This window comes from Streptomyces sp. NBC_00510 (assembly GCA_036013505.1).
Taxonomy (GTDB): Bacteria; Actinomycetota; Actinomycetes; order Streptomycetales; family Streptomycetaceae; genus Actinacidiphila.
This window is the reverse complement of the sequence record CP107851.1, coordinates 10,036,765-10,094,435: the sequence shown is the minus strand read 5'-3', so window position 1 is coordinate 10,094,435 and position 57,671 is coordinate 10,036,765. Positions and strand designations below refer to the sequence as shown.

Below are 57,671 nucleotides of genomic sequence, written 5' to 3'. Positions count from 1 at the left end.
AGGGGAAGCAAAGGAAATAGCCACGGTTCTCAAGGAACTGCGATGAACCCGGACGAGGAGAAGAGCGACCCCTCCTGCGCCAGTGTCCTACTGATTGGCGGCAGCACATACCCGAGGTCCCATCTGGCCCCCGTCCCCGCTGCCGAGAATAATCTCCACAAGCTCAGGGCCGCCTTCCTGGATCCTGAGCTGTGGGGAGTGCCGCGCGGGCGGCTGAAGCACGAGGTCGACCTGACGCGGTCCGACATGCTTGACGCCGTCGCAACGAGCTACCGGAGTTCCGAGCGCGGCGGGATCTTCGTGCTCTACTTCGTGGGCCACGCCCAGCTCCACGACGGCATGCTCTACCTGGCACCACACGACACCGGAAACCTCGCCAACCCTTCGGCCTCGATGGTGTCGATGAGCGAGGTCTTCCAGACCGTCGACCGGGAAGGCAAGAGGGCCGAGCGTAAACTGCTCATCCTCGATTGCTGCTACGCCGGCCGCGCCATCCGTTCCGTGCCGGGGGAGCCCACGCCCGCCGGTAGTGAGCGCGGGTGGTTCGTCATGGCCGCCGCGTCGGAGGAGCACACTGCGCTTGGCGACTCCGGACGCGAGACCACCTTCTTCACCGGAGCCCTGCTCAAGGCGTTCGAGGGCGTAAAGGAGACACGGGCCAGCCTGTCCGCACAGTGGGCGTTCGATGCGGTGGACGAGATGATTGCTGGCTCTGACGACACAGATACGACCAATCTCGTGCCACACCAGTCAACGGCCAACTGGGCGGAACGGCCATGGCTGCGTAACCGTCTGCACATCGCACCTCCCCGTATCCCGCACACCTACCCGTCGATCACCGCCGAGACCGCCAGCCTCCAGCGGTCTCTGCCGAACGGCTTTCGGGCCTGGCCTGCTCCGGAGGCCACCTTCACCGGCCGCACCCAGGAACTGGAAGCCGCCCTGGGCCGCTTCCGGCAACGCACCGTACTCCCAGTGCACGGACCCCGCTATGCCGGCAAGAAGGCGTTCGTCCGCCAACTGCTGGCCACCCCCGGTGTTAAAGAATCCGCGCCAGCAGAACAACCCTGGCTGCTACTGGAGATCACAATCCTGAATGCCAGTGCCGAGTCTCCGGTCCTGGAGGCCCTCGCCTCCGCGCTGGAGGTCCGCCTCCAGGACGTCTCCCAAGACATCGAGACCGACGGCGACCCCCGTCGCGAACTGGTCATCGACGGGCTCCGGGAACATGCCCGTGGGCGCACTCTGCTCCTCGTCATCGACTGCGGGCGCCTGGGATACGAACCCCGCCAGATCAGCGGCGAGCTCGATCGACTGCTCGCGCACCCCTATTTCCGGGATACGGCCAACATCGTCATCTCCCGTGTCCGCCTCACCGTCCACGGAGACGACCAACTAGATCTTCAGGTTCCCGTCCGGCTGGAGGAGCTTCAGCAGCAAGAGGCCGCAGATTTCCTTACTGCTCTCATGGCCCACGAACGTGTGACAGTCGACGGTGACGACGTCCTGGCCCGCATCCAGGACCGCCGGCTGAGGCTACCGGGTGTCCTGAACCACAGCGCGAAAGGCTATCTCGGTAGCGCCGAGCGCGGCACCACCACGCCCGACCCGGCCGCCGTGGCCACCGCCTTGCTGGAGGGAACCATCCCCAGTGTGGCCAAGACCCTGCTTGAACTCGATTGCCGCCTCATCACCGGGACTGACAAGCCCGAAGGCCCGGAACCGCTCGCGATCCTCGCCGTCTGGGCTCTCTCGGATCAGCTTGCCCTGCCTCGGCACGTCTTGGAGAGCCCCTCCGTCGGGTTCCCGCGCCGCACGCTGGTGCTACTGGAAGACGCACGCGTCCTCTCTTCCGCTGCCTCTGGGCACCTGTTGTTGGGGCAAGCGAGCGAGCAGGCGTTGCGCTCTCTGGTCATTGCCGCGATGACCCGCGGCGAGGCTGTGGACGACCCGCTCGCTCCACCTATCTTGGACTCCGGGCTCCTCGATAGCCTCTTTCCTCCCGAGCTGGATACCGCCGATGTGGACCGTCGCCTCGCCGTAGCGGCAAGCTCGCTGCTGGTCACCGCCGCCGGGGCGCTGGACGCCGACGACAGTAAGGTCAACAACGCCTTCCAGATGAGGCTCCGCTCGGCTCTCGGATGGATTGAGGACGAAGGCGGAAAGCGGCTCCCAGCGCTGCATGACGTCATCTGCTCCCTCGTCGTGGCGCCTGCTGGCGACGCCCCCTACCTTCCGGCGTCCGCGGAGGGCCTGGTGCAGCCGGCTCCCCGAGAAGAGCAAACCGCCACCGAGCCCGCCGCATCCGAGCGTCCGACCAGCACGCCAATCAGTGATGAGAGCATCGCCCCGCTGGCCGCGCTCTACCGCCTCTACCACGGGGTGGCCTCTCTCACCTTTGCCGCCCGCGCCGAAGGCGCTGCCGCAGAGACCGGTGCGCAATTCGTGGCCGCCGCCACGGAATTCTCTGCAGCGCTCGCCAACTGCGAACCCGAGCAGGTCCCTCACACCCTGCTGCGCTCTGCAGACGCTTCACTGGCTCTCACAGGCAACAAGCTGAGGCTCAGAGCCCGTCTCCTCGATGTCAGGTTGGCCGCTATCGACGTGCTGCTCCTCGGAGCCCGCCAACGCGGTCCCGGGCAGGCCAGTCGTATCACCCTGGCCGTTTCCTGGCTGCTCAACACGGCCGACTCACTAATCGACGCGGACCGGCTGAGCGAAGCCCGGGAACTCGTAGGGAAGTCCGAGGACCTGGTGGCCGAGGAGCTTCCCCAGGAGGACGGCACACCTCGCAGCATCCACTCGCGGCTTCAGCTCAACAGCCGTATCGCCCGGGTGCGCAGCCGTCTCCACCTGGACCCTGCGCAGAGCCGCCGGGAACTGCTCGACGTGGTGCGAAGCGTCGTCTCAGGCGTGGAACTTGCGCATGAGCAAGGTGAACAGCTGCCACTTTGGTCCATGCGCCTCTTCGAAGCGGCCATTCTACTGCTTCAGCAGAGTTCTACCGATGAGGAACTAGTCGAGACCCGGACCCTCGTTATGGAGTCGCTGGAGCGATCCTGGGGCGACAGGCGCTCCTGGCCACCGAGTATCTGCATCCCTGCGGCAGGTTTTCTGCGGAAGGTCCACGTACGGTGCACCGATCCCGCCCTGAAACAGAACGGGGCCCAGGAGGCAGTGGAGCTGCTAGCGCACCTTCCTGCCGCGAGTCACGAAGAGGTGGCAAGGGCCGGAACCACTTTCCAGCCCCCCTCCGAAGCCGGAAGACGCATCCCGTCGCTAAACGACCGGGACGCTGCCAAGGTCCTGAGCTCCCTGGCACAGGCGTACGGGTTCCTCGCCCGCGCTCTCCGTGAGAACCAGCGTTTCGGTGCGGCACGCACCCGGCTGGCGAAAGCAGAGGAATATGCCCGTGCCGCAGTGGAGCTCGCCCCGACTGCCTTCTCGTACTCGGTTTGGCTCAGGCAGGTCCTTGACATCCGGCGGTCCGCTCCACGCACCGGGGTATCTGGTGAGGCGGCGGAGAAACGCCGTCGGGTCTGTGTCAAGGCGGTCCGCAGCTGGTTGGCGCGGAGAGACGTCCGCTCGCACGCCCACGCTCTGCTCGACCTCACCTGTCTCGATTCGGACTGGTTCGAGGAGGGTAGTTTGCGCGGTGCCGCCCAGAGGACTGGCGAAGACTTTTTGCGGCTGCACCCGGTAATCCAGCGGCGCCGTATCGAGGCGATCTACCGCGAACGCCAGCAGAAGCTGAAGGCACACCGTCACCGTTACGGCCCTTCGATCGAACTGTGTGCTTTGGAGATGCGGTTGGAACGCGAATACCGTCGTTGGAAGGGCGTCCTCGACTTTAAGGTGGCCAAGGACGAAAGGAAGAAGGGCATCGGCCCCGGCCCCAACACCCCGACACCGCAGGTCGACAACGCCTCAGTCTTCGAGGTCTTTCGCGCGGCCGCAGCCCTCTGGCCGGGGGACGCTCGGTTGATCGCCGCCGAGGCCGGCTTCCGCCGCTACATCTGGAATTACAGCAAGGCCATCGCTCTCTACGAGTACCTCGCCCGCACGGCGCCGAACGGCGAGATCCGACGCGTTGCCCGACTGTCCGCCGCAGAGGCAATGCTCGCCGACGTGGAATTCTCCAACCCCGATCACCGGACTGACTGGCACGCACGGCTTGTCGATGCACGGGAGCACCTGAACGCCGTCCTGAGCGATAGCAGCCGCATCGGGCTGGCCGTGGTCCTCCGGGAACGGGTCGCCATCCGACTGGGCGAGCCGGTGAACTGGGAACCTATCGACGCCGCTTTCGAGACCGTCGTCGGCGGCGACTATGCGGGCGCGATCGGGCGCTTCCTGGAACGCCGCCACTACGGCCAGGACCGGAGCCCCGATCGTGTCGGCGACAGGGTTCGCATCACTACCAAGGGTGGTAGTGAACGAGTGGGACACAACCCGCTCCGGGATCTACTGGACGACTTCCTCGACAGTCACGTTGACCGCGACGGCGCCCCCGGAACCGTCTCGGACAGTGCGCACGACACCCCTCCCCACCCCAGCACCGCTGACACTCTCACAGGCGACGGGGACTTGGGAGAGTTCACCTCCGAGCTTCTCGGCGAACTACTGCTCACCGAATTCACCAGCATGCAGCTGCTGGGCGGGCTCGGAAAGCTCTATCTCGATCGGGCCGCCGATCTGGTTGCCCGCTACCAGACGCTTCACGGGTCCGAACCGGCACCCGACTCCAGCACTGCACTGGACGCAGCAGGCCACGCCCGACGAGCTTATGACTGCTTCGACGCCTGCCGTGTCCTGCAGGAGGCGCACGGCAACGAATCCATCGTGACAAAGTTCGAACGCGGCCGTGCCGTTACTCTAGCCGCGAAGTTCCTACACAGTCCGGATCCGTTCCCGCGCCCCCTCCTTCAGGGGCGGGGGCCACAGCTCCAACAAGCCGTACGCCTCCTGCTGACGGCCCGGGAACACAGTGTGAGTGGATTCAACTCGGTGTGCTCCCGTGCGGTTGGGGAGAACTTCGAGGTGCAAGAGCACGTCGGGCTGAGATAGCCCCGAGCGATTGTCCCACCTCACCGAGCCCCGAATGCACGGACACGCCTTGCCGGGGGCCGTCGCAGCCCCTGGACGCCTTCTCGGAGCTCACCGAGATCACCCGACCGTGGCGACTGGACCGGCGCATCGTGGCACCGGCCGCTGGGCAGTCAGCCGCCCAGCGGTGGAACGCGGGATGGTCGGAGTCCCCGGCTTCCTCAGCTGCACAGGTTCGCGGGACTGGACCAGGCGGGACAGGTGCGGGCAGCGTCAGGCGAGATGCTCACGCAGTTCGGCAGGCTCGTAGCGCAGCTGGAAGGTGTGGGCATGGTCGCCGTCCATCCAGTACAGGGTCATAGCGGAGAGCATGCTCTGTTTCACCCAGCGCGTGCGGGACCGGCCGCCTTCGTCCTGGTCAAGGATCCATGCCTCGACCTGTTCCGGCAGGCCGAACGTCAGCGCATAGGCGTCCGGTTCCTCCACCGGCCGGATCTGCCATACCGGGTGCGGTGACGCGTGGCGGAGTCGGCGCAGGTGGACGGAGTGCGTAGGCCGCTGGCGCGCGTAGCGCACGAAAGCGTACAGGTCGTCGGAGGCCAGTCCGAGGACGAACGGCGCCGCGGGAAACGCCAGCATCAGTCCCAGGGTGGACCGGCTTCGCAGGCCCTCTGCCAGGGCGTCAAGAGGAGCGGTCACCGAGGGGTCGGTAACAACCGGTCCCTCCCACAAGTCCAGTAGCGGCCGACGCAGGTAGTTGCGTATCTGGTACACCATCGGACGCTCAGCAGCGGGCATCGCGTTCATCGCGGCCCAGACATCCTGTGCCGCCGTGCGCACCAGACTGCGCAGCTTCTTGAAGTCCGGCAACGACAGGTCGACGAGGGAGATTTGATGGGCGAGAGCGAACTCCTGGGCGTCCTGGCTGAATCCGGAGGTGGAGAAGATGGCGTAGCTGTAGTGGTAGCGCGTCCTTGGCCGGCGCGGGCCGCCAGTGCCTGCGGCCACGGTTGTGATCACGTTCTCGTTGACGTCGTGCACGACGCCGTGGCCGTTGCGGACCGTGGGGAGCCCCACCTTGGTGCCCGTGAACTTCGCCTCGACGAACAGGCGGACCGGCAGCGAGAACGGCGGCACATACCGGAACTGTCCCAGCGCGTCAGCCTGATGCCACGCTCCCCGGCCGCGCACCACCAAGCCGTGGTTGCGCACCTCCAACACCTTCCACGGCGCACTCCCCTGGTCGTCCTGCGCGGTGAGCACCTCGTACCCGCTGGACCTCAGCAGCCAGGCCAGGACTTCTTCGAGAAGGTAGCCGCGCAGCGCGGCCTGTCTGATCATGCCGGGACCCTAGCCAACCGCGCGCCCGTTCACCACGGTTCCGGGGGATTGCAGACCAGGGTGCGCTGGAGCCGGCTGGCTCTTTGCCGGGCACAGGTCAGAGGCCGCCATGCGCCCTCCGCGGTAGGGCTTGCCCGTGGACGGTCAGCTCATCAGTCCCGCGGCGGCTGCGGCCTCCTGCACGCCTCAGTGTCGGGCTTGCCCGTCTCGCCGACTGCCCGGTGTGTCTTGTGCACACAAGACACACCGGTCGGTTGAAGCATGCACCCGCCACCTGACACCGTGTTCGATGTGACCGGCGACAGAACTCGGGAATCAGGCTCCGAAGGGTGGCCAGCCGCGGCTTTTGCTGCCGCGCTGTGCGAGTACCGCGGCAAAGCAGGGCTCTCACGGCAGCAGCTGGCGCAGGCCGTCGGTCTTGACCGCAGCGTGCTCTCGCGCCTGGAGCGCGGGCAGTACCGTCACCGGCTCAGTGAATGCGCCATCGCCAAGCTGAGTGAGGCACTCGCTTGCGGCGACGCCCTTTTCAAAGCAGCGGGCCGCCCGACGCCGGAGATCCAGAAGCTCATCACCGACCCCGGGCGAGTTGCCCGTTGAGCGTTTTGTTGTTGCGGCTTACGAGGCGGCTCCTTCCAGGTCGGTTGCGGAATCGGCAGTGGCGAGCAGGGCGCAGACTGCGGCCAGGTCCGGGAGCGAGGGGCTCGCCCCGGGACGGGTGATGGCCAGGGCTCCGGCGGCCATGCCGCGTCGTACGGCGGTGTCGGTGTCCAGGCCGGCGGCCAGCGCTGCGCCGAGCGCGCCGGTGAAAGCGTCACCGGCCGCCGTGGTGTCGACGGGGGTGACCGGGAAGGCCGGGACGTGCCGGACTGCCCCGGCGGTGACCGAGACCGCCCCGGCCCCGCCGAGAGTGATCAGCGCGTGCCCCACGCCCCGGTCGAGGAACCAGCGGGCGGCCTGTTCGGCGGCCTCGGGGCTGTCCACGGCGATGCCGGTCAGGGCGGTGGCCTCGCTCTCGTTGGGGGTGACGATGTCCACGTGCGCCCAGATGTCGTCCGGCAGCACCTGTGCGGGAGCCGGATCGAGCACGACGGTGAACCCGGCTTCGGCGCCCGCCCGCGCGGCGTGGCGGGTGACCTCGGCCGGGACCTCCAACTGAAGCAGCATGACGCGCGTGTGGTCGCGGGTCTTGGCGATGCTCGCGTCGACCATGTCGGGCGTGAGGGCGGTGTTGGCCAGCGGTGTGATGACGATGTCGTTCTCGCCGGAGGCGTCGACGCGGATGTGCGCGACGCCGGTGCGGCCTGGGACTGTACGGATCTCGGTGGTCTGTACGCCGTGTGTGCGCAGGCCGTCCAGCGCTATGTCGCGGAAGAGGTCCTGTCCGACGCAGCCGACCATCCAGGTGGGCGCGCCGGCCCGGGCGGCGGCGACCGCTTGGTTGGCGCCTTTGCCGCCGAGGACGAGGGTGAAGTCGTCGCCCAGGACTGTTTCGCCGGGTTGTGGCAGCCGCCGGCTGAAGGCGGTGACGTCCGCGGTGATGCTGCCGACGACGAGAACACCGTTGCGGGTCATCGCGGTCCTCTTCCTATTTGTGACATGGGCGGGGGCAGTGGCACGGCCATGTGGCTGTGCCCTGCGCAGTGGTGTTTGTGTCTTGGTGTGCCCGGGGTCTGGTCGGATCCCGGGCGGGTGCCGGACCCGAACCTGCTGCCGCGGGCGCCTCTTGGGGTTCGTGGCGGCGGGTTCGGGCCCGGCATTCCGCGGCGGGAAGGGCCGATAAGGGGGGCGGTTTCCTTGGTGGTTTCGAGCTATGTGCCGGCGACGGCGAATCGTCTGGTGACAGGTCGTTCGAGCGCGCTGATGGCCGTGTAGAAGAGCACGGACACCACCACGATCATGACGGATTCCGTCCACAGTGCATCGAAACGTGATCCTGCGTAGTCCTGGACGATCATGGAGCCGATGCCCTGCCCGGTTGCCAGCCATTCGGCCAGGGTTGCCCCGGCGAGGGCGCCGGGGACGCCGGTGCGGGCGGCGGCGAAGAACGCCGGGAGGGCGTAGGGGACGCGCACCTTGCGGGTGGCCAGGGTGTCCGAGCCGCCCAGCGAGCGGACGACGTCGGTGGCCAGGGCGGGGGCGGAGCGGAGCCCGACGACCACGTTGATGAGGGTGGGGAAGAACGTCACGATGGAGACGATGACGGTGACCCCGGTCAGGCCCCGTCCGAAGACGAGCGCCAGCAGGGGTGTCATGGCGACCAGGGGAACGGATCGCAGCGCGATGGCGACCGGCATGACGGCACGTTCGAAGGTGTGGGAGGTGACGATCAGCAGGGCGGTGGCGGTGGCTGCCAGGGTCCCGAACAGGTATCCCGCTCCGGCGTCGGTCAGGGTGATCTTCAGTCCGCTCCACAGCGCCGACCGATTCTCCGGCGCCTCGGGGCTGGAGGTGATGAATCGCAGCACATCCAGTGGCGTCTTGGCGAAGTAGGCGTTGAGGTCAAACGCCGCGATCAGCGCGTACCAGCAGGCGATCACGATCGCGATGGAGCCGGCGACGCCGAGTACCGGGATCGTTATCGCCGCCCACGTCCGGCGAGGGGGTGGGGGCGGCTGGGAGGCGGTCACGAGGGTGACGTCGTGGGCGGCCCACGGTGTCAGGAGGCGTCCGATGATGCCGAAGACCACGTACGCCAGGCCGGCGAGGGCTGACATGACCAGCGCTACTGCCCAGGTCCGCGGCACCTGGAAGGAGGACTGGGCCTGGACGAGCATGACGCCCAGCCCCTGGCTCGCCCCGAGGTACTCGCCGATGATCGCGCCGAGCAGTGCCGCGGGCGCCGCGATCCGAAGCGCTCCGAACAGGCTCGGCAGCATGGCGAAGAAGCGGATCTTGAACATCGCCTGCCACTGGCTGCCACCCAGGGACCGCACGACCTGCAGTGAGGCGGGGTCTGCGGAACGCAGTCCCAGTACCACCGCGATCAAGGTGGTGAAGAACACCGACAGCGCGGACAATGTCTGCTTGGGCGCGTCCCCTGGGAGCACGACGACCAGGATCGGGGCGATGGCGACCAGCGGGACGCAGAAACTGGCCACCGCGATCCGCAGCAGCAGACGCTCGACCCAGGGCACCTGGACGAACACGACACCCAGCGCGAGTGCAACACCGTTGCCGGCCAGGAACCCGACGCCGGCGACCGACAGCGTCGAGGTGAGGTTCGGGCCGTAGACCGGCAGGTCGTCCAGGAAGGCATGGATGACGGCCAGCGGTGTGGGCACCACCCGCAGGCCGGTGAAGGAGAGGGCCAGCAGCGTCCACAGCGCCACGATCACGGCGGCGGGCGCCAGTCGCAGCAGTGCGGACCTGAGCCCTGCAACCATCACGGGTTGGGGAGCGGTGCTCATCGTGGCTCCCGCGTGGACTCGCCGTACAGGCCGGCCGACAGGTGGTCGCACAGTTCGTGGAAGCGCGGCGACCGCATGATGTCCGCGGTGCGCGGGCGCTCGAGTTCGATGTCGAGCACCTCGACGATGCGACCGGGCCGGGCTGCCATCAGGACGACCCGGTCGGCGAGGAAGACGGCCTCGTTGATGGAGTGGGTGACCAGCAGCGTGGTGATGGCCCGCTCCTGCCAGATCCGCTGAAGCTCCAGGTTGAGCCGGTGCCGGGTGACCTCGTCGAGGGCACCGAACGGCTCGTCGAGCATCAGGACGTCCGGTTCGAGGGCCAGTGCCCGTGCCAGTGCCACGCGCTGCCGCATCCCGCCGGACAGCTGAGCCGGGCGGGCCTTCTCAAAACCCTTCAGGCCGACCAGTGAGACCAGGTCGGCGATGGCCGCCTTGTCGGTGGGCCGGCCCGCGACCTCGTAGGCCATGGCGATGTTCGCGCTCACGGTGCGCCAGGGCAGCAGGGCGGCGTCCTGGAACGCGACCCCGATGCGGTGCTGCCTGCGCACCGCGTCCGGAGCGCTCCCGTCCAGGGTTGCGGCGCCGCTGGTGGGCTGGTCGAGTCCGGCGAATATCTTGAGCAGGGTCGACTTCCCGCACCCCGAGGGCCCCAGGAGTGCGGTGAACTCGCCGTGCCGGGTGGCGAGGTCGACATTGGACAGGGCGACCACTTCGCCCTGTTTGGTGGCGAACGTCCGGCCCAGGCCCTCGGCGGTGAGGCCGCGCCGGGTGCCGGTGGTGCCCTGGCTCGGGATGGCGGTGGTCATGCCTGCCACTCCCCGGAGGCCAGCAGCTCCTTGATGCGGTCCAGGTACTGGTGATCGCGGTTGGGGAGTTCGTTCTCGACGTGTGAGTGGGTGGTCCAGAAGTCGTGGACCGTGCGGCCCATCTCCTGGCCCCGCCGTGTGTGGACGTCCAGGGCCCAGTCGGGGACATCGGGGCGCTTGCCCGTGTTGATGTCGTGAACGGTGAGGTTGGCCAGCTCGTCGGTGGTGCGGTCCTTGGTGCGCGTGGTGAGGAAGCGGACGGCGTGGACGGCGAACAGCCATCGGTCGCCGAAGCTGCGGTCCAGGCGCTGGTGCATCTGGTAGAGGGTGTTGATCACGATCGGCTCCTGGAAGCTGCCGTCGCCGGTGTCCTCGCAGCTGATCACCGACAACCGCATCCACAGGTGTTCTTCGAGCTCGGCACTGGTCTCGTACATCTCCCGCGCGACCAGCAGCGCGTTGTCGAGCAGCCCGCGCCGGATCGACTTCTGCAGCGCGGCGATCAGTTCATCGGCCGGGAACCCGTGCACGCTGGTGACGCGGGTCCAGGGGTCTTTCGAGTGGTGAGCAGGCATGACTCGGCTTTCGTTGTCTTGATGGTGCGGTTGGCGAGCGCGGCCGGCGTCAGCGGACCGGCTTGGCGTCCGCGATGAGCGAGGTGTCGAAGAGCTGGTCCGCGGTGATGCCGGTGCCCAGCAGGTTCAAGGTGGCGATATTGGCCTTCACGGTGGCGTCGCTGAGCGACAGGAGGCCGTTTTGCTTGGTCTCGTCGGTCTGAACCAGGTCGAGGTAGGTCTTGGCGCCGAGTGTCTGCTGCTTGAGGTCCAGGTGCTGGTTCTTGCCGTACTTGTTCACGATGAGTTGTGTGGCGGCGTCGGTGTTGTCCAGGGCCTTGCGCCAGCCCTCGGCAAGAGCGGAGATGATCTTGACGACGGCGGCCCTCTTGGCGGGGTCGGCCAGGGTCTGGTCGCTCACGACGAGGGCGTCGGCGACGACGTTGTAGCCGTAGTCGCTGAGCGGGAAGACCTTGGTCTTCACGCCCTGGGCGGCCAGCGTGATCGGCTGGTTGTTCAGGAACGAGGTGAAGGCGTCGCACTGGCCCGTCACCAGCGGTGACGGGTCGAAGTCCGCAGTGACGAACTTGACCTTGGCCATATCGATCTTGTTGGCCTTCAGGACCGTCTTCATCGTCTCCAGGCCGCTGGTCTGAATGCACAGCCGCTTGCCCTCGAGGTCCTTGAGGGTGTTGACGGGGGCGCTTGCAAGCGACATGACGCTGGTCGGGTTGGTCTGCAAGGTGGCCGCCACGATCTTCAGCGGCGCCCCCGCCAGGATCGCCTTGGCCGCAATGTCGGCCGATGTCAGACCCACCAGGGCCTTGCCGCTGACGACCAGCGGCTCCACGGTGACGCTCGGCCCGCCCGGCGCGACAGTAACGTCAACACCCTTGTCCTTGAAGAAACCGGAATCCAGGGCCGTGTACGGCCCCATGTTCTCCACGTTGGCAATCCACCCCAACTGCAGCGTCCCGCCCTTGGAACCGGCAGCAGCAGACGAGCCACCCCCGCAGCCGGACAGCAGACCGACCGAGGCGACGGCAACCACCGAAGCAAGAACACGGATACCCCGAATACGGGCATGGCGGGAAAGGTGACGTGAAAGCATGGTATGTCCTCATGGTGGCAAGTCGGCGTCGTACAGACGCCGGTGACGAATCCATGCCGACCCCACTGCCGTCCGGTCACGGACGGGCGCATGAGCGCAGCAGTGACGTCGAGCGCGGGCACACGGAAGCCTGAAGAAACAGGCCCCAAAAGGTGTGCTGAAACCGCCTCGAAGGCCGGGTCGGCGCGAGGACGGTGCGGCTACTGATTCAGATCAGACCTGCGGGGGCGCGTGAGTTGGAACGCCGCCACACACCGAGGAACCAAGGGCTGATGCTCAGCATCACAGGCCTCCTTGATTCGTTGCTCGGCAACAGCGCCGGCCGCGCTGCCAGGGGAAACAGTAAGCATTCCGCTTGCTGTGCGCCATCCCCTGCCGGGCACCAATTTGGAGAAATGAACAACGCCCGCCCGGCGGGCGCACCTTTGCGACGCCATCCCCTGACGCCGGCGGCACCGACCGCCGCCTGGGTCCGACGGCAAGAGCGGGAAGCGGTGGAGCAGGTGAAGCGAGATCCGGGCGACCGTTCTGGCAGACATGTCCGTGTCCTCCACGCTGGGCGCATTCGAGATGCTGCGCGAGCAGTACGCACTACGGGCCGGTGCTGTCATTGGACGACGCGATCGGGACGAAAGTGCGCGCCCTCGCTGACATCGCCCCCGGCGACGTGATCAGGTTCCGCATCAAGGGAACCAAGCGGCACAGCTGCCCGTTGGGCTGCCGCACAGCAGTGGCGACCGACCCCAAGGTCGACGGTGGATTAAACGCACTGGCAGCAGGACCGGCGCTCGCCGAGGGCAGGTGGCGGCGGCAGCCAGGGCTCTGGGCGTGTCGGGCCTCTTGTCCGCGGGTCACCCTCCTGTCACTATTGCGCCGAATTAGTGCCGAGAATCGGTCTATGACGTGATGTCGTGTCTGGCTGATTCGTCGCGTGAGGGGGCCGCGTATGGCAAGCATCGGCTGGTACGTGAAGAAGCTGTCCTTGGGGCTGGGCGCGATGGGCGTCCTCATAGCGTGGGATCGCTACGATCAGGGACCCGCGGCAGCGGATGATCCGGCGGGCAACGCGGCTGGGGACGTCGGCCTGTACTCATGGGTGGGGTTCACCACTGGTGAAGCTGTGGTGCACGCGAAGTCCATGCGTCCCGTGAACATCCCCAGCGATGGCTTGCCTTCCTGGCTAGGCGATCCGTTCCACGACTACGTCGTGCACTTCGGCCTGGCCAACTCCGGAAGCGGGCTGGGAGCGTTCGTCCAGATGTCGTTCGACATCTACGAGAAGTCGCAGCAGATCTACAGCGCTCAGCCGGCACCCATGGTCGAGCTGGCTGATGGAAGCTTCGGCCTCACGAATGAATCCTTCCTCGATCGCCTGACCTACCACCCCTGGACTGACTTCCTCGACGGTCCGGCATCTCTCATGGGCATGACCGCTCAGGGGCCCGTCCGCGCCAATGAGCTGTGGCGGGTGCTGACCACCCCCAACGAGTCACTCGACTTCTGGGCGGCGGCGGCTGGGATCGAATGAGCCGCGCCCACGCAACCGTGAGTACGAGCCGTGTGTGGCAACGAGAGGAGAGGCCACGATGTCCGTAGATCGTTGGGGCCACGCCATGGCCCGGAAAATGGACCCGAGCCCGGAGAGCATTGCGGCGGCGGAGAGGGCAGCGGCCGCAGCCAGGATCCACCAAAATGCTGGAACGAGCTACCTGCCCCCCGGAAACGAAACGGGGGCCATATCGCGTGCCATCACGCCGAGGACGCCCGGTGAAGGGGACACGGCACGCAAGGCGATTGAAGGTCACTGGCTGGCGCATGGGGGTGCGGACGGACCGCTGGGCAACCCGACAAACGGCGCCCAGCTCCTGGTCCTTGACAACGAGGGTGGCCGGGCCAGTGCCTACGAGGGCGGCTCTATCTACTGGTGGCCTGACATCGGCCCGCAAACGGTCTCGAAGGTAGTCGTGCGGTATCGCGGCATGAACTGCTTCCACGAGACGAACCGCTTCAGCGGGAGCGACGAGCCGTACTTCATCCTCGGCTACCAAGGCGACACCGGATCCGGGACGCTCAACCCCATCCAGTACGACGACGTCGACGCCGGCGGGTCGTTTCCCTACCCCATCGCGGAGGTCTACAGCGGCAACCCAGGGAAGGGCCTTCTTCTACCTGCCGTCCTGATGGAACACGATGAGGGAGACCCCGCCCATTACCACACCCTGGTGGCAACGGCTGTGGGTACAGCAGCAGGGCTCACTGTGGCAGCGGTTGCACTGATCGTGAGCGTCGGCGCCGGCGCGGTGGCAGCCCCGCTCGTGACCGCGGCTGTCCCTTTCCTTATCGAGGCACTCGACGGCGCCATCGGTTCAGCCGAGGACTTCATCGACCAGGCCGTGTTGGCGATCTCGGCCAGGCAGCTCCTCACCACCTGGCAGCAGCCACTGCAGTACGAGCGCGATGTCGAGTACGACCTTGCAACTCCGCTCCTCTCCGGGCAAGGCGGCGCATACAAGGCCTACTTCGACATCGAGCTCTACAGCTGGGACTGACTCCTGCCGCCAACGAACCATCGCAGCCATGGACGGCTGGCAAAAGCCCGCATATGCACGTGCCAGCCAAGTCCAGCGCGGCTGGTCGTGGGCTTCCCACGGCGGGACGGAAGACGTGTCCAACCCGGCTCTTCCGCCACGGCGTGCTGTACCCCACCCATCGGGTTCGGCGCACCCCTCCGGCCCCAGCGCGGGGCCCGCGCCGCACGAACGTAGTACAGCCCCTCCACGGCCGTCTGTCTCACCAGCGGGTACTCGGCCGGGGAGTGGCCCGACGCCAGTTGAGCCAGGGCGGCGCCCCGCCCTGAGAGGCCCTTGCGCACCCCCTGAGCCCTCCCTGTGAGCTGCGGGTCTTTACGCATTTCCCGTCCCGGCGGATGATCCCCTCGTACAGTGGCGCAATAGTAACTCTTGTCCCGGGGGCGACGTTGGAGTCCAGGCTGCTCATCGAAGACGCCGACGCGGGGGCGGCGGCCGTAGAGCTCGGGGAGCTGGCGGAGTGGCTCCGGCACGAGCGGGAGCTGAGGGGAAGGGTCCGGCTGGAGCACGGCGTGCCAGCGCCCGACGAGATGAGCGGCGGGCTGCCCGAGGCGCTCGTGGTCGCGCTCTCCACCGGCGGGGCTGCCACCGTGCTCGCGCGGGCGGCCGTCGAGTGGGTCAAGCACCGCACGCGGGACGTGACCCTGAAGGTGGTCCGTTCGAGCGGGGAGAGCTTCGAGGTCAGCGTGCAACGGGCCACCTCGGACGACGCGCTGGTCACCCGACTCCTCGACTTCCTGGGGCCGGACGAGCAGAGCACGGACTCCGATGAGACGGCCTGACAGCGCCAGATCGCGTGTCGTGCTCGTCGGTACCTCCACCTACCCCGCCGATCCCTCCCTGCAGGACCTGCCCTCCGTACGGAACAACCTCGACGACCTGGTGAGCGCGTTCAGCCAGCCCGCGCACGGCTGGTTCACCGAGGAGAACTGCACGGTCGTACGAGACCCCACACGGGCGGAGCAGGTCCACAGGCGGCTCGCGGAGATCACGCCGCAGGCCGAGGACCTTCTGCTCGTCTACTTCGCCGGGCACGGGCTCCTCGACAGCCGCGGCAATCTGTACCTGGGGCTCTCCGAGACCCGCCGTGACCTGCTGCGGTACACGGCCATGCCGTTCGACGGGGTGCGCGAACTCATCGCCGACAGCCCCGCCCGCAACCGCGTCGTCATCCTCGACTGCTGCTACTCGGGACGCGCCATCGACGTGCTGGCCTCCGACGACGTCGTGATGGACCAGACGCAGATCACCGGCTCGTACACCCTCACCGCGACCGCAAGCGGGGTCACGGCGCTAGCGCCGAGCGGGGAGCGGAACACCGCCTTCACCGGCCAGTTGCTGCGGCTGCTCAAGGAGGGCGATCCGCGGGCGCCGGAGGACCTGACGCTGGATCACGTGTACCGGTCCCTGTACCGGGGGCTGCGCGGCCGGGGGCTGCCCGAGCCGCGGCGGCAGGGTACGGACACGGTCGAAGACCTGGTGCTGGCCCGGAATCTGGGGTACCGACCGCCGGCCGGCGGGGGCCACGACGAGGCTGCCGATCGCGGGGGCCGACTGCTCGTCGACGACGCGGAGCAGCTCGGGCACCACGGGGACCCGGCGGGGGCCGCCAGCCGTTACGCGGAGATCCACCGGCTGCTCACGAAGCTCTACGGGGCCGACTCGTCGAACGTGCGCAGCGCATGGGCGAGCGTGACCTACTGGGGATCGCAGGCCCCGCTGAACACCGGCGGGCCACCCACCCCTGTCGGACGTGCCGTGGGCATCGACTTCGGCACCACCAACTCGGTCGTCTGCGCGCTGGAGTACGGCGAGCCCAGCGTCATCGCCAATGCCGAAGGCGCCAGGACCACGCCGTCCGTCGTCGTCTTTGCCAAGAACGGCCAAGTGCTGGTCGGCGAGGTCGCCAAGCGCCAGGCGATCACCAACCCGGACCTGACCGTCCGCGCCGTCAAGCAACACCTGGGCAGCGACTGGAAGTACACGGTGGGCGGGCGGGAGTACGACGCCCCGCAGATCGCCGCCCTCGTCCTCCAGAAGCTGAAGCGGGACGCGGAGGCCTACCTGGGCGAGGAGGTGGCCGAGGCCGTCCTCACCGTCCCCGCCCACTACGGCGACGCCCAGCGCCAGGCGGTCAAGGAAGCCGGCGAGATGGCCGGGCTGAACGTCCTTCGGATCGTCAACGAGCCCACGGCGGCCGCCCTCGCCTACGGGCTGGAGGAGGACGCGGACCAGCGGATGGTCCTCGTCTTCAGCCTCGGCGGCGGCACCTTCGACGTATCGGTACTAGAGATCGGCGACGGCGTCGTCGAGGTGAAGGGCACCAACGGGGACACCCACCTCGGGGGAGAGGACTGGGACCAGCGCATCATCGACCACCTGGTCCAACGGTTCCGGTCCGGCCACGGCGTGAACCTCGGCAAGGACAGGATGGCCATGCAACGGCTGCGCGAGGCCGCCGAGAAGGCGAAGATCGAGCTGTCCTCCTCCAGGGAGACAGCGATCAATCTGCCCTACATCATCGCCTCCCCCGAGGGCCCGCTACACCTCGACGAGACCCTCACCCGCGCTCAGTTCCAGCGGCTCACGGCCGACCTGCTGGACCGCTGCCGTGCACCGTTCCGCGCCGTCCTCCAGGACACGGGACTCGACGTCCGCCGCATCGACCACGTCGTGCTCGTCGGTGGCGCCACCCGGATGCCCGCCGTCCGTGACCTCGTCCAGCAACTGACCGGCGGCAAACGGCTGAAGGAGGGCGTGAACCCGGAGGAGGTCGTAGCCGTCGGCGCCGCGCTTCAGGCCGCCGTCCTCCACGGGGAGGTCTCCGACGTCCTCGTGCTCGCCGTAGCCCCCCAGTCCCTCGGCATCGAGACCACGGGTGGCGTCATGACAAAGATCATCGAGAAGGACACCCCTATTCCGACGAAGCGCTCGGAGATCTTCACGACGGCTGAGAACAACCAGACGTCCATCATGATCCAGGTCTTCCGCGGCGAACGCGAACGAACCGCCGACAACGAGAAGGTAGGCACCTTCGAACTGACGGACCTGACCCTGGCCCCGAAAGGCGTCCCCCAGATCGAGGTCACGTTCGAGATAGACGTGGACAACGCGCTGCGCGTTACGGCGAAGGATCTGGCGACGGGCAGAGAGCAGCGAATCACACGCAGCTGAACAGTTCCCCACGACCCGAAGGGGCGAAGCCCGCGCGGACCAGGACGAGCCAGACCTTCGGGGAACCGTAGGAGCCGCCGGAACCCTCGAAGATCTGCCGGATCGCGTCGGCCAGCTGCCCGCGCCGGACCTCACACGCGGTTGTGGGCTTGTCGCGCCACTTGTAGAACCAGGAACTCCGACACCCCCACCACCTGGCAGGCCAGACGGTGCGGGACGCGGTGCTCGGTCCTCTGATTACCGATGAACGCGGCCAGAGCGGCCGGGTCCGTCTCGGTCACTTCACCCAGAGGACCATGCATCGCTTGAGGACATCACGCTCCATCTCCAGCTCGCGTATCCGCTTGTTCTTCTCGCCCATCTCCCGCCGCAGCCGCTCCAGCTCGGCGCGCTCGGCGTCGCGCATCCGGCCACCCGGCGCAGGCTCGGCCGGGGTGATGGCGCTGATCGCGACCTCGGCGGGCAGTTCTTCCGGGCCCACCCACTTGCGCAGGATCATGACGTTCGCGTCCAGCAGGCCCTGTTGATACTCAGCGGGCATAGGGATCACCCGGCTCCTGATCGGCAGTGGCCTCCTGGTCGGCCCGGAACGCGTCCAGCGAAACATCCGGGGCAGCCTTGGACACGGCGGCGAACTCGCCGCGGGGAACGAAACGCCGACGCCGCCGCAGCGGAACCAGCTCACCGATGCGGTGGCCGTCCCGGGTGATGATAAAGGTCTGACCGCCTTGAACAGCGTCCATGATCTCTTTCGACCTGGTACGCAAATCGCGCTGGGTGATCTCCGGCTGCGCTGCCATACCTTGCACCATACGTCAGGTGGCACCAGGTGCTACCAGGTAGCACCTGGTGTCGGTGACGGCAGCACTGCGGGGAGCGGTGTCTGCGAAAGAGCCCGCCTGGGGTCCATCGACACCACGCCCGCGTCCCGGTCGAAACCTTCATGCCCGACGGCGAGCAGCACGGACAGCGGCTGGATGCGCGGTGCAGCAACGCCACAAGCCGTGTGGACAGGCTCGGCGCCGGCGCCGACCAGCGCGCAGCCCTCGGTGGACCCGGCGGTGCATGGGGCGTGACACCTTCTGCTGCCGGTCGTTGAATCCCTTTGCGTGATGCACACCCCCAGCACGGGACCCCGGCCGCCATCTGCCGGGGTCCCGCGCTGCCGGCTTTCGGCCTGTGCCGTGGGCAGGCGGTGGCGGGAGTTGCGCTAGACGGCGGACGGATGGGCAAGCGGGAGACCGGGGAGCAAGGGGCCCGCCGGGCAGGGCCGGAAGCCTTCCGTTCCTGCTCGCGGCAGGCCTCACCGGGCCAGCCGACACAGCAGGCGGGGTCGGGTGCACCGGTCACGGCCTGAGATGCGGCATCCGCCACTACGCCCGGACCCATTTCTGCCGCTCGATGTGCCGGCCGGTGACCAGGGCGATAGCCGTCGTCTGGGCAGGGCCGGGATCGACAGGAGACTGCCGCAGTCACCGAGGCCCTCTTCACGTTTCGGGCGGGCCGGTGACCAGATCCACAGTGGTGTTCGCAGGACAGCGATGCCGTCCCCGCCTTCCTCTGACCAGGGATGCGCAACCAACTCACCGGCGCAGATGCGCACTGCGCATCCACTGCCCGACGAGTCTGCGCAGCCACCTCGCCCCACTACCCCTGCCACTGCGCAGGGGCGTACAGGAACCGCTCCACGGCGCGAGTTCCTGGCGCCTCGGTAGTCACCACCACCGTCACAACGCCCGTGAACATCGGGTCGCGGGCCGTTTCGAGTTCAAGGTCCAGTGCCCTACCGGGTCCCTCCGCCTGCAAGCGCCTGACAGGTCGGCTGATCTGTGCCTGTGACAGCGGCGTGCTGTGACCTCAGATGGTGAGTGCCGTGGTTCAACTCACCGTTCTCACCAGGGAACTCACCGGCGTTATTGAGGCCGAACCGTGATGTCAGACCCCTCACATCGGTGAGCGGATCGGTGAGCGGTGCGGGGCTTCATGGGTGGCGTCACCTGCACCTATCCGCTTGGGAGCCCTTTTATGGCCGTCTCCGTTCTCCGCCGCCAACGCCCCTCATCGAGGGCGGCCTCTGCGTCGCCGCCGCTGGACACGCCGCGCCCTGCCCTGCGCACAGTCAGGGCGACCCGCCGGGGTGTGCTGCTGACCCGGACCGTGGTGTGGGCGGCACTGGCGGCGGGCCCGCTGGCACTTGCTGCGCAGTGCGCAATGCCGGGGAGTCCGGGGGCGGTTGCGCAGCCGCAGCCCTCCAGCGGCGCGGCGGTGCGCAGCGTGGACCCGGCCGGTGTGGCCGAGCTGTTCACCGATTTGTGGTTGCGCAGCGACAGTGCGCAGGAGAGCAGCAGTGTTGCGCAGGCGGTACGAGCACTGGCTCCGGCGGTGGCGCTGCCGCAGCGGTCCGGGCGGCCGACGGCGCAGGTGTTGCAGCGGACGGTTGCGGTGCGCAGCGTGCGGCTGGCCCATGGGCGCTGGTCGGTGATCGTCGCTGCGCAGTACGCGCCCGGCCCTGCGGCTGGCGCTTCGTCGACCCTGCTGGGCGGGGCGGGCTCGGTGGTGCGATATTTCGCCGTTCCGGTGCTGTCACGCGACGGGACAGGTGGGGCGGGTGCGTTCACGGTGCCCGCGGCGCCGGCTCAGGTCACCGGTCCGGCTGCGGCGTCGGTTCCCCAGTCGTCGATCGGTCGACTGCTGCCGGGCAGCGGGGTGGTGGCGAGGTCGCTGCAGGAGTTCTTCGCGGCCTACCTCACCGGGGTCGGCGAGGTCGACCGGTATTTGTCGCCGGGCACGTCCCTGGCTGCGGTGCGGGGTTCCGGCTACACGGCAGTGGTCGTCGATCAGGTCGCGACCGACACCGATACCGCTGACGGCCCGGTGCCCAAGGACGGCCGACGAGCGAAGGTCCGGACGCAGGTGAGCGCGACGGATGCCGCCGGCGACCAGTGGCCGCTGGCCTACGACCTGTCGCTGACGGCCCGGGACGGGCGCTGGGAGGTCACCGCCCTGGATGCCGGTGCCCCCACCACCACGACGGGCCGGGTCTCCCCCGCCCCGCCCGCCGCGGCCGGAGGTGGCGCCCGGTGATCGTCACCGCACCCGTGCAGTTGGCCGGGAAGTTCGCCGACGTCGGCAACAGCCTGCTCTCTTTGGCCGGGGACTGGGCGGAGAAGTCGCTGCCCATCGTCCTGTTGACCATCGCAGTCGTCACCGCGGCCCGGAAGTTCAGTTTGAAGGCCGGGCTGGGCGCGCTGATCGGCCTGGCGCTGTGCATGGGCATCTACGCATCCCGCGACAGCCTGTCCGACGCGTTCAGCGACGAGATCAACCATCCTGCGCACGGCGCCGCGCCGGTCGTGCGGACGGTCACCGATCTGCCCGGTCCGCCGCCGTACCGGGCTCCCGGCAACGCGGCAGGTGCACTGTGAGCGCCGCAGTGGAGCGGGCCCGGGTCGCCCGTGTCTACACCGCGGCCCGCCGGCATCCGTGGGTGCTGGGGAAGGTCGGGGACTGGACGCTGCCGTTCGGCCCCTACACCCCGGCGCAGCTGGTGGTCATGGCCGGTGGCGCGATGGTGCTGATCAAGACGTTCGCGTGGTGGTCGTGGCTGGGGCCGGTCCCGGTGGTGGTGTGGGGGCTGGCGGTCTGGGCGGTGCGCGGGGCGAAGATCGGGGGGCGGTCCCCGTGGGCGGCGGCGGAGGGGTGGCTGACGCTGGCCGCCCTCCCCCAGGGTGGGCGGATCGGCGCCCGCGCCGCACGCGACCGCCGGCCCACCCGCCTGACGGGCGTGTTCGTCATCGAAGCCGCCCCGCCCGCCGCGGTGGGCGCGGCCCGCCATGGGGCGAGGTCCTCGCACGGCGGCGGCACCGGCCGCCCTTCACGTCCGGCGCGGCCGGTCACCGGCTTGGAGGGGCTGCTGCAGCGGGCCGGTACTGCGGGGGGTGTGGGATGAGGCTTCCGTTCCGGCACATCGCCGGGCATCTGGTGTGGTCTGTCTCGGGCGCGGTGTGGGCGGTGTGGCGGGTGGCGCCGATGGGCGGCCGCTACGTGCCCGCCCGGGTGCGTGATGAGCTGCTGGGCCGGGTGACGGGGCTGGTGCGGTCGCTGCCCGGTGCGCCGCGGTTGTTCGGGCTGGCGGCGCGGGTGGATCCGGGTGAGATCGCCGAGCAGATGGTGACCGGGCTGGACTGGCGGCGGCTGCCGGCGTGGACGCAGACCGCCGCGGCGTCGCTGGAGCTGCTGGCCGGGCAGGAGATGCACCGCCGCACGCTGTGGCTGGCGGTGCCGCTGACCGTGCCGGGCGGCCGGTACGAGCTGTCGGCCACGCTCGGTTCGATGTGGTCGGAGCTTGCGGCCGCGACCGGGCTGCCGCCAGCCCCGGTGCCCGAGGCGGAGGTCACCGAGTACGCCGAGCGCGCGCAGCGTGTGCAGGCGGCGCTCGGAGGCGGTCTGACGGTGCAGCCGGCGTCCCCGGCGGAGATCGTGTGGATGGTCCAGCACGCCCTGCACCGGGGACTGGACGAGCCGCTGCTGGCCGACGCCGAGGCCTCGGTGCTGTACGGGGGCGCGGTGCGTGACGGGCGGCTGCGCTCCCCCTCCTACGCGGATCTGGGGCAGGTCCGGCTCGCCGAAGGCGGCCGCTCCGCCGCCTTCGGCGAAGCCGAACCGGCCGAGGACGGCGCCCAGACCACAGGCAAGAGGATGCGGGCGCGCGAGGACCGGCGGCCGTGGTGGCGTCGCGAGGACGGTGCTTCGCCGCTGGTGCGGCGCTGGCTGCAGGTCGAGTGCGAGGCCGGCACCGCCTACCAGGCCCACCTGGCGCTCGCTGAACTGCCCGCCGCCCGGGCCGTGGAGGCCTCCGACGTGCTGGCGCAGCTGGAGGGCCTGGACTTCCCCGTGGACTTCACCGTCGACCTGCAGATCGTGCCCGCGGACAAGGCCAAGGAGCAGGTGCAGCGCAAGAAGCGGGAGCTGCTGGACCAGGCCGAGCAGTACGGCGCGCAGCCCACCGGCATGCCGCACTCGCTGCCACACGCCGCAGGCGACCTGGCCGAGCAGGACGCACGGCTGTCGCGCAGCAGCGTGGAGGTCGAGGTCCAGTCGGTGACGGTGCTCACCGTCTGGGGTCAGGACCCGCACACCTGCGACGCCCGCGCCCGGGCTTTGGCCGCGGTGCTGTCCGGGGCGGACTACCGGGCGATCCGCCCGCACGGCATGCAGGAGCACCTGTTCACGCTCGGCCTGCCCGGCGCGGTACGGCCGGGCGTCGTGCGGGAGTTCACCCAGCACCAACTCTCCCCGGACTGGGCCGCTTCCGGGGCCTTCACCGCCATGGCGGTGGGTGATCCGACAGGGCTGATGGTCGGGGTGGATCTGGACTGCGGCACCATCCGCCCGGTCCTGCTGGACATCGCCGACGCCCCGCACCGCAACGCCTCCGCGTCGGTGGGCGTCGTCGGCGACCTCGGCGCCGGCAAGAGCGTCGTGGAGAAGCTGCTGACCTGCTCGGTGGTCGACCGCGGCGGGCGGGCCATCGTCATCGACCGCACACCGGTCAAGGAGTGGGCGGCCTTCGGCCGCTCGGCGACCGGGAAGGGCTGCCAGGTCATCGACGCCGCACATGCGACGCTGTCGATCGACCCGCTGCGGGTCTTCGGCGGCCGGACCGGCGCCCACTACGCCCTGTCCTACCTAACGCTACAGCTCGGTGTCGGACCCATGAGCGCCGCCGGCGCCGTGCTCCACCACGCCGTCGAACAGGCCGCCGCCCAGCCGGCCCCGTCCATGGTCCACGTCCTTCACGCCCTGACCGCGCTCGCCGCCGACGACCAGATGCCCGGCATGCGGCGGGACGCGGCAGCCACCATGGCCGACCTGACCGGCATCGTCGCCGCGAACCCGCTGGCCGCAATGGTGTTCGACCCCGGCCTGCCGCCGGTCCGTCTCGAGGGCGACCTCGGCTCGGACATGGTCATCGTGACCACCGCAGGCCTCACCCTGCCCCCGAAGGAAGCGTTCGCCGCCCCCGACGTGCTGCGCCAGCAGCCCTTGGAGGCCCTGATCGGCCGGGCAGTGCTGTATCTGATCGCCGCCCTGGCCCGGCAGGCCGCCTTCACCGACACCAGCCGGTTCTGCGCGATCGCGCTGGACGAGTGCTACTGGCTGACCTCGAGCGCGGAAGGCTCGGCGCTGGTCGCCGAAATCCTCCACGACGGCCGCAAGCACGCCGCGGGCGTCATCCTCGGCGCGCACGACGTCGACGAACTCGGCCCGGATGCCGGTCTGCTGGCCTACAAGCTGCTGGCCCGCACCAGCGACCACGCCCGCGCCGCCAAGGGCCTCGCGTTCCTGGGCCTGGACAGCGCATCCGAGGACCTGATCCGGCTGGTCACCACCGGCCTGTCGCCGGTCGGCCAGGTAGGCCGGGAGGGCGAGATGCTGCTGCGCGACCCGCGCATGCAGGTCGGCCGGATCAAGGTGCACGTGCCGCCCGTCCCCCGCATCCAGCAGGCCATCTTCACCACCCCCGGCTCGGACCCCGCACCGGCGGCCCCCGGGGGCTCCCGATGAGCCGCGGCTGCAGCCGCGGGCGGCTGCTGCTCGTGGCCGTGACGGTCCTGGTCTTGGTGGCGTGCCTGGCAGCGGCCTGGGCGCTGCCCCGTCCCACGGCGGCCGCCACGACCGGCCCGTCGGGGCAGACCGTCAGCGTCGTCGCTTCGTCTGCAACCGGCCAGGGGCCCTGTGACCTGATCGCCGGTCCGGCCCGCGCCTACTGCGGGCCCCAGGCCGGTACGTCGGTCGCCGTGTCCGGGGGCGCGTCCGGTCAGGGCCTGTGGCTGGTGGGGTTCTCCACCGCGGCCATCGCGGCCGCCGTCGCCCTGACCGTCACAGCAGGGCGCAGGAGGGGGCGGTGATGAGGCGCCTGGATCGCGGCACGCTCCGCTCGGCCGGATTCGTCGCCCTGCTCGTGGTGGTGTTCGTGACGGTGAACACCTGCGTGGCCGCTGCCGCCGACCACGCGGCCACCGCCGCGGGCGGCGGGGGCCTGCTGGCCCCGCTGGACGTCACCACCAGCGAAGGGGCCCCCTTGAGCGGGTACGAGCTGCGGGCAGAAGGCGGCTCCATCACCGACGTCACCCGCCAGTTCCAGACGCTCATCCTGGGCGGACTGTTCTCGATGGTGCGACTCCTGGTCGGCTTGGCGTGCTGGCTGATCAGGTTCGCTTTCACCTTCCCGCTGCTGACCGCGATGCTCCGCCCCGCCCAGGCCGTCTCCGACGCCTACACCACCCACGTGGTCGGCGCGATCGGGCTGGAAGGCGTGCTGCTGTCGTGGGCGTTCGTGTTCGGGCTGATCCTGGTCGCCCGCGGAAAAATCGGCCGGGGCCTGGGAGAGATCTTCCTGACGCTGCTGATCGCGGCGCTGGCGGCGTCGGTGTTCGTACGGCCGGACTACCTGCTCGCCAAGGACGGGCCGCTGGACCAAACCCACCAGGCTGCCGTCGAGCTCGCCGCGATCACCAGCAACTCCTACTTCGGCGCCACTCCGACCAGCAGGCCTGGCAGTGCGGCCTGTGACCGCGTGGACCGCCCCGCACCGGCCGGCTGCACCGGCCCGACGGTGGGCAGCGAGGCCGACGTGGCGAAGTCGGTACAGGACGCCCTGACCAACGCGCTGGTCGTCAAGCCGTTCCAACTACTGCAGTACGGACGGCTGCTGGACGACGGCAAGCCCGAAAACCGGGCCGCCTACGCCGCGCACCTGAAGATGGTCAGGGGCGACGACGCGGTCGAGCACGGCGACTCCAGCACGTGCGACCGAATCCCTGGGCCGGCGAAGGACTACTGCAACGGCACCGCCACCTCGCCACTGGACGACGGCCCCAGTGATGCGGAGTTCAGCGCCCTGCTGGACGACCTGGACCACGCCGGCAACGCCGGGAAGCAGGCCGCCGACTACGCCCGGGCACCGTCGTGGGACCGGATCGGCGGGGTCCTGCTGCTCGGCGTCGCCGCCGTGGTCGTCACGGCCATGGCCGTCTCGCTGGCGCTGATCCTGCTGGGCACCCAGGCCGCCGACGTCGCCGCGGCCGCCATGGGGTCGGTCACCTTCATCTGGGGCATGCTGCCCGGCCCGTCCCGCATGGCCGTGTGGCGGTGGATCGGGGTCTTCCTGGCCTCGGTGATGGTCATGTTCACCACCGCCATGACCATCCCCATGTTCGGCATCGGCGTCGACGCGCTCCTCACCACCTCCGGCGGGGGCCTGATGGTGGAGCGGTTGCTGCTGCTGGACGCCTTCGCCATCGCCGCGCTCGCTTTCCACCGGCGGCTGATGGCCGCCACCGCCCAGTTCGGGCAGCGCCTCGCGCTGCGGATGCGGTACTCCCCGGTCGGTGGCACCCACCTGCCCGGCGACAACAGCGAGCTCGGCGCCGCGATCGGCGCCCACATCTCCGGCCTCGGCGGGCGCGGCCTGGGGCTGGGAGGACTGTCCGCACCGCACGGCGCACTGCTGCTGCGGCACCGGTTCCTGTCCCACGCGCTGGCGATGACCGACGGGACGGGCATGCCCGCCGACACCGGCCGTCTCGCCGGCGACGCCCTGGCAGAAGCCCGCCGCGGCCTGGCCCCGCTCGGCGTGGCCACCGCCGCGGCCACCCTCGGCCTGCGCGGCGCCTACGCCACGCTGATCGGGCGCCGCCCCGACGACGAAGCGCTGGCCCTGATGCGGCGTCCCGTCGGCCCGGGTGAACAGGACGGTCAGGGCAACACCATCGCCCCGGGCGAGGCACCGGTCGTCGACCGACACGGCGTCCTGCTCCACGACCCGGACACCCAGCGCACGCTGCTGAGCACCCGCTTCCACAACCGGGCCGTCCGGTTCCGCAGCTACCGCATCGCCCGGCAGGGCGCCCGCTTCGCGTACGGGTCGACGCTCGGCTTGCCCCGCCGGGCTGCGGTCGGCCGGCAGCACGTCACCGACTTCACCCAGGACGCTCTCCACCAGTTGCAGGTGTCCGCGGTACGGGTACGCGATGACGCCCACGCCTGGGGCCAGGCCGGGCGCGGGATCCAGCGCGTCACCGCCCATGCCGGGCAGCGTCTGGCCACCGCGATCGACGTCCACGACCCGGCGATGCACGCCCGCGCGTTCGTCCGGGACGCCGCCGTGGGCGGCTGGCTGCTGGGGGCGAGCAGCGCCGGTGGTGAGTCCGAGCCCCGCGATCCGCACCCGGCCCGGTCGTTGCCGGATAGCGGGCCGGCATCCGACCGGCGCAGGGTGTTCGAGGCGCTGATGGAGGCTCAGCGGTCCTTGTGGGACTGGGACCAGGGCGGTAACCAGCAGTGAAGGCCATACGCAGAGCCTGCCTATTGGTGACGCTGATGCTAATCGCCGCGGTGTGCTGCGCTGGCCCACTGACTGCGATCTTCGCTGCCGGGATCAGCAGCACTGCGGTGGGCAGCGGCATCGCCGCGGTGACGGGGATTCCGGCCCGGATGCTCACTGCCATCGTCCACGGCGCCCAGGCGGTGCACGAGGTGTCGCCCGGGTGCCGGGGGATGCGGTGGCAGGTCCTGGCCGGCATCGCCGCCATCGAGTCGAACAGCGCGACCGGCCGCACGATCAGCCCGGGCGGGGACATCACCCCGCGCATCCTGGGGCCGCGCCTGGACGGCTCCGGCGCAGGCGGCAACACCACGGCGATCGGCGACACCGACAACGGCCGCTGGGACGGCGACGGTCAGTTCGACCGGGCCGTGGGCCCGTTCCAGTTCCTGCCCGCCACCTTCACCGCCGTCGGGCGGGACGGCAACGGCGACGGCCGTATCGACCCGCACAACGCCGACGACGCCGCCCTCGCGGCCGCAACCTACCTGTGCGGCGACGGCCGCGACCTCACCGACGAGGATCAGCTGCGGGCCGCGGTGTACTCCTACAACCACTCCACCGCCTACGTCACCGACGTCGTCAACGCGATCCACCGCTACGACACCACCCACGCCACCACCGGTGGCGGCGCGGCGGCGACCGGCGACGCCCGCACCGTGATCACTGCGGCGCTGGCCCAGCAGGGGGTGCCGTACTCGTGGGGCGGCGGCACCGCCCGCGGTCGTTCGCCAGGAATCTGCTGCTCCCCCGGGCAGCGCCAGGACGGCCGCCAGGTCGTGGGCTTCGACTGCTCCGGCCTGACCTTGTACGCGTACGCGCAGGTCGGAATCAGCCTGCCACGCCTCGCGGAGAACCAGGCCTCGGCCGGCCGCCGCATCCCCGCCTCCGCCGGATACGGCGCGCTACGGCCGGGCGACCTGGTCTTCTACGGCCCCGACCCGAACAGCAACGCCGGCATCCATCACGTCGGGATCTACCTCGGCAGCGGCCAGATGATCAACGCCCCCAAGCCCGGCACCAGCGTGCGCATCGATGCGCTGACCGCCCTGCCCGACTACGCCGGAGGAGCCCGCATCCTATGAACACCCGCACGACACCCCGGCTTTCCGGGCCCGCCATGCTCGCCGTCACTACCGTCCTGGCCATCACCGGCACCGGGCTGGTCGCCCTGTCCGCACCGTCTGGTCCGCCGCATCCGGCGGGCGTCGCGCCGGCGGAGCGGGCCGCGCTCTCCCCCACCGCCCACGGCGTCGAGCCCCACCCGGCAGCAGCGGCCGGCCCCTCCCCGGCCCCGCACGCGCCGGCACCTGCGTCACCCGCGACGGCGGACGGTTCCACGCCGGATCCCGCCGCCGGCGCACCCCTCCCGCCACCGGGCGCCGGCGAAGGTGCCGACCCGTGGGTGCAGCACGCTCTTGACCGGGCCACGGCGCCGGACCTGCCCAAGGCCTCCGCCCGCCGCCTGACCGCCCTGGCCAAGGCGGTGTGGACCGCGGATGCCACCGGCACCGGCCGTAACCGCTGGCCCGGCTACTTCACCGATCCCGCCCCGCAGGCCACCTACACCCGGTTCCGGATCCAGGCCGCCGCCACCCGCCGCGACCCCCACCACCCCGGTGGGGCCGTCGTGCGGCTGGTGTGGGCCGGCGCCGACCCGGCCGGCACCTTCCTCGACGGCCGCACCGCCACCATCCGCTTCGCGCCCAAGGGAGACTCATGGACCCCCGCCCGGTGACCTCCGCCGACAGCCCGTCGTTGAACGCGGCGACCGATCTGCTGGCATGGGCTTGGTACGCCGGCGTATGGCTGGCGGCCAATGCGTGGTGGCTGAGCCTGACCGCTATCGTCTGCTGGGCCGGCTGGGAGGCTACGCGGCATCACCTGGCCACCGTCGCTCTCAAGCGGCGCATGTTCGTCGAGCTAGTGCCCTCCCGGCAGTTCGAGGCGTCCGAGGAAGAGATCCTGCGGTTCGGCGCCCAGCTCATGCGCGCCGCCTCGGCCGGCCCGTGGTGGGCACCACGCGATGCCCGCACGGTGCGGATCCGGCTCCGCGCGGACGGCACCCGGCCGCTGACGTACCGGGTAGAGGCACCCGCATCGGCGGCGCATCTGCTGCAGCAGACCCCCTATACCCGGGTGCGAGTCGCCCCGGCCCGGCCGATCGCCGACAAGCAGCACCGGCGCACCATGCGCGCGGTGTTCGCGCTGCACGGCACCGCCGGCTCCCGGCTGCGGGAGGTTCCGCTCGAGCCGGACCCGCTGCAGCCGCTGATCGACGCCGTCGCCGACCTGCGCGCCGACCTTGGAGACCTCGCCGAGGTCTGCATCGACCTGTCGCCGGCGTCGAAGTGGCGCCTTGCGGCTCGCAGGCGGCAGGTCTTGGACGCCTCCCGCCGCCAGGCTCGCCGTGAAGCGCAACGCGAGGCACGGTGGATGCGTCAGGACGCCGCGACCTTGGAGGACTCGTTGGGCCGGCAGCTGAGCCAGCTACTGCTCCCGCCCTCACAGCGCACGGCAACCCGGCGGCTGATGATGCCGCCGCGGCCGCCGCGGATCAACCGGGACAAGGCGCTGGGCAAGCTCCTGGAGGACACCGGCCTGGTCCGCGTGCAGCTACTGGTGCGATGTTCCTCCCACCAGGTGGGGCGGGCCGAGCGGCGACTGCGCCACGTCGAGGCCGCACTGGACATATACGCAGCGCGCACCCGCTGGTCGTCGGTGGGCTGGTCGTGGGGACCGTTGCGGTTCGGCCCGGACTTCTGGCCGTGGCGGCCGCGGTTCGACCAGCGCTGGGCCAGCGGTCGCATCAAGCCGGGCCGGGACTCCTGGGCGCGGATCGACGAGCTGGCAGGACTGCTCAAGCCGCCCACCATGCATGCGCGGCTGCCGCTGCTGGCCGCAGACATCCCCACCTACCAGCCGAAGAAGAAGCTGCTGCCGCAGGGCTGGCACCGCGGGCCGGACGGCACCGAACGGCTGCTCGCCACCTGGGAGGCCGACACCCTGTTCGAGGTGCAGGTCGGCAAGGCCGGCTGGGGCAAGACCACCCGCGCCCTGGTCCAGGCCGTCGCCGTCGCCCACCACCACGGCGGCCTGGCGTTCGTCGACCCGCACCGCGACTCCTGGACCACCGTCGCCCCCTACCTGGCCCACCACCAGATCATGAACCGGGCACGGCTGTTCGACCTCACCGTCCGCAAGCCCACCGACCACCTCGCATGCTGGAACCCGCTCAGCATGACCACAGCAGCAGCCCCGCACGAGGTCACCGCCGCCGTCGTCGACGCCTTCGCCACCAGTCTGGGGTGGGCAGATGCCAACGCCCCACGGGCCATCACGATCCTGACCAAGGCCGTCGAAGCGCTGGCCGAAATCAACGCCCAGGCGGTGGCAGCCGGCAAGGAAGGCTGCCAGGCCACGATCTTCCAAATCCGTGCGCTGCTCACCGACCCGCTCTTCCGCACCCTGGCCGTGGCCCGGCTCGACGACGATGCCAAGCGGTGGTGGGCCACCTCCTTCCCGGCCATCCCCGCCGACGCCCTGCCCACCGTCCTCAACCCCATCGACCGGCTCGCCGCATCCCCGGTCATCAAGGCCTTCCTCGGCTCCCCCACCGGCAGCTACGACATGCGACACGCCATGGACACCTCACAAATAGTGTGGATCTGCCCAGCCGGCACCGGCCCCACCGACCGCCTACTCACCTCCATGATCGTCCGGGACATGCTGCGCGCCGGGCTGTCCCGCCGCGACACCCCCGAACGCCACCGCACCCCATTCCGGCTGTATCTAGACGAGCTGATCTCCCTGGACGGGGCCGCCTCAAGCTCACTGGCGGACATCACCGAACAGCTCCGCAAGTTCGGCGTGCGGATGCACGGCATGACGCAACTGCTGCACCGCATCAACCCGGACGTGCGGACCGCGCTGCTGCAAAACGCGTCCTGCCTGTCCACCACGGCCGGATCGGTGGAGGCCGTCCGCTACATCACCGATGAGTGGGGCGACCAGGTCAGCCCTGCAGATGCCGCCGAACTCGGCCGCTACCAGCACTTCGCGTCCTTCACCGTCGCCGGCACACGCGTCGGCCCTTTACAGATCCGCGGCCCCGAACTGCACGAGGTGTTCCGCCACCTGGCCCGGCCCGACAAGACCCGCGCCCTGCACCGTGCCGCCCACACCCATACCGGCGCCCAGACCCTGGCGGAACTGACCGCCATCGCCGCCACCCACGAAACCGCCGTCCGGGACTTCCTCACCCGTCCCGGCCCCGGTCCCGAGCCCGGCCCGCACTCCACAGGACAAGGACCCGGTCCCACCGATCCCGGGCCCGCACCCTCCCAGCCGCCGACCGCCCACACCGAGCAGGAGCTGTTCGCATGAACACCAAGCCCGGCATCGATCGGCCGGCCACACCGGCGGCCCGCGACACCGACACCGACGGGCACCCCACATGGCAGCCCCGCACCGAAGAATCCAGCGCGCATCAGGCGCTCGCGCTCCTCGCACAGCACCGACTGGCCACCACACCCCAACTACACGAACTCCTCTCCCCCGACGGGCACCGCCAGACCACCTCCGCCGTCCTGAACACACTGCGGAAAGACACCCTGATCTCCCACACCGTCCTGGCTCGCAGCAACGGCACCCGTGCCTGGTACCTCACCCCGAAAGGGACCCGCATCGTGACCGGCTGGCCCGAACTACGCGGCCGCCCCGTACAGCCACCGTCCGGTGGCACCGAGGCGAACCTGCGGGCCGCCCACACCCTCACCGTCCTGCGCGCCCACCTGGCCTTCCTGCGTGACGCTCGGGCGCGCGGGGACGAATACGGGCCGCTGGACTGGATGCCGGAGATCGCCCACCGGCTGCCGGACACCGGCGGCGAGGACAAACTGATCGCCGATGCCGTCCTGCACTACACCGCCACCACACCCCGCCGGCTGCAGTACCGGGCGTTCGTCGAGGTCGACCGCACCACCATGAGCAGCGAGCGCCTGTCGCGAAAGCTCATCTCCTACGCCCGATTCCACGACTATCTCCCGCAGTCGCCAGGGCGTCGAGGCACCGTCGCGGCCCAGAACGCCATGCTGGCCTGGCAACGCTTCTACCCGAAGTTCCCCCGGGTGCTGTTCATCCTCACTGGCGCCGGCCTGCAGGCTCTGCAACGCCGCATCGGCGACCTGCGCGCCATGACCGCCGGGCACCCGCTGGTCACCCAACTGGCCGGACAGGTACAGCTGGGCGCGGCAGTCCTTGAGGACCTCGAGCAGCACGGAGCCTCGGGCCCGGTATGGACACCCCTGTCCGGCACGGACGAGCGCCGCTCGTGGATGGACCTGTAGGCGCCGATGAGGAAACTGCGCAGCCGGCCACCACGATTCGTGGCCCTGGACAACCGGGCCGTCGACGATGCGCGCCTGAGCGTGCTGGACGTCGGGCTGCTCGCGATGGCGCTGCGCTGCCCGGACGGCGCGGACTTCACCGTCGCGTCGCTGGCGCGCAAGCGCAGGCCCGGCAGGGAAGCGCTGACCAAAGCCATGCGGAATCTGGTGGCCTGCGGCTACATCGTGAAACTGAAAATCCAGGACGCCACCAACGGGACCTGGCGCACCCAGTTCTCCGTGACCGACCTCCCCTTCACCACGCAAGACGTCAAGGGCATGCTCGCCGAAGTCCGCGATGCGCGAGCCGTTCGGGTGGAGCCGGTGTGGCTCGACCCCCGCTCTTTCCCGACGCGCGCTGCAGGAGGTCCGGGGGAAGGTGAGCCGGCCACGCCACGGCGGAACCGAGTAACGGGATCCCGTCACTCGGTGGTGACCAGCCAAGATGCCGCTGAATCGCAGGTGGGACCGAGTGACGGGTTTCCGGCGGTCGGTGACCCGATCGTCGGTGACCCGTCGGCTAAAGAACCAAGACTTCACGTACAAGACGGAAAGGACTTCTCTCTCTCCTCTCCCCCGGATCACGGCCCGGCCGTATCGGTTCCGGAGACAGAGACCAGCAGGCGCCCGGAACAACGCTTGCTCCCCGCTGTACCCGACCTGTCGCGATCGCCAGTCCAGCCCCGGAGGGACGCAGGTGGCCGGGACGGAGCCGTAACGGCAGGGCAGGTTCTGGTGAACCCGCCGGCTGCCGGCGCCCGGGTCGCCGAGGCGTGGGCGGAGGCCCGGCACCGCCGAGGGCACCCGGTTCCGGTACTCGGGCACAAACGCCTCGCCCGGACCGCCGCCGCGCTGGCAGCCGCCGGCACGGCGGAGGAGGTCCTGACTCAGGCGGCGGTTGACATGGCACGGGAACCCACCTGGCTCGACCTCGAACGGCACCTCGAACACTGGTCACCACCCGCAGCCACACCACCACCGGCCGCCGGGCCGGCCAGTTACTGCGGAGCCTGCGACTACGGCTGGCTCACCGAAGAAGACGGGCGCGCCCGCAAATGCCCCTGCCGCACCGGCACGACGCCATGACCCTGCGCCAAAAGGCCCAGCTCCCAGGGCTCCTGTGCCGCCAGGACCTGAGCGGCGCACAGGGCGGCTCCGTCTCCGAACCACGCCGAGGGGCGCGGCCGGCAGCTTCCACTGTTCACAAGGACACCGAAAAGAGGGAACGCATGGTCACCGCGGTACGACTCGAACCAACCGGCGCAGTCGAGACATTCGACCTGCCCGAGCACTACGTCAGACAACGCCGAACCCTGCGCTCCATCCTCAGCGGCGCTGTCGATGGCGCGGTCTACCACCGCCGGGCGCTCATCCACGCACACCATGCTGGCGCCTTCGGACCCGACCGGCTCCTCAACGCTGCCGCCTGGGCGCTCGCCGGCCTCTGGTCCAGAGCCGAGCTCCCGCATGGGATATACGGGACCGCCGTCATCACCGGCCCGAATCGGCCAGACGGCAGTGCTCGGGCGCTCGACAACGATCTGACGGAGCAGCTCCCCCGTATGCGCCGCCGTGAAGCGAGTGCTCTGCGCATGGCAGACCACACGCCGCCAGCCGACGAAACAAGCGCCAGAGCCGGTGTACTGCACGCCGCTCGAGACGGGCTATCCACACGGTCCTCGACGGGGTGATCGACTACGGATGCCTGACGCCCTGATATCAAGGTCTTACGAACTGGGCACACTGCTCGCGGTAGCTACCCGCGGCCATCCGAAACGAAGGGGAGAAGTCCGCGGAAGGCCGCTCAAGGTCGTCCCCGTTCAGGCCCGCCCTGCGTGTGCTCAGGGTCTGTCCATGGAACGGCCCTGTCTCACATGTGGTGGTAACGGTAAGTAGCTGCGGCGACTGGCAGTAACCCTTCCAGACCAGCACGGGTGACGCGACCGTCGACACCGCGCTCCGCCCGCTCGGCGGCACGTCTGTGACTGCTCTCCTCGCAGCCCGGACCAGGCACATCAGTGATGACGCTCCGTCACCACCACATGGGAAACAGACCCGTTCTTCTTACAAGCCCAAGCGGCGGAGCAAGGCGGGTTGCTGGGGCTCTCCTGATCGACCTCGCGGCCCTGTACGGAGATGGGCCGGTACTCGGCGGCCAGTGACCGTGCTCCACCAGGTTTCGGACCAGGGCGGTGACGAGCGGTCGGGGTGACGTCGGCACGGTCACCGGCGCCTGGCCGGTGGCGGCGGCGCTGACCGCGCTCGTCTTGCTCACCCTGCCCGGGCTGCTCGGGGACCGAGACACGGCTCGCTGCTGTGTGCTGCTCTCCCAGACCGTCAGACCGTCTGCTGCACCTTCCACATGAGGGTGTCGAATTCATCGTCGAGGGCAGTGCCCGGGCGTCCGGCATTGCAAACGGCACTCCAGGCGCGGCCGTCGGATGGGCGCACGAGAATGGACTGTGTGCCGGGCAGCGTACCGTCGTGCCAGATGGTGCCGACGTTGTTGACCGCCCAGCCCCGGGCATAGCCCGGGGTCGTCGCCGAGACCGGGCGGGCCGCGGACGCGGTCGTCATCGCAATGCGTGTCGACGGCTGCAGCAGGTCGGGGGGCGACGGCAAACCGTCGACTACGAAGCAGAACCGCAGCACGTCAGCTGGTGTCGCGGTCCAGCCGCCGTGGGCGTCCATGCGGTCGACACGAATTTCGTAGGGCGCGGCGCGGTCAAGGCCGACATACATGGCCTCCGCAGCAGCTCGGTCCCGGGCCGTGGCGCCGGCCAGGAACGCCTGCCCGGCACCACTGGGGCCCAGCACGGTGCGACGCAGGAACTCGCCGTACGACATCCCGGTGACACGTTCGATGATCCGCCCGAGCAGGCAGTAGCCGAAGTTCGAGTAGCCGTACGTCGTACCCGGGTTGTTGACGAGCGGCAGGTTGTCGAGAGTCCAGGTGATCAAAGCGTCCTGACTCAGAGCCATCTGCTGGAACATGGGGTCGTTGTTGTCGTTGACCCAGCCACCCGCCGTGTGCTCCAGCAGGTGTTGCAGTGTCACGGCGCGCACACGTGCGCTGTAGGGCTGCGTCCCGTAGGTGGTGCCGAGTAGGGCGCCCGGTCCGAATACCAGGTCCGTGGCAGTGAGCCGGCCTTGTTCGATCAACATATGCACGGCCGTGGAAGTGATCGGCTTGGTGACGCTCGCGATGCGGAAGCGGTGGTCCGGTGTGGCGATCTCCCGGGTGATGCGGTTCGCGTAGCCGAAGGCACGCGCGGATCTGATCGAGCCGTTGCTGGCCACAGCGAAGGAGAAACCCGGAACTGCCCACTTCTGCATGAAGGGCACGATGAGGCCTGTCGCGGCGTCGCGGCTGACGTCGGCCTCGGGCGTGGTCTCCCAGATCGTGGTGTAGCGCGCTGAGCCGCCGTCCCGGAATCCGCTGACATCGACCAGCCGGAGGCCGGCTCGGGTGTTGGCGTCGAACTGGCTCTGGTAATCACTGTGCGCCACACCGTGCGCCGCTTTCCCCGGATGCCCGGGCGACTGCTCCCAGATGCCCGCGTAGCGGATGCCGCCGCCGATCGCGTAGCCCACGGCACGGACGAGTCGGAAGCCCCGATCATGTTGGCTGTCGAATTCGTGCTGGTACTCCGCGTCGGACAGACCATGTCTCGCCGACCAGGCCGGCCCAGCGTAGCGGTCCCAGATACAGGCAAACCGCGCTCCGCCCGCGTCCTCGTAGGGAGACAGACAGCGCAGGCGGAAGCCCCGGCGGGACAGGTCATCGAACAAGGACTGGTACTCGGCCCCGGTCAGGCCGTGCCGGGCGACCCATTCCAGGCCCTGTTCTTGCTCCCAGATGGCGCTGAACAGGACTCTGCCGCCTGAGCGGAACACCGACAGGTCGACTGGTCGGAAACCATTGCCGCCCAACGACGCCACCGTGGCCTGGTACTCGGTGTCGGAGATACCGTGACGTGTCTGCCAGGAACTTCCGCCCTGCATGGCCCACACACTCGCGAACCGAGGCTTTCCACCCAGCTCGTAGCCTGAGATCTTGATCAGCCGGTAACCGTGCGCAGTGAGCCGGTTGAACTCGGTCTGATGGTCTGCCGCCGTGAGGCCGTGGCGTGCCTGCCAGTCGGTAACAATCATTGGTCGACTCCGCTTGCCTAGGCCCCCCTGGGGTGTGACGCCATCCAGAGGATCGCGGGCATCCACCCGTCTCGCCCCGGGCTGGATAAGGAAGTAGCCCCCTCCTGCCTTCCGCGCGGGCCTCTCGAGCGACACTCAGAACCGGTTCGGCGGGCAGTCTCAATCGACGGGTTGCTGTCCTGATTCGTCGACCGTCTCTCCCAGCGCCCCAGGCCACCCGGGGTAACGGGTTTTACAACCCGCCCCTCCACCCCATGCTGGCATGGGGAGCCTGGGAATGCGCGCGCTACCGCCGTACACGCATGCTCCAGGATCAGGCGTCGGTCACCGGGTGGACGCTCCCGGCCCGCGGCGAGGACCCGGCCGCCGTCGAGGAGCCGACCGCCGCCGACCCCGCCCCCGCCGCTTCCGCGGCGCAGCCGGAGGCACAGACCGCGTCCGCCGCCCGCCGCACCCTCAACCTGTCCGGTGTGCGCCATCAGCATCCGCGCGTCCTCCCGGAGACGCCCGCCCCGACCACCACCATCACCGCGGTCATCGTGCGGGGAGGGTCAGAACAGATTGCCCAGGAGGGCGATGACGACGGCGCGCAGCCCGGCTGCGCGCGGCAGAAGCTGGCCTCAGGCCAATGCGGCACGGCGGCGCGGGAAGTTCTCCACGAATGGCATCAGCTTGCCTGGCGTGTAGATGGCACCGTATTGGGCGACGATGCCGCGGTCGGTCAGCAACTGGGCCAAAAGGTACTCATCCGGGGCAACACCCCGGCGCTCCAGGTGGTCACACCAGACGGCGTAGATGCGGAACTCCGGCAGGTAGCGGCGCAAAGTAGAGGGGCTGACCGGGCCACCGCCTCGTCCGGTCATACCGTGGGCGGCAAGGTAGGCCGACAGTTCCTTGTCACTGGGTTCGACGCCTTCGGAGCGCAGGCATTCGTCCCAAGCCCGGTAGTAGCGGTCGACCATCGTCAGCTGCCGGGTGGCCCCCTCCCGATCGGCTGCTTGCGCGCCGGCGGGCGCTTCGGGGGCCGGCTCTGCGCCGGATGCCTGCGTCACCTCGGTTACCGCAACGGTGACGCGACAGACCACGGCCTCGGTGGCTGCTGCCCTGTGCGCCGGCACGGCGCCAAGACCGCTGCCCGCGATGGTGGAGCCCTGCAGGTCACCAACGACCGCCCGGCTCTCCGGCCCGGATGCGGCCGGTAACACCGGCATCGGCACATCTGCCGTGACCGCCGCAGTGGACGTGACGAGGTCGCTGCCCACGACAGCCGACCCGGCCAGGCCGGGAGGGTTCATCGGCACTCCGTACCGGGCGAGCTTCAGCGGCATCAGGGCCTCGACCGGGGCCTTGCGGCGCCAGGCGCGGCCGTAGCGGGCGCGCAGCCGGGCCCGGTAGACGAGACGTTCCTGCTCGACCCGGATGACCTCGTCGTAGCTGCGCAGCTCCCACAGCTTCATGCGCCGCCAGAGGCGGAAGGTCGCGAACGGCGCCAGCAGCCAGCGCGCGAGCCGGACCGACTCCATGTGCTTGTCGGCGGTGATGTCGGCGACCCGGCCGATCGCGTGCCGGGCCGCCTCCACCGAGACGACGAAGAGGATCGGGATGATGCCGTGCATCCCGACGCCGAGCGGGTCGGGCCAGGCCGCCGCGCCGTTGAAGGCGATCGTCGCCGCCGTCAGCAGCCACGCCGTCTGGCGCAGCAGGGGGAACGGGATGCGCAGCCAGGTCAGCAGCAGGTCGAGCGCGAGCAGGACCACGATCCCGGCGTCGATGCCGATCGGGAACACGTTGGCGAACCAGCCGAAGCCCTTGCTCAGCGCCAGCTCGCGCACGGCCGCGTACGAGCCCGCGAAGCCGATCGCGGCGATGACCACGGCGCCCGTGACGACCACACCGATCAGGATCCGCCCGGTGCCTCCCCAGCGTCCGGCCACCTGCTCTGCCCCCGCCACAACCTACGACCCTCTCCTGTCACACAATGTGATCAACCCGCGCTCTCACGCACCCAACCATGACTTCACCCCTGCACTGAAGAACTGGCTTGCATGGGACGCTTGGCCGGCGCTGGCCACCGGCCATCACCGCAATCAGTGGCTACGAGGGCGCTCCTTGCGCCTGCACCCCAGTCGGACACAGCGGATCCCACAGCTTCGGCCAACGCGACAGGACCGCGATCACCGTGACAGACGGTCGGCGCTCCCGACGTAGCCACACCAGTAAGCCATGGCGTATGCGCCGCAGGGGACGCAAATCAAGCCAAGTTACTGGCGAGTTGGACTGAAACAGATGAGATCCCTCCAACCCCTTGCGTAACGTGCCCACTACGGAACGAGTTCAGATCATCGCAGAGCGCAAACGACCGGACCCGGGCTCAGGGTCGGATCTCACGTCCACGCGCAACGGACCACGGGGAGGCAAGGTGACGCACCACCGTCGGCACGAATCGAGCAGAACTCAGCGACGGCTAAGAATCTCCACATGCGTCACTGTTTGTGCTGCGGCGGTGTTGCTAGCCGGTTGTCAGTCCCCTTCGGCGAACCGCTCCACGCCGCCAGAGTCGGCTCAAGTCAGCGAACCCTCCCCACCGGATGACCCGGCGATGACCGAGGCCAGACGACAAGTCACCGCTGCCTACCAGGGGATGATCGATGCACAGGCCAAGGCCTTCGCCACGGGCACCTTGGAGGGCAGCAGGATCGAGAAGTATGCCTGGGACAAGGCGCTTTCGGGCACCAAGGGAACGATCCTGTTCAACCGGCAGAACGGCATCGTCTACACCGGCAGGCCTAAGTTTCAGGTCAAGAGCTCATCGGTGGATCTGGGGATAACGCCGCATCGTGCCACGCTCACCGTGTGCTTCGACAACGCGAACTGGACCCCGGTCGACAAGAAGACCAGAAGGAGCGTGTCCGCACCGAATCAGAGGAGGCGCTACATCTCGACGGCGGCGCTGCGAACAGTTGGCGATCGATGGCTCGTCATCGACGGTAACGCGGAACGAGATCGGGCATGCTGAGACGTCACTCTGTAGTGCCTGGCCTCCTGAGCGTGCTGTTTGCCCTCACTGGAAGCCCTCCGGCTTGGGCCGACCATGAGGAAGTCGTGTGCCCTCCGCCGTGGGTCAACGGACCGTGCGTCATCAAGGTCGTTGACGATGACGGAAAGCCTGGTAGCGGGAGCGGGGGCGATGGCAGCGGCTCCGGTGGCGGCGAGCGAAAGTGCATGGACACGCTGCAGAACGTTGAGGTGCCCTGCCACCTCAAGGATCTTGGCTGGTGGAGTCCGAACTGCTACTACCAGTTGGCCGACCCACAGCCACCCGCCGGCGACCCTGCATGGGAGAGCCACAAACCAGGTGATGGCGCCGTCTACGAGGCCTACTGCCCCGATGAGGGACCGCCGATCCAGTGGCTGCAGAACCCTCCACCGGGGATGGGCGGCGGCGTCGACCCGGCTCGGCTGGCTCAGGAGGCAGTGAGGAAGCTGCCGATCGAGGGGCCGGATATCGGGATCGCGCCGGCCCCGGACAGCAAAGGCGGCACGATCGGCGTGCCGGTGTGGTTGTGGAACACCAAGGGCCAGGCCACTGCGGGCCCGTCATCGGCCAGCGCCACCGCAGGGGCGATCACCGTCACCGCAACCGCACACGTGAGCAAGATCGTGTGGCGGCTGGGTGACGGCGGGACCGTCGTCTGCTCGGCGGGTGGTACGCCGTACAAGGCCTCGTATGGGCTGCGGAAGTCCCCCGACTGCGGCTACGTCTACGGTTCCACGTCGGCCTGGCAGCCGCATGGCAAGTACACCGTCACAGCCACCTCGACGTGGCAGGTGCATTGGGTCGGCGGCGGCCAGCAGGGCGACTTGACCACCACCCGCACCTCGCAGGTTCAGATCCGCATCGGCGAACTGCAGGTCGTCGGCGGCCAGTGAACTGCGCTCCAGGAGGACCCAGCGCGTGAGTAACACCACCACTCCCCCGGTGCCGGCGCAGTACGGACCGGCCACGCAGCCGGTGGCGGCGCCCCGGATGGTCAGGCAGCGTCGGCGTCGCCCTGGCCTGATCGCCTTGTCTGTTGCGTTGATCGCCGGCGGGGGTCTGTCCGGTGCGGTGTTGTATGCCTCTTCGGGGCAGCGCACCGCCGTGGTCGTCGTTACCAGGGACGTGCCTGTCGGTTCGCAGATCACCAGGGATGACCTGGGTACCGCATCGCTCGCGCTGGATCCGGCGGTGCAGTCTGTGAAGGCTTCGAAGGCCGACTCTCTGGTCGGCCGGCGGGCGGCGATCGGCTTGAAGGCCGGGTCTTTGCTTGCGCCGTCTCAGGTGACCACCAGGTCTTTGCTGGGACCGGGCGAGCAGTTGGTCGGGGTCGGTGTGAAGCCGTCGCAGTTGCCTGCCACACCACTCGTGCCGGGGCAGAGGGTTCTGATCGTGAGCACGCCGGATCCGGATGCGGTGTCCGGCCCCGGTAGCGCCTCCGTTGATGACAGTACGCCCAAGACGCTGGCCGCCACCGTGGTCGCGGTCGGCAGACCGGCGACCGCCACCGGGGTCGTGGTGGTCGATGTAGCTGTCCCAGCCGCCGACGGGCCCGCTCTGGCCTCCCGTGTCGCCACCGGCGATGTCGCTGTGATCGTTGCGGCCCGGGATGGCAGCTGATGGCTGTCATTGCTCTGGCCGGGGGGCTTGGTGCACCCGGGGTGACCACCACCGCGATGGCGTTGCTATTGGCTTGGCCGCTGGAGGCGGGGCACCGGGTGGTGCTGGCGGAGTGTGATCCCGATGGCGGGGCGATCCTGCCCGGCGCGTTCCAGGGCACGCTCGGCGCTACGCATGGCCTGCGCAATCTCGCCTTGGCCGGACGGCAGGGCCAGCTGGGCGAGGCGTTTTGGCGGCAGTTGGTGGATGTCACCGACGCCGGCAGCAGAGACCGGCTGGTGCTGCCGGGGTTGTACGACCCGGCGCATGCCTCGTCCATGGGCCCGGTGTGGGAGCAGCTGGCGGCGATGTTCGCTGGGATCGAGGCTCACCGGCACGATGTGCTGGTTGACCTGGGGCGGCGTGGCGCGTTCGGGTCGTCGCAGGTGCTGGCGCAACGGGCGGACGTGGTGCTGCTGGTGGCCCGCAACACGCTGCGCGGTCTGCAGGGCGCGCAGGTGCGGCTGTTGGCGCTGCGTGAGCAGTTGGGCAGCGCGGTGGAGATCGGCCTGGTGCTGATCGACTGCGGGCCGTTTGTGAAGGAGGAGGTGCAGCGGCAGCTGCAGGTGGAGGTGGTGGCGACGCTGCCGTGGCGGCCTGGCGAGGCGGCGGTGCTGTCGGACGGGGCTCCGCAGCCGAGGAAGTTCGAGGCGTGTGAGCTGATGCGGGGCGTGCGGTCGGCGACGACCCGGCTGCGGCAGCTGGTGGCGACCCGGCGGGCCCGTCTGGGACCGCCCGGGGCTGGGAGTGGGAAGGCGGTGGCCGGTGCGCGCTAGCCCGCTCCATCAGAATCCCTCTGTTGCCCCGCTTGGTGAGCGGATTCCTGCCGCCACGGGGCGATGGCAGCAGGGGCCGCACGGTTACGCCGATCCGATGCCACCCGCACAAGCCCACTCACCGGGCATGGTGGGTGCGCCGCAGGTGCCGGGTGTGGTGGTGGACTACCAGGCCGTCCGGCTGATCAAGAAAGAGGTCGGGGAGCGGTTGACCGCGCTGCTGCGGACCCAGCCGGGGATGAGCCTTGGGGCGCAGGAGCAGCAGGGCCGCGCTTTGATCAACGAGCAGGTCGCGGTCTGGGCGGACGCGGTGGCGATCGAACGTGGGGTGGCCACTGCCGCGGTGGAGGACGCCGCGGTCGCGCAGGCGGTGTTCGACTTGCAGTTCCGGGCAGGGCGGCTGCAGCAGCATCTGGACAACCCGCAGGTGGAGAACATCCTCATCAACGGCTACCGCGACGTTGCGCTGGACTTCACCGATGGACGGCGCTTGGCTGTGGCACCGGTGGCGGACAGCGATGAGGAGCTGCGGGAGCTGCTTCGGGACCTGGCCCGCCAGTCCGGGCAGAGCGAGCGGACCTTGTCGACCGCGAACCCGTTCCTGGCGCTGCGGTTGCCTGACGGTTCCCGGCTGCAGGCCATCACCGACGTCACGCCGGGCACCTATGTGACCATCCGCCGGCACGGACAGCGCCACGCCGACCTCGCTGATCTGGTGCGGCTCGGGATGATCGACACCACGCTGGCGGCGTTCTTGGCCGCGTGTGTGAAGGCCCGCAAGAACGTGATGGTGGCGGGTGGGCAGGCGGCGGGCAAGACGACGCTGCTGCGCGCCCTGCTGAAGCAGACCGACCCCGACGAGCGGTTCGCCACGCTGGAGACCGAGTACGAACTGTGGGCGCACACCAACGGCTACCACCGGCAGGTGGTGCCGCTGGAGGCGCGGGAGTCCAACGGTGAGCGTGTCGACGGGCACAGCGCCGGCGAGATCACCTTGATGGATCTGATGTACCGGGCGCTGCGGATGAGCTTGGCGCGGGTGGTGGTCGGCGAGGTCCGCGGGCCGGAGATCGTGGCGATGATGCAGGCCATGACCAATGGTCAGGGCGGCAACCTGTGCACCATCCACGCCTCCCACCCGAGCGTGGTCTTCGACCGGATCGCTGAGCTGTATCTGCAGGCTCAGGGCAATATGACGCCGGAGCTGGCCTACCGGCAGGCGGCCCACGGTCTGGACTTCATCGTCTACGTCGACGGCTCCATCGACGAGCGGCCGATCGGCGGCCGCCGCCACCGGTTCGTCACCCATGTGCTGGAGGTGACGGGCATCGGCGAGGCCGGCCGGCCGGACACCAACCAGATCTTCGGCCCGGCGCCGCAGTGGGACGAGCCGCGGGCGGTGCCGCACATGCACCCGCGGTGCATCAACGAACTGCGGCGGACCGGCTTCGACTCCGATCTGCTGAGCGCCCCGCGTGGCACGTGGCGCGGCGGGCTGCCTCTGCTGGTGGGGGGTGCACCGTGATGAGCGGGATGCTGCTGTGGGTCGTGGCCGGGCTCGCGGTGGCCACCGGGATGGTCGGGGTCGTGGCGGGCGTGGCCGGCACGAGCGCGCCGAAGGGCCCTGGCGTGGTGGCCCGGCTGCGGGCCCGCACCGGTCAGGCCGACCAGGACGCGAGGTTGCGGCGCCGCAACCGTCTGGTCGCAGGTGGCATCGCCGGGGCGCTGGTGTGGCTGGTCACCGGCGTGTTCGTGGCCGGCGCGCTGGTGATGCTGGCGGTCGTCGGTGTGCCCTGGCTGCTGGCCCCCACCCAGGGCGCGGCCCGCCGAATCGGGAAGCTGGAGGCGCTCGGGGACTGGACGATGCGGTTGTCCAATGTGCTGCGCTTGGGGCGCGGCCTGGACGAGGCGTTGAAGCTGTCCCGCAGGGGCGTTCCGGAAGCGATCGCCGGCGAGGTCGCCGACCTGGTCGACCGCCTCGCGGTCGGCTGGCGGCCGGTCGATGCGTTGCGGGCGTTCGGTGACGCGCTGGACGACGTGACCGCCGACAAGGTCGTGGCTGCCCTGATCCTGTCCGCGTCCGACCGGGGGCCAGGTCTTGCCCAGGCACTGGAGGATCTCGCGGACTCCGTCCATGAGGAGGTCGCCAAACGCCGTCAGATCGAGGCGGACCGGGCCAAGCCCCGCACGACGGTGCGGTGGATGACCTTCATCACCTTGGGCGTGGTAGGAGCCGGAATGCTGGTGCCCGGCTACACCGCCCCGTACGGCACCGTGCTCGGGCAGCTGGTCCTGGCGCTGCTGGCGGCTGCCTTCATCGGTGTGCTGGCGTGGATGCGGCAGCTGGCCGACCACCAGCCGGTCCCGAGGTTCCTGATCGCCGATCCGCGCAGCCGCGTGTCGGTGCCGGCGGCACCGACCGACCGGCCGGCCACCTCCGGGGAGGACGTGTGATTCCCGTCGGTGCGATCCTCGCCGGATCAGCGGTCGGCGCCGGGGTGGCCCTGCTCCTCAAGGAGCTGGCCAGTCCAGCGCCGGCCCTGGGACCGGCGCTGCAGCGCCTGAATCACCCTGCTCCCCCGGCACCAGCATCAGTCAGTGTGGACCGGGACGAACGCTGGGGGGCGTGGCTGGTCGAAAACCTTGGCTCGCTGGCCGCCGTACGGATCCCGAGCCGCAATCTTGCCCTGGTCGGCACCTCACCCGGCCGGTTCCTGCTGGCCAAGGTTGCTCTGGCCGGAGCGGGTCTCCTGCTGCCCCCGCTGGCGGCGATCCCGTTCCTGCTGCTGGGCGTGCCGGCTTTCCTGCCCGCCGTCGTCGGCCCGGTGTGCGCGGCCCTCTTGTGGGTCGCCCCCGATCTGGCGCTGCGGGATCAGGCCAGGCGGGCCAGGGAAGAGTTCGCCCATGCCATGGCCGCCTATCTGGATCTGGTGGCGCTGCGGCGGGCCGGGAACGTCTCCGCCGAGCAGGCCATGGAGCAGGCCGCCCAGGTCGGATCGGGCTGGGCGTTCACCCGTATTGAGCAGGCCCTGGCCAGCTCCCGCCTGGACAAGGTGCCGCACTGGGAAAGTCTGGGGCGGCTGACCGCCGAGCTGGATCTGCCGGTCCTGGACGACCTGGCCGCGATCATGCGGCAGTCCACCGACGACGGCGCTTCCGTGTACGCCACACTCCGCTCCCGGGCGAAGAACCTGCGCACCGAACTGCTCGCCCGCCAGGCCGCCGAGGCCAACGCCGACTCCGAGAAGATGACCGCCCCCGGCGCGCTGCTGGCGGTGCTGGTCATGCTGCTCATCGCGTTCCCCGCGGTCATCCGCATCCTGACGACCTGAAACCCGCCGCACCCCCTGCACCCCTGCACCCCGCTGACAAGGAGCATGCATGATCTCCCGGCTCGCCCGTCCGCTGACCGCCGCCTACCTGTGGGCCAGGAAACAGCACGCCAAGGGCATCGAGCGAGGCTCGGACGCCGGCGATATCTCCATCACCACCGTCATCATCTGGGTCGCCGCCGTCACCGGTGCCCTGATCATCGCCGGCACCATCGCCGTGGTGATCTCCAAGTACAACGGCCAACTGTCGGGCATCTGAGGCAGAGCGTGAAAAACACAGACGCATTGATCCGCTTACGGTCGGCGGCCGCGATACGCGCCCGAACCCGCGGCGACCGGGGAGAAACCTCCCTTCAGATGGCGATCGTCTTCCCGTTCGTCATCCTGCTCACGATCACGGTCGTACAGGCCTCCATGTGGTACTACGCCCGCAACATCGCGCTCACCGCCGCCCGCGAGGGAGTGTCAGCGAGCCGCGTCTACCAGGGAACCAGTGGCGACGGTGCGGCACAGGCACGGCAGACCCTGGACCGGATCGCCGGCGACTCCTTACGCGACCCGCAGGTCAGCACTGCCGGGAGCACCGCCGTCACCGTGCGGGTCACGGTGACCGGCACCGCCCCCTCGCTCCTGCCGGGCATCTCAGGGCTGCACATTTCACAGTCCGCATCCGGCACCAAAGAGCGCTGGACCGCTCCGTGAGGCCCCGACGCCAACTGCGGGCCGCGATGGCGGCCCGGTTATGTGGCGACCGGGGCAGCGAGGCAATCCAGGCCGCGATCGTCACCCCGCTGCTGGTCGCCTTCGTGTGCATGGCCGTTGCCGCCGGGCGGCTGGTCACCTCCGGCAGCAAAATCGACGCCGCCGCCGAGGATGCCGCCCGGGCCGCCTCCATCGAACGCACCTACCAAGCGGCGAAGTCCGCCGCCTCCAAGGCGGCCGAGCAATCCCTGAACGACCAGGGCATCACGTGTACGTCCACGAGCGTGTCCGTGGATGCCAGCGGCCTGACCGTCCCGGTCGGGCAGGTCGGCTACGTCACCGTCACGGTCACCTGCACCGTCGGCCTCTCCGACCTCCTGCTGCCGGGCGCTCCCGGAGCCAAAACGCTGACCAGCAGCTTCACCTCGGTCGTGGACGCCTACCGAGCGAGGGAGCACTAGATGACGCTTCCCGCAAGGCTGCGCCGGCGCCTGCGGCCCAAGGGCGGCGACCGCGGGGGCATCGCGGTGTTCGTGGCGGTCTGCACCGTGGTGCTGCTCGGCATCATCGGCCTGGTCCTGGACGGTGGGGGCAAGCTCCGCGCCACCGAACGTGCCGACGCCCTCGCGCTGGAAGCCGCCCGTGCCGCCGGGCAGGCCATCGACCCGGCTGCGGCCATCACCGGCGCCGCGATCCGCGTCGACCCGCAGGCTGCCGAGGCGGCCGCTCAGTCCTACCTGCACCGGGCCGGCGCAAGCGGTCAGGTGACCCTCTCCGGTGACGGCACCCGGGTGGCCGTCGTCGTCACCGGCACGTACGACACGAAGTTCCTGACCGTCTTCGGCATCGGCGCGCTGCGCGTGAGTGGCCACGGGACTGCAACGTTGCTGCACGGCGTGACCCAGCCCGAGTAGCGGCACGCCCCCGCACGAGAAGGGCCCCACAAATGCCCCAGCCCCCCACCGGCTCGGCCCGCGCTCCCCGTACCGGCCCGGTGTTCACCGTGGTGCGTGCCGGCGTGAGCTTCGTCGTGCTGGTCGCGCTGCTGGCCGGACTGCCGATGCTGCTGTGGTGGGGCACCGCCATCGTTGCGCCCGGCGGCATCGCTGCCCTCGGTCACTTGTTGTCCACGCAGGACTCCGGGCAGGTCTTCCTGCTGGCGCTGGCCGTGGCCGGCTGGATCGGATGGGCACTGTTCGCAGTCTCGGTGCTGCTGGAGATACCCGCGCAGTCACGCGGCCGCGCCGCACCCAGGCTGCGGTTGCTGGTCGGGCAGAAGGCCGCCGCGACTCTGGTTGGCGCCATCGTGCTGGCGCTGCCCACCGGCACGGCCCTGGCCGCCTCCGCCCCCACAGCGCAGGCCGCCACAGCCACCGCCACCCCCCACCCCGGCACCAGCGCCCCCGAGCAGCCGACCACGACCGCTGTATCTGTGGGGCACGAGTCGGACACGACGGTCGCCTATACGGTGCGCCACACCCGGCCCGCCGAGAGCCTGTGGTCGATCGCCGAGGCACGGCTCGGTGACGGCAACCGGTGGGAGGAAATCGCCGCCCTCAACGCCGGCCGCATCATGGCCGACGGCAGCACCTTCCACGCCGACGCCCCGATCCGGCCCGGCTGGACCCTGCGCCTCCCCGGCGACGCCACCGGCACCACCGCGGCCGGCAGCACCGCCACCGGCCTGCACACCGACGGCGGCCACGCTGCCGAGGCCATCGACGCTGAACACACCGGCGACTACACCGTCCAGCCCGGTGACAGCCTCTCCCAGATCGCGCGAGACGAACTCGGCAGCGCCGACCGGTACCCGCAGATCTTCCGTCTCAACGAGGGCGAAGCCCAGCCCGGCGGCCGCCGCTTCACCAATCCGGACCTGATCTACCCCGGGCAGCACCTCGAGCTCCCGGCCACGCACGCCGCCCACCCCAACCACGACAATGAAGGGGACAGTGACGGCAGCAGGGATGGGACCGGTAGCGGCTCTGGCCGTCACCACGGCCAGCAGCACCACCGGGCGGCCTCGCCCACCACGCCGGATGCAACCGCCGTCCCGTCGAAGGCCGCCCCGTCCGATGCCGCGCCATCGACCGGCAGCGGGAAGGACACCGGCCGCGTCCCAGACCCGACCGCGAGCGGCACCGGCCGCCCGGCCCGGCTGGAGCCCGCCTCGGCGATTCCCTCGGCACCCCTCCCCACTGCCCCGGCCGGCCAGTCCACCCATGGCCCCCAGACATCCGCTTCGGCCTCCACAACACCTCCAGTGGCCACAGGCACTGACCAGGGCTCGGACGGCATCGCGCAGCATGTGGCGCTGACCGCAGGGATCGGCGCGCTGCTGGCGGCCTCGCTGACCGGGGCCCTGGGAGTGAAACGGATCCTGCAGCAACGCCGTCGCCGCGCCGGACAGACCATCGCCATCGACGCCGAACCCACTCGGCTGGAGCAGGTTCTCCATGCCACGGCCGAGCCCGCCGGGGTCGCCCTGCTCGACACCGTGCTGCGCACCTTGGCCCAGCACGCCGACACCGCCGGCCAGGAACTGCCCCCCATCCGGGGAGTTCAGATTACCGACCGGAGCGTGCAGCTGATCCCTGATGACCCGCAGGCCCAGCCGCTTCCTCCCTTCGCCGGCGGCGACACACCGGGCACGTGGGTCCTCAACCCCGCATCCCCGCTGCTGACCTCCGATACCGCCCGCCACGTACCCGCCCCCTACCCGGGCCTGGTCACCCTCGGCGCCACCGAGGACGGCGCCCTCCTGCTGGCCGACCTCCTGCACACCCGCACCCTTCTCCTGGACGGTGACGCCGACGACGTCCTCGCGGTCACCCGTGCCCTGGCCCTCGAGGCCGGCACCAGCAACTGGACCGACCACACCGAGATCATCACCGTCGGACTCGGGGCGCGGCTGGCGACACTGCTGCCGAAGGGCCGCATCCGGGCCATGCCGCATCTGCCGTCCGTCGCAGCCGACCTGGGCGCCCTGCTGGTGGAGGCACATCAGCACGGCGGCGACCTCAAAAATGCTCCCACGCCACTGCCGTGGATCCTGATCTGCGCCGGCGACATCGACGCCGACCACGCCCGGCAGCTCGCCGACGCCCTGTCCGCAGCCCGGGACCTACCGGTCGCGGCGGTCCTGCCAGCCGACGACGCCACCCGACAGGCCTTCCCGGACGCCGAGCACCTCCCAGTGGCTCCAGACACCCCGATCACGCTTGCCCACCTCGGTTCCGGCCCGGTACAGCTGCAACGCCTCACCGACGATCAGTACCGCAGCTACCTCCACGCGCTGGAAATCGCCGACCGCCCCGCACAAGCAGCCACCGGCGCCTGGCAACTCGCCGAAGACCACAACATCGCCGCCGCCACCCCGCGGCCCAAGCCGCACACGATGCTTCTGCGCACCGACGAGGAGGACACCGACCCCGGTGATCCCTTCCCTGCACTCCTTGCCACCGCAGCCCCGGCCCACAACCAGCTGATCGATTCCACCGCCGGCAACAGCAACCGGACGAGCCCCGAACCCGAGCAGGCCGGCACGACCGGACATGCCTTCCTGCCCGCAAGCGCCCCCTCCACCGAACCCGGCGGTCACGGTGTCCCGCAGGCCCCGCACAAGCCGACACCCAGCGACAGCAACGTCGTCGGGGACGACCCGGGCGCGCCGGAGATCAACGTGCTGGGGGCACTGCAGGTCTCGGGAGTCACCAGCTCCGGCCACGGCCCCAAAGTCGCCGAACTGGCCGCGCTGATCTACCTCCGGCCCGGGCGGACCGCCGATACCCTGTGCGCCGCGATGGACCCGGCCTCTCCTTGGTCGACCCGCACGCTGCAGTCACGGCTGTCGGAACTCCGCAGCCGCTTCGGCACCGCCCCGGACGGACAGCCCTACCTGCCCCGGCCCAGCAACGGCTACACCTTCCACCCCGGCGTGCGCTCGGACTGGGCCCTGTTCCAACACCTGGCCACCCAGGGGCTGGCCTCCGCCCCCGCCACCGGCATCCCGGACCTGGAAACCGCGCTCAGCCTCGTACGCGGCAAACCATTCGATGGCCAGAACTACCCCTGGGCCCACTCCGTACAGCAGGACATGCTCTCCCGCATCATCGACGTCGCCCACACACTGGCCACCTGGCACACCGACCAGGAAAACCCCGACCTGGACGCCGCCCGCCACGCGGTACTACGCGGCTTGGACATCGACGAAACCGCCGAAGTCCTCTACCGCGACTGGATGATGATCGAGTGGGCAGCCGGCAACACCACCGGGATCCGCAAAGCCGTCGCGCGTGCCCAGCACATCGCCCACACCTACGACATCTCGCTACAACCCCTCACCCAACAAACCATCGACCTCGTACTCCCCACCAAACAACCCACCCCGGCCGCCCCCCGCAAGACATGACGACGAAAGACGAGGTGCCGGCCGAGCACGGGACAGACCGAGGCAGACCACACCCAACCCAGACACGCATACGGTCTGGGACCACAGGCGGCTCATGCCGTCATCAACGACATCAGCTCGAGGTTTCCGGAGCTCTGGCAGCTTCCCGGCCACCACAGCGGACCATCAAGACCACCGATGCGGACCACACCAACAGTCCAGTTGCGGGATATTTAAGGCAAAGTAGCCTGGAACTGCGTGAACGACGCTCTCTGATCTTGGAGGTAGGCGATGTTTCACCGGCTGCTGCGGCGTCGCAGGCCGCGCGGGATTGTGTTTCTCGGCAACGGCCGCCTGATCCGGGGGTTCAGCGGTAGCCACTACGACGGGCACGGGTACCAGGGCTGACACCATCCGCAAGTCGAACCGGGCCCGCCGTAGCACGCTGCGGCGGGCTGATCTTGGAGGATATGCGGTGGCGGAGGATACCGATGCTCTGACAGCCATGACGCAGGTCCTGTCACCGCATTGCCGTGTCACAAGGATGGCCGGCGGAGCGCTGATTGCGGACTGGAGACGGACGCGTTTTCTTGCGATGGCGGAGGCGGACATCCAGAAGTTCGCCGGCGAAAACCGCGAAGAACGCGCCGAACTCGTCACAGGTCTCATCCGCGCCAGGTGCGCGACAGCCTGCCCAAAGGAACATTCCAACGCCCAGATCGGGCTCTGGCTGCGCGGGGTACACCTGCTGATCCGGACCATGGGGTTCGGGCACGTCCTTCGGCTCTTGTCCTTGGCCGCTCCGGATTACGCCCGTGCAGACCCCGCCTCACCGCAGGACATCGCACGCCTGAAACGAGCAGTGCAACGCCACGGCCGCACAGGCTGGTTCGTCAACGACGACTGCAAGGCCCAGGCCGTGACGGCTTACATCCTGCTGCGGCGGCGCGGTCTGCAGGCTGTGCTTCACGTCGGAGTGCGTGAGCACCCGTTCGCCATGCACGCCTGGACGTCTTCGGCCGGCCTGTGCATCCCTGACGCCGATCCACGCGGGCACGCGTTCACGCCGGTCCTGTCGATCAATAGCGCAGGGCACTGACGTGGAAGCCCTCCACCTGGAGTGGGCCGGGGGCGCACCGAAGCTCTCGGCGGCCGGGGCCATGGCGCGGCAAGGCCTGGTGACGACGGCTTCCTCACCGGCCGGGACCGCGGTGGTCGCCGGCTGGGTCGGCTCCGTCCGTGACCGCGTGGCCGGTGCGCGCGGCCTCCTCGACGCCTTCGGACGGCCGGGAACCGCACCGCCTCTGCCGACCGGTGACTTTGCGGCTGTCCTGGTGTGCCGCGACCGCATCCTGCTGATGCGGGACGAACAGGCACGCATTCCCCTGTTTTTCAGGGAGTCTGGTGGCCGTGTGAGTGCGGTGAGTACCTCGGCGCGCCGCCTGGGTGGTGGAGCAGATCTGGAACCTCGCTACTTCTGCCGCTATCTGACCGGCAACCTGGCGCAGCCGCGCTCGCAACTCACTCCCTTCGCCGGGGTACAGCGGGTCCTGGGCGGCGAGGTGGTGGAACTCTCGCTCACCGGGCAGATACGCGGTCGGTCGCTGCGACGCGACGCTCAGGCGCACGACCCACCGGCACCGGCAGCAGACGCCCTGCGCCTCAGCGGCGCCGCGAAGGAGCTGCGCCTCGCGCTGGAGGGCGCGGTCGGGCGCCGTATGGGCCAGGTGACGGCGTGCCACGTCTCCGGCGGCACCGACTCCACCAGCATCGCGTTGCTCGCGGCCCGTCTGCTGGCCGCGGCACAGGACCCGGGAGACCTGGTCCTGCTCGCCGGGCGATTCGGCTGGGGAGAGCTGGCCGGGGAACAGCCGTATCTCGACGAGGCGATGAAGGAGATCGGCCGTCTCGCACCCGCAGCCCGACCGGTCGTCGTCGATGTCGACGACGTCGCCGACTTCGACGACTTCGAGCATCACGCGGGAGACCCGGACGAGCCGCATGCGCACGCCTTCCGTGCCCCGTTTTGGAGCAGGCTTCATGCCGCGGCCTCGGAACTGGCCTGTGACACCCTCATGACGGGCTGCGGGGCCGAGCCTATTGCGGACGCCAACCCGCTGCACCTGCACCAGTTGGCCCGCTCAGGACAGCTTTGGCAGATGACGAAGCAGGCACGTGCCTGGGCCGAGGGCAGCGAGCGGGGCGTGCGGGACGTCGTCTGTACCTACGTCGTGCAGCCGGCTGTGCCGCTGGCAGCCGAACGGATCACAGCGCTCGTCCGCCGCCGTGGAACCGTGCTCGGCGGCCTGGGCAACTTCTCCCGCCCGCGATGGATCAGAGCCGGATTCGCGCGGGCCCACGGCTACCGTGGGGCAAGCGTCTCGGAGAGCCGCTTCATGTTCGGACGCAAGCCGGAACAATCCTTCTACGACGCGGCCACCTACATCGCCGCTCCCGACCCGCTGTCCTGGCGCCGCGCACCACGGGACGGATTCTTCCTCTCGCACCCTTTCCTCGACAGGCACGTCATCGCCGCGATGCGCCGCCTGCCCGCCGAGGCGACGTTCCATCCCGGCCGTCCGAAGGCGGTTCTGCGCGAGGCCATGGCAGATCTGCTGCCGCCCCTCATCCGCGGCCGGACGGTCAAGGTCGCCTTCAACGAGCTCTACGCCCGCGGCCTGCGGGCACACGGCGACCAGCTCATCGACCTGTGCCGCTCTGCGCGTCATCCGCTCATTGCGGAGATGTTCGACGTCGAGACGCTGTGCCGGGCAGTGCGGGAGGCACAGCTCGGCGTAGGAGACGCATACTCCTGGGATCGTATGAACAGCTCTCTTGCCCTCGTGGTGTGGCTGGAGCGGTTGAACCAGCGCCTCAGCGCGCACGGTGGCGCGGACATGCCGGTCATCGCCGGCCTTTGATGTCCCACAGCGTCCGTTCGATCGGGCCTGTGAGGACGTCGGCGAGACCGTACCAGTTCCTCAAGTCGCGATTTTCCTCGTCTGGAAGCTCGCGGTCTTCTTCGCCGTCTCGCGTGACGGCTACTTTCAGGCCTGCGCCATGCTTGCCGAACTGCCAGTAGACGGTGACGTAGCGGGGGTCCCTCGTATGCTCGGCAATCGCGTTGCCCTCGTGCACCCTGCCGCGAGAGACAACGGAGTCAACGGGGTTCGAGCTCCACTTATTCTGGTCCACCATCCACTGGGGCAACTTGACGCCTTTCCAGGAAAATCCGTTCTGGCCAAAGCTCTCCAATCGAAGCCGGTCCTTACTCGCCAAGCTCACACTGGCGTAGAAGGCCAACTGGTCGTACTGCGTGTTCATGGGCAGTTGCACGACCGTTTGGGTGACCACCGTGTCACCCGGCTCGATCCAGCTGCCGCCGCGCACCAATGGCTGCGCCGCCACCAAGTCGCCAGGCTGGTGGATCTCCCGGCGGGACAGTGGGCGCTGCTCATATTCGCCCCACTGCTGGGCATCAGCACGCCACTGCTGGGTGAGCCGGTCCTTGGGGCTCAGGGGCACTACTTCGCCCATGGCGTGGAACTCGGCGCCGAACACGTAGAAACCCACATTGCTGCGGTTCTCGAGAGTGATGTCGACGGGTATGGCGAATGCCTTGCGGTCCTTGGTCACCGCAGGCTTGCCCACAACAACGTCGACACGGGGCCTTCCCTCGCGCTGGGTCGGCTTGTAGAGGTTCTCGTAGCCGAAATTGGCAACCGCCACTGCCGTGGTGACGACCACTGCCACGGCCACCCGCTTCGGAGCGGGGATGACGACCAACGTCCGGTACACCGCCAAGGCAGCCCATGCCGAACCCACTACGAGCAGGCACCACAGCACCAGGTAGGGCGTGGAATCGCCATCCCTGGCTGTCGTGACCAAAAGGAAGATGTTGCCCGCGCATGCCGCGACCGTGGCGATCAGCGCGACCAATCCGGCGGGCGGGAAGCTGTTCCGGAACCAGTGGTCCACGACCGCGAGAGCGCCCAGCAATGTGGTGACCGACAGCACGATGAGGAGGGCACCGCTGATCCGACCCGTGTAGGTCAGAGCTCCGCCGACGTTCTCGATACCGAACCGGCCCAGCAGCACAGCTGTCACGAGGAGGACCAGCAAGATCAAAATCACCGTTGCCGGCGACCGCCCGTTCTCCGCCGGTCTCCACAGCCGCTGCAAGCGCGAGCCGCCGCCGGAGCCGGGGGAAGTCTTCACGCGATCACCTGCCGCAGCAGGCCGTACGTGATGTGCCGGCAGCGCCGACGGTGACCGCGACCGGGCGGACCACCCACGCCGGCCGGAAAGAGTTCGGCCAGTCGGCATGGGCGCAGGCCAGCACAAACCATGGGGTGCGTCTCCTTGAAGCATCACTGGGGGCACTGCACGGGTGAAGCGCCCCGACGAGCCCCCTGCCGGCTTCCGGCGGCATGAACCTCGCGATGGCGTCGCGAATCATCAAAACCCCGAAGCGGATCCAGGAGACCTGGCGCTCTGCCAGGGGCTCGAGCACCATCGTCGGTGCTGATCATCCAGCTCACCATCCGGGATACCTCCGGACGGCCCAGTGAACCGCCCCGGTTCTCATCGAGGCCCTGCCCCGCGTTGCGTGGAGTCGGGACAGCTGATTTCACGCTGCCCGTGCTGCACGTAGCTCGCACTCCAGCTGAGCATGCCGAGGGCAGAGTGCCTGCGTTGCCGGTTGGGGCGGAGAGTTGTTGAAGGGTCAATTCTCCACCCCTCCGACTCCACCAGCCCAGGACAGACCACTCCATCGCTCCCGGTGCGGTTCACCACGTGCAGAGGGCAGCTATGTGGGAGATGATGCAATGGACGGCTGCACCCCTACCCCAGTCGCGTGTGCCTAGCGCTACGACGCAAGGGAGACAGCTATGTGGGTCGCGATCCTGCTTGCTGCACTGGCCCTGCTGCTCGCTCTTGCAGCAGTTGTCTTTGTAGTGGTTGGTCGCCACGCAGATAGCAATGGGGGCCTGACCGAGCGAGTCCGAAGTATGGCTGGACTCCTGGCGGTTGTGGCGAGTGACGGCGCGATCGCCGGTGCGGCGGCCGTGGGCATTGACAGAGCCTCAGCAGACAGTAATCAAGTAGTCGCACTGCTCACGAGCGCGTTTACCGCTATAACCGCCATAACGACGGCATACTTCGGCATAAAAGCGGTTTCAAATACCGCGGCAAGCGCTCTGCACAAATGCGAGCAGGAAACGCCCAGGAAACCCACATGAAGTCGGTCGAGGATCTCCACGCGGACGCGGTGATCGGCTCTCCTTTGCCTGATCCCATGGTGTTGGCGCCAGTCACGCGTTTCTTTGACGGTGAGATGCTCCTTGTGCAGGGTCTGGAGCCCTGCGGGGTTGCAGGTCGGCGGAACACAGCTGCCTCGATGTCAGTCGGACCTCACAGCTGGCCGGCCGGGGCCAGGCGGGCTCGAAGCACCACGTGAGCGCCCACGAGCGCGGCACGCTGCTTGCAGTCCTCCTGACCGGCTGCGGCGGCCGCTTTCCGTCCGGCCGCCATGGTGTCGCCGGGTCTGGTGGCACGTGCGCACCGGCCACGGGTCAGGATCGACCGCCCGCTCATCTGCCGTCACCGCCGGCCGCAGGCGACTACGGCTGCTGTGTTCCCAGTGACACCGGGCTGCCAAGACCTGGTACCGGACGTGAGGACTTTTGTCCTTGTGGTGGAGTCCACCATCCGCAATCTCTTCCCTTCAGGAAGGCGCGATGACGGTGCAGCAACAGCAAGCTACGATTCCGACGGTTCTGGTGTACGAGGATGACCCCGGTTTTCCCCCGCAGGTCAACATGCCCGTACCGCATCCCGTTCCGCAGCTCGACATACTGCCCTTCCCGACGGCGATCGCGGAAGGCATGCCGCAGCCGGACGGTGCCGGGCCGGGTACCGAGGCCTTCCGGTACTGGGTGGCGGCCGATGCGCTCAGCAGGACCAGCCAGACCTGGGGTCCGCTGGTTCCCACCGCAGCGCAGTGGTATCCGACGGTCGGCCGCACTCTCACAGCGCACCTCAACGCAGGGGACGACCTCAACGCCTTCTACAACCGTGAAGGCCTGTGGTTCTTCCGCCGAACGGTGGCGGGTGTCACGGTCGCTGCGTGCGAGAGCTCCGAGGTCGTCGAGCACGAGGCGGGGCATGCGGTCCTCGACGCTCTGCGCCCTCAACTGTTCAACGCGGCGAGCGCAGAGGCGGCCGCCTTGCACGAAGCGTTCGGTGACATCAGCGCGCTGCTGACCTCGCTCCGGCTGGAATCACTGCGGACCGTGGTGCTGGCCGAGACACAGGGCGACCTCGAACTGTCCTCGCGGGTTTCGCGGATGGCCGAGCAACTGGGCTGGGCGATCCGCCAGAACCACCCGAACGCGGTCGACCCGGACTGCCTGCGCAACCTGTCGAACAGCTTCTTCTACCGCGACCCGGTGCAACTGCCACCGAACGGCCCTGCGAACACGCTCTCCAGCGAGCCGCACTCGTTCTCCCGGGTGTTCAGCGGCGCGTTCCTCAAGGTCGTCGCCGGGATCTTCCGGCAGCAGGACCTTCAGGATCAGGCGGGTCTGGCCGCGGCGGCCGAGATCGCGGGGCAGCTGCTGGTGGATGCCGCTGTGGCCGCGCCCGTGGTGTCCGCCTACTACGCACAGGTCGCCGGTCACATGATCGCCGCGGACCAGCGCCGGTACGGCGGCCAGTACGGTCAGTCCCTGCGCTCGGCGTTCATCCGTCACGGCATCCTGTCCCTGGAGGCCGCAGCGTCCATCACCGAGCCGGAGGTGGCACGCCGGGGC

Annotated in this window: 43 protein-coding genes and 3 pseudogenes (2 of these 46 only partly in view); 35 read left to right on the top strand and 11 right to left on the bottom strand. The window is 69.3% G+C overall.

Annotated features, from left to right (window positions below; all coding sequences use genetic code 11):
* Both OG937_46025 and OG937_46020 read left to right on the top strand, forming a co-directional pair.
* On the top strand, nucleotides 1-46 hold the 3' portion of the coding sequence (locus OG937_46025; protein WUD78541.1) for a hypothetical protein. It extends 311 nt beyond the left edge of the window; 46 of the gene's 357 nt are visible here — the last part of the coding sequence; its start codon lies off the left edge, out of view; it ends in the stop codon at nucleotides 44-46.
* Entirely contained in the window at nucleotides 43-5,067 is a 5,025-nt protein-coding gene (locus tag OG937_46020) for a caspase family protein (protein ID WUD78540.1), read from the top strand. The genes OG937_46025 and OG937_46020 overlap by 4 nt, the downstream gene beginning before the upstream one ends.
* A gap of 252 nt (nucleotides 5,068-5,319) precedes the next feature.
* On the opposite strand, the gene OG937_46015 is transcribed toward OG937_46020, so the two are convergent.
* On the bottom strand, nucleotides 5,320-6,387 hold the full coding sequence (locus tag OG937_46015) for a restriction endonuclease (protein WUD78539.1): 1,068 nt from the start codon (nucleotides 6,385-6,387) through the stop codon (nucleotides 5,320-5,322).
* 282 nt (nucleotides 6,388-6,669) lie between these two features.
* Between OG937_46015 and OG937_46010 the strand changes: the two genes are divergently transcribed.
* Entirely contained in the window at nucleotides 6,670-6,984 is a 315-nt protein-coding gene (locus tag OG937_46010; protein ID WUD78538.1) for a helix-turn-helix transcriptional regulator, read from the top strand.
* An 18-nt stretch (nucleotides 6,985-7,002) separates the two neighbouring features.
* Here the strand turns inward: OG937_46010 and rbsK are convergent, their stop codons facing one another.
* The 5 genes from rbsK to OG937_45985 form a co-directional block, all read right to left on the bottom strand.
* Nucleotides 7,003-7,959: a ribokinase gene (gene rbsK, locus OG937_46005; protein ID WUD78537.1), complete on the bottom strand. Its 957-nt coding sequence runs from the start codon at nucleotides 7,957-7,959 to the stop codon at nucleotides 7,003-7,005.
* 236 nt (nucleotides 7,960-8,195) lie between these two features.
* Complete coding sequence (locus OG937_46000) at nucleotides 8,196-9,794, bottom strand: ABC transporter permease subunit (protein ID WUD78536.1); 1,599 nt, start codon at nucleotides 9,792-9,794, stop codon at nucleotides 8,196-8,198.
* On the bottom strand, nucleotides 9,791-10,603 hold the full coding sequence (locus tag OG937_45995; GenBank protein ID WUD78535.1) for an ABC transporter ATP-binding protein: 813 nt from the start codon (nucleotides 10,601-10,603) through the stop codon (nucleotides 9,791-9,793). The genes OG937_46000 and OG937_45995 overlap by 4 nt, the downstream gene beginning before the upstream one ends.
* Nucleotides 10,600-11,178 carry a hypothetical protein gene (locus OG937_45990; GenBank protein WUD78534.1) on the bottom strand — a complete coding sequence of 193 codons (579 nt, stop codon included), beginning with the start codon at nucleotides 11,176-11,178 and terminating at the stop codon, nucleotides 10,600-10,602. Before OG937_45990 ends, OG937_45995 begins: the two co-directional genes overlap by 4 nt.
* Before the next feature lie 49 nt (nucleotides 11,179-11,227).
* Nucleotides 11,228-12,268, bottom strand: a complete 1,041-nt coding sequence (locus OG937_45985; GenBank protein ID WUD78533.1) for an ABC transporter substrate-binding protein — start codon at nucleotides 12,266-12,268, stop codon at nucleotides 11,228-11,230.
* A gap of 946 nt (nucleotides 12,269-13,214) precedes the next feature.
* Between OG937_45985 and OG937_45980 the strand changes: the two genes are divergently transcribed.
* From OG937_45980 to dnaK, 5 genes and pseudogenes are all read left to right on the top strand, one after another.
* A complete protein-coding gene (locus OG937_45980) occupies nucleotides 13,215-13,796 on the top strand; it encodes a hypothetical protein (GenBank protein WUD78532.1) in 582 nt (193 codons plus the stop codon).
* 58 nt (nucleotides 13,797-13,854) lie between these two features.
* Nucleotides 13,855-14,817, top strand: a complete 963-nt coding sequence (locus OG937_45975) for a hypothetical protein (GenBank protein ID WUD78531.1) — start codon at nucleotides 13,855-13,857, stop codon at nucleotides 14,815-14,817.
* 428 nt (nucleotides 14,818-15,245) lie between these two features.
* Nucleotides 15,246-15,638 carry a hypothetical protein gene (locus tag OG937_45970; protein ID WUD78530.1) on the top strand — a complete coding sequence of 131 codons (393 nt, stop codon included), beginning with the start codon at nucleotides 15,246-15,248 and terminating at the stop codon, nucleotides 15,636-15,638.
* Nucleotides 15,625-16,245: pseudogene (locus tag OG937_45965) on the top strand (caspase family protein). Before OG937_45970 ends, OG937_45965 begins: the two are co-directional and overlap by 14 nt.
* Nucleotides 16,246-16,575: 330 nt before the next feature.
* A pseudogene (gene dnaK, locus OG937_45960) lies at nucleotides 16,576-18,027 on the top strand (molecular chaperone DnaK).
* 415 nt (nucleotides 18,028-18,442) lie between these two features.
* Here the strand turns inward: dnaK and OG937_45955 are convergent.
* A pseudogene (locus OG937_45955) lies at nucleotides 18,443-18,571 on the bottom strand (VapC toxin family PIN domain ribonuclease).
* Entirely contained in the window at nucleotides 18,561-18,830 is a 270-nt protein-coding gene (locus OG937_45950) for a prevent-host-death protein (protein ID WUD78529.1), read from the bottom strand. The pseudogene OG937_45955 and the gene OG937_45950 overlap by 11 nt, the downstream one beginning before the upstream one ends.
* A 1,339-nt stretch (nucleotides 18,831-20,169) precedes the next feature.
* On the opposite strand from OG937_45950, the gene OG937_45945 reads away from it, so the two are divergent.
* The 11 genes from OG937_45945 to OG937_45895 all read left to right on the top strand — a co-directional run bounded on the left by OG937_45945 (nucleotide 20,170) and on the right by OG937_45895 (nucleotide 33,891).
* Complete coding sequence (locus OG937_45945) at nucleotides 20,170-21,114, top strand: conjugal transfer protein (protein ID WUD78528.1); 945 nt, start codon at nucleotides 20,170-20,172, stop codon at nucleotides 21,112-21,114.
* Nucleotides 21,111-21,455 (top strand): hypothetical protein, encoded by a 345-nt coding sequence (locus OG937_45940; GenBank protein ID WUD78527.1) that lies wholly within the window; start codon nucleotides 21,111-21,113, stop codon nucleotides 21,453-21,455. Before OG937_45945 ends, OG937_45940 begins: the two co-directional genes overlap by 4 nt.
* A complete protein-coding gene (locus tag OG937_45935; protein WUD78526.1) occupies nucleotides 21,452-21,979 on the top strand; it encodes a hypothetical protein in 528 nt (175 codons plus the stop codon). Before OG937_45940 ends, OG937_45935 begins: the two co-directional genes overlap by 4 nt.
* Complete coding sequence (locus OG937_45930; GenBank protein ID WUD78525.1) at nucleotides 21,976-24,597, top strand: ATP-binding protein; 2,622 nt, start codon at nucleotides 21,976-21,978, stop codon at nucleotides 24,595-24,597. Before OG937_45935 ends, OG937_45930 begins: the two co-directional genes overlap by 4 nt.
* The gene (locus OG937_45925; protein WUD78524.1) at nucleotides 24,594-24,941 is read left to right on the top strand and encodes a hypothetical protein; all 348 of its coding nucleotides are present in this window, start codon (nucleotides 24,594-24,596) and stop codon (nucleotides 24,939-24,941) included. Before OG937_45930 ends, OG937_45925 begins: the two co-directional genes overlap by 4 nt.
* The gene (locus tag OG937_45920; GenBank protein ID WUD78523.1) at nucleotides 24,941-27,379 is read left to right on the top strand and encodes a hypothetical protein; all 2,439 of its coding nucleotides are present in this window, start codon (nucleotides 24,941-24,943) and stop codon (nucleotides 27,377-27,379) included. The genes OG937_45925 and OG937_45920 overlap by 1 nt, the downstream gene beginning before the upstream one ends.
* A gap of 149 nt (nucleotides 27,380-27,528) precedes the next feature.
* Nucleotides 27,529-28,503, top strand: coding sequence for an NlpC/P60 family protein (locus OG937_45915; GenBank protein WUD78522.1), 975 nt, complete (start codon nucleotides 27,529-27,531; stop codon nucleotides 28,501-28,503).
* Nucleotides 28,500-29,156, top strand: a complete 657-nt coding sequence (locus tag OG937_45910; protein WUD78521.1) for a hypothetical protein — start codon at nucleotides 28,500-28,502, stop codon at nucleotides 29,154-29,156. Before OG937_45915 ends, OG937_45910 begins: the two co-directional genes overlap by 4 nt.
* Nucleotides 29,138-31,804: an ATP/GTP-binding protein gene (locus tag OG937_45905; GenBank protein ID WUD78520.1), complete on the top strand. Its 2,667-nt coding sequence runs from the start codon at nucleotides 29,138-29,140 to the stop codon at nucleotides 31,802-31,804. Before OG937_45910 ends, OG937_45905 begins: the two co-directional genes overlap by 19 nt.
* Complete coding sequence (locus tag OG937_45900) at nucleotides 31,801-32,766, top strand: replication-relaxation family protein (GenBank protein WUD78519.1); 966 nt, start codon at nucleotides 31,801-31,803, stop codon at nucleotides 32,764-32,766. The genes OG937_45905 and OG937_45900 overlap by 4 nt, the downstream gene beginning before the upstream one ends.
* A gap of 39 nt (nucleotides 32,767-32,805) precedes the next feature.
* The gene (locus tag OG937_45895; GenBank protein WUD78518.1) at nucleotides 32,806-33,891 is read left to right on the top strand and encodes a hypothetical protein; all 1,086 of its coding nucleotides are present in this window, start codon (nucleotides 32,806-32,808) and stop codon (nucleotides 33,889-33,891) included.
* 1,251 nt (nucleotides 33,892-35,142) lie between these two features.
* Here OG937_45895 and OG937_45890 read toward each other — a convergent pair.
* Together OG937_45890 and OG937_45885 are read right to left on the bottom strand one after the other, a co-directional pair.
* Nucleotides 35,143-36,960, bottom strand: a complete 1,818-nt coding sequence (locus OG937_45890; GenBank protein WUD78517.1) for a serine hydrolase — start codon at nucleotides 36,958-36,960, stop codon at nucleotides 35,143-35,145.
* A gap of 620 nt (nucleotides 36,961-37,580) precedes the next feature.
* A complete protein-coding gene (locus tag OG937_45885) occupies nucleotides 37,581-38,912 on the bottom strand; it encodes a DUF2637 domain-containing protein (protein ID WUD78516.1) in 1,332 nt (443 codons plus the stop codon).
* A gap of 647 nt (nucleotides 38,913-39,559) precedes the next feature.
* Here OG937_45885 and OG937_45880 point away from each other — a divergent pair.
* The 14 genes from OG937_45880 to OG937_45815 all read left to right on the top strand — a co-directional run bounded on the left by OG937_45880 (nucleotide 39,560) and on the right by OG937_45815 (nucleotide 53,777).
* Nucleotides 39,560-39,976 carry a hypothetical protein gene (locus OG937_45880; GenBank protein ID WUD78515.1) on the top strand — a complete coding sequence of 139 codons (417 nt, stop codon included), beginning with the start codon at nucleotides 39,560-39,562 and terminating at the stop codon, nucleotides 39,974-39,976.
* Between the two features lie 206 nt (nucleotides 39,977-40,182).
* Nucleotides 40,183-40,890 (top strand): ATP/GTP-binding protein, encoded by a 708-nt coding sequence (locus OG937_45875; protein WUD78514.1) that lies wholly within the window; start codon nucleotides 40,183-40,185, stop codon nucleotides 40,888-40,890.
* 25 nt (nucleotides 40,891-40,915) lie between these two features.
* On the top strand, nucleotides 40,916-41,617 hold the full coding sequence (locus OG937_45870) for an SAF domain-containing protein (GenBank protein WUD78513.1): 702 nt from the start codon (nucleotides 40,916-40,918) through the stop codon (nucleotides 41,615-41,617).
* Nucleotides 41,617-42,432, top strand: a complete 816-nt coding sequence (locus OG937_45865; GenBank protein ID WUD78512.1) for a hypothetical protein — start codon at nucleotides 41,617-41,619, stop codon at nucleotides 42,430-42,432. Before OG937_45870 ends, OG937_45865 begins: the two co-directional genes overlap by 1 nt.
* Complete coding sequence (locus OG937_45860; protein ID WUD78511.1) at nucleotides 42,422-43,957, top strand: CpaF/VirB11 family protein; 1,536 nt, start codon at nucleotides 42,422-42,424, stop codon at nucleotides 43,955-43,957. Before OG937_45865 ends, OG937_45860 begins: the two co-directional genes overlap by 11 nt.
* Nucleotides 43,957-44,886: a type II secretion system F family protein gene (locus OG937_45855; protein ID WUD78510.1), complete on the top strand. Its 930-nt coding sequence runs from the start codon at nucleotides 43,957-43,959 to the stop codon at nucleotides 44,884-44,886. The genes OG937_45860 and OG937_45855 overlap by 1 nt, the downstream gene beginning before the upstream one ends.
* Nucleotides 44,883-45,764, top strand: coding sequence for a type II secretion system F family protein (locus OG937_45850; GenBank protein WUD78509.1), 882 nt, complete (start codon nucleotides 44,883-44,885; stop codon nucleotides 45,762-45,764). Before OG937_45855 ends, OG937_45850 begins: the two co-directional genes overlap by 4 nt.
* Before the next feature lie 49 nt (nucleotides 45,765-45,813).
* The gene (locus tag OG937_45845; GenBank protein ID WUD78508.1) at nucleotides 45,814-46,023 is read left to right on the top strand and encodes a hypothetical protein; all 210 of its coding nucleotides are present in this window, start codon (nucleotides 45,814-45,816) and stop codon (nucleotides 46,021-46,023) included.
* 98 nt (nucleotides 46,024-46,121) lie between these two features.
* A complete protein-coding gene (locus OG937_45840) occupies nucleotides 46,122-46,466 on the top strand; it encodes a pilus assembly protein (protein WUD78507.1) in 345 nt (114 codons plus the stop codon).
* 26 nt (nucleotides 46,467-46,492) lie between these two features.
* Nucleotides 46,493-46,927, top strand: coding sequence for a pilus assembly protein (locus tag OG937_45835; GenBank protein WUD79086.1), 435 nt, complete (start codon nucleotides 46,493-46,495; stop codon nucleotides 46,925-46,927).
* On the top strand, nucleotides 46,928-47,380 hold the full coding sequence (locus tag OG937_45830; GenBank protein WUD78506.1) for a hypothetical protein: 453 nt from the start codon (nucleotides 46,928-46,930) through the stop codon (nucleotides 47,378-47,380).
* A gap of 32 nt (nucleotides 47,381-47,412) precedes the next feature.
* Nucleotides 47,413-50,877 carry a LysM peptidoglycan-binding domain-containing protein gene (locus tag OG937_45825; GenBank protein ID WUD78505.1) on the top strand — a complete coding sequence of 1,155 codons (3,465 nt, stop codon included), beginning with the start codon at nucleotides 47,413-47,415 and terminating at the stop codon, nucleotides 50,875-50,877.
* 454 nt (nucleotides 50,878-51,331) lie between these two features.
* Nucleotides 51,332-51,955, top strand: a complete 624-nt coding sequence (locus tag OG937_45820; protein WUD78504.1) for a lasso peptide biosynthesis B2 protein — start codon at nucleotides 51,332-51,334, stop codon at nucleotides 51,953-51,955.
* A 1-nt stretch (nucleotide 51,956) separates the two neighbouring features.
* Complete coding sequence (locus OG937_45815; GenBank protein ID WUD78503.1) at nucleotides 51,957-53,777, top strand: asparagine synthase-related protein; 1,821 nt, start codon at nucleotides 51,957-51,959, stop codon at nucleotides 53,775-53,777.
* Here OG937_45815 and OG937_45810 read toward each other — a convergent pair.
* Nucleotides 53,761-55,074: a hypothetical protein gene (locus OG937_45810; GenBank protein ID WUD78502.1), complete on the bottom strand. Its 1,314-nt coding sequence runs from the start codon at nucleotides 55,072-55,074 to the stop codon at nucleotides 53,761-53,763. The two genes, OG937_45815 and OG937_45810, sit on opposite strands and share 17 nt — an antisense overlap.
* A gap of 674 nt (nucleotides 55,075-55,748) precedes the next feature.
* Here OG937_45810 and OG937_45805 point away from each other — a divergent pair.
* Together OG937_45805 and OG937_45800 are read left to right on the top strand one after the other, a co-directional pair.
* The gene (locus OG937_45805; GenBank protein WUD78501.1) at nucleotides 55,749-56,099 is read left to right on the top strand and encodes a hypothetical protein; all 351 of its coding nucleotides are present in this window, start codon (nucleotides 55,749-55,751) and stop codon (nucleotides 56,097-56,099) included.
* A gap of 540 nt (nucleotides 56,100-56,639) precedes the next feature.
* Nucleotides 56,640-57,671, top strand: partial view of a hypothetical protein gene (locus tag OG937_45800; protein WUD78500.1) — the 5' portion only. Its footprint extends 360 nt past the window's final position; only the first 1,032 of its 1,392 coding nucleotides appear in the window; it begins with the start codon at nucleotides 56,640-56,642; its stop codon lies beyond the right edge, outside the window.

Excerpts from the sequence above, each read along its gene's own strand:
- OG937_45900 (WUD78519.1), top strand. The coding sequence starts at position 31,801 with ATGAACACCAAGCCCGGCATCGATCGGCCGGCCACACCGGCGGCCCGC.
- OG937_46015 (WUD78539.1), bottom strand. The coding sequence starts at position 6,387 with ATGATCAGACAGGCCGCGCTGCGCGGCTACCTTCTCGAAGAAGTCCTG.
- OG937_45980 (WUD78532.1), top strand. The coding sequence starts at position 13,215 with ATGGCAAGCATCGGCTGGTACGTGAAGAAGCTGTCCTTGGGGCTGGGC.
- rbsK (WUD78537.1), bottom strand. The coding sequence starts at position 7,959 with ATGACCCGCAACGGTGTTCTCGTCGTCGGCAGCATCACCGCGGACGTC.
- OG937_45855 (WUD78510.1), top strand. The coding sequence starts at position 43,957 with ATGAGCGGGATGCTGCTGTGGGTCGTGGCCGGGCTCGCGGTGGCCACC.
- OG937_45950 (WUD78529.1), bottom strand. The coding sequence starts at position 18,830 with ATGGCAGCGCAGCCGGAGATCACCCAGCGCGATTTGCGTACCAGGTCG.
- OG937_45990 (WUD78534.1), bottom strand. The coding sequence starts at position 11,178 with ATGCCTGCTCACCACTCGAAAGACCCCTGGACCCGCGTCACCAGCGTG.
- OG937_45920 (WUD78523.1), top strand. The coding sequence starts at position 24,941 with ATGAGGCGCCTGGATCGCGGCACGCTCCGCTCGGCCGGATTCGTCGCC.
- OG937_45825 (WUD78505.1), top strand. The coding sequence starts at position 47,413 with ATGCCCCAGCCCCCCACCGGCTCGGCCCGCGCTCCCCGTACCGGCCCG.
- OG937_45995 (WUD78535.1), bottom strand. The coding sequence starts at position 10,603 with ATGACCACCGCCATCCCGAGCCAGGGCACCACCGGCACCCGGCGCGGC.
- OG937_45925 (WUD78524.1), top strand. The coding sequence starts at position 24,594 with ATGAGCCGCGGCTGCAGCCGCGGGCGGCTGCTGCTCGTGGCCGTGACG.
- OG937_45890 (WUD78517.1), bottom strand. The coding sequence starts at position 36,960 with ATGATTGTTACCGACTGGCAGGCACGCCACGGCCTCACGGCGGCAGAC.
- OG937_45865 (WUD78512.1), top strand. The coding sequence starts at position 41,617 with ATGGCTGTCATTGCTCTGGCCGGGGGGCTTGGTGCACCCGGGGTGACC.
- OG937_45905 (WUD78520.1), top strand. The coding sequence starts at position 29,138 with ATGGACCCCCGCCCGGTGACCTCCGCCGACAGCCCGTCGTTGAACGCG.
- OG937_45985 (WUD78533.1), bottom strand. The coding sequence starts at position 12,268 with ATGCTTTCACGTCACCTTTCCCGCCATGCCCGTATTCGGGGTATCCGT.
- OG937_46000 (WUD78536.1), bottom strand. The coding sequence starts at position 9,794 with ATGAGCACCGCTCCCCAACCCGTGATGGTTGCAGGGCTCAGGTCCGCA.
- OG937_45910 (WUD78521.1), top strand. The coding sequence starts at position 28,500 with ATGAACACCCGCACGACACCCCGGCTTTCCGGGCCCGCCATGCTCGCC.
- OG937_45975 (WUD78531.1), top strand. The coding sequence starts at position 13,855 with ATGTCCGTAGATCGTTGGGGCCACGCCATGGCCCGGAAAATGGACCCG.
- OG937_45880 (WUD78515.1), top strand. The coding sequence starts at position 39,560 with ATGACCGAGGCCAGACGACAAGTCACCGCTGCCTACCAGGGGATGATC.
- OG937_45835 (WUD79086.1), top strand. The coding sequence starts at position 46,493 with ATGGCGGCCCGGTTATGTGGCGACCGGGGCAGCGAGGCAATCCAGGCC.
- OG937_46020 (WUD78540.1), top strand. The coding sequence starts at position 43 with ATGAACCCGGACGAGGAGAAGAGCGACCCCTCCTGCGCCAGTGTCCTA.
- OG937_45845 (WUD78508.1), top strand. The coding sequence starts at position 45,814 with ATGATCTCCCGGCTCGCCCGTCCGCTGACCGCCGCCTACCTGTGGGCC.
- OG937_45875 (WUD78514.1), top strand. The coding sequence starts at position 40,183 with ATGGACACGCTGCAGAACGTTGAGGTGCCCTGCCACCTCAAGGATCTT.
- OG937_45805 (WUD78501.1), top strand. The coding sequence starts at position 55,749 with ATGTGGGTCGCGATCCTGCTTGCTGCACTGGCCCTGCTGCTCGCTCTT.
- OG937_45830 (WUD78506.1), top strand. The coding sequence starts at position 46,928 with ATGACGCTTCCCGCAAGGCTGCGCCGGCGCCTGCGGCCCAAGGGCGGC.
- OG937_45915 (WUD78522.1), top strand. The coding sequence starts at position 27,529 with ATGCTCACTGCCATCGTCCACGGCGCCCAGGCGGTGCACGAGGTGTCG.
- OG937_45840 (WUD78507.1), top strand. The coding sequence starts at position 46,122 with ATGGCGATCGTCTTCCCGTTCGTCATCCTGCTCACGATCACGGTCGTA.
- OG937_45930 (WUD78525.1), top strand. The coding sequence starts at position 21,976 with ATGAGGCTTCCGTTCCGGCACATCGCCGGGCATCTGGTGTGGTCTGTC.